Genomic DNA, 55285 nt, shown 5'->3' with positions numbered 1-55285 from the left:
CGTCTCCCCGGGCGCGGACTTCTTCGGGCGCTTCCTCGCCGCCTACGCGTTCGCGGCCGTCGCCGTCGGCGTGGTGCTCGGCGTCGGCGTCGCCACGGGCGCGACGTTCGAACTTCGCTCGCTCCTCTCGATCCCCGTCGTCCTCCTCGGCCTGCTCGCGATGGGCCTGTTCGCGGCGAGCATCGCGGTCGTACTCGTCGCCGCGGTCCCCGAGCCGAAGTTCGCGAGCATCATCACCATCACGCTGGTGCTGCTCGCCTTTTTCCTCACGGGCTACAACGGCGTCCAGCCCGGGCTCGTGGCGTCGTCCGCGGAGTTCGTGAACTACGTCCCCAACGGGCTGGCGACCCGGCTCGCGGTGTCCCACCTCGTCCCCGTCGGCGACTGGGCGGCCGCGGGGCTGGCCGAGCCGGCCGCGCCGACGGCGCCGCGGTATCTGGCGCTGCTCGGCGCCTACGCCGCCGCCGGCATCGGGGTCGCCGTCCTCGTGACGCGCCGCTCGCTCTATCGGGGTGAGATCCAATGAGCGCCGACGCCGCCACCCCGGCGGTCCGGGCCCGCAACGTCCGCAAAGAATTCGGCGACGACGGGATCTTAGACGGCGTCGACCTCACGGTCCGGGAGAACGAGGCGCTGCTCCTGATGGGGCCCAACGGCACCGGGAAGACCGTCCTCCTGTCGTGTCTCGCGGGCAGCGTCGAGCCGACGGCCGGCGAGATCGAGCTGTTCGGCGAGCCGGTCGCCGACGGCGCCGGGCGGAACCTCTCGCTGCTACTGCAGGGCGGCGCGAGCGTCGACGGCCTCTCCGGTCGGGAGACCGCCGAGTTCTACGCGGGGCTCCACCCCGAGTTCACGGACCGCTGGCGCGAGCTCGTCGCCGAGTTCGGCCTCGTCGACGAGCTCGACAAGCGAACGGAACACTACTCCGAGGGGATGAAGCGGAAGCTCGAGCTCGCGCTGGCGCTCGCCGTCGACGCGCCGCTGTACTTCCTCGACGAGCCCACCGCCGGCGTGGACCTCTCGATGGTGCAGACGTTCCACCGCGCGATCCGCGACCGCGTCGCGACCGGCGGCACCGTCGTCGCCACCAGCCACCGCCCGGTCGACGCGGCGTTCGCCGACCGGATCGCGTTCGTGACCGGCGACGGCGTCAGCGCCGTCGGCGCACCGGACGCGCTGCTCGATGCGGTGCCCGAGACGATCCGGATCGTCGGCGGCGGCCCGGAGACCGCTCCGTTCGAGCCCCACGTCGTCGACGCTCGGCTGTTCCACCACGGCGACGAGCGCCGTGGATTCCTCGCCCCGGGGGTGACGGTCGCGGCGCTGTCGGCGGCCGCGCCCGACGGTGTGACCGTCGAGCGCGTCGAGCCCAGCTACACCGACGCGTTCAACTACTACGTCCACACGGAGGGGAACGATGAGTGAGGACGTCGACCCGACGGAGCTGCAGCGCGACCTCGATCGGATCAAGGACGCGATGGGGATCGCCGACCGCTACGAGAGTGCGCCCGAGCAGTGGCTCGGCTTCGGCGCCGTCGTCGCGCTGGGCTGTGCCCTCTCTCAGTACGTCGTGCTCGAACGGCTTCCCGGGATCTGGTTTTTGCTCGTCTGGTTCGGCCTGTTCGGCGGGTTCGGCGCGCTGCTGTACTGGCGTTTCGGCGGCTACTCGTGGGCGCCGGGCGAGGGAACGCCGAGCGTCGGCTTCCTGATACTGGTCGTCTACGCGGGGACGTTCGCGGTCCAGTTCGTCGCCGCCCCGTTCCTCCCGGAGCTGCGCTACCTCGCGGATACGGCGTTCGTCCTCGCGCTGGTGTTGGTGATGCTCGGGCTGGGCTACCTCGTCGCCGGTGAGACGCTGAAGGCCCACCGCATCCGCACCCGTGACCGGCGGGCGTTCCAGGTCGGGGGCGTCCTGATGATCGCGCTTGGGATCGCGATCGCGAACGTCGAACTGCTCCACGAGTGGGGGTTCGCGGCGTACGGCGGAACGTATCTGGTTTACGCCGTCGCCTCCTACTGGGTGTTGACCGGATCGTAGATGGATCTCGACAAACTCGTTCACCAGCCGACGCGGCTCGAGATATTCGCCTACCTCTACCGGCACGGCGAGTCCACGTTCACCGAGCTCACCGACGAGCTCGATCTGACCGAGGGGAACCTCTCCAGCCACCTCGGGCGGATGGAGGACGAAGACGCCGTCGAGATCCGCAAGGAGTTCGTCGACAAGCGCCCCCGGACCACCGCGGTCCTCACCGAGACGGGTGAGACGCTGTTCGAGGACCACGTCCGGCAGCTTCAGGGGCTCATCGACGACCTCGACTCCTAGGCCCCGCCCCACCGCAGCAGCACCATCACCCCGATCAGTACCAACTGCAGCAGCCCCTGTACCCCGCCGAGTTTCGCGTTCCGGGCGCCGATCCGGGAGATGAGGCCGGCGTCCGGCTCCGCTGAGGTGATCTGGGCGTACATCCGGATCTCGCCGGGCAGCAGGAACCCAAAGCCCTGCACCGACAGCAGCGTCACGATCCCCAGCGAGAGCGCGACGAGCAGCGGGATCTCCCCCAGTCCGCCGATCGTCGTCGCCACCCACGACAGCGAGCCGACCGCCGAGAGCGCGAACAGCGCCTGCCAGCGCCGATCGTCGAAGACGTCCAGCCGCCAGCCCGCAAGCAGCAGCGCCGGCAGCAGGTTCGCGGCGGTGAACAGTGCGAGCCACGGCTCGCTGTTGGGGAAGTAGCCGAGCCGCTGGGCCAGCGTGATCCCGCCGGCGATCGTCACGAGCGCCATCGCGGGCAGGAAAAACGTCGTCTTCGGCGTCAGCCGCGTGAACACCGCGGCGCTCTCCTCCTCGTCCAGCCCGCCGATCGCGGGGCCGAGCACCGCGCCCATGAACAGGTCCGTCCCGGTCCAGAGCAGCCCCGCCATCACGTGGACGTACGTGTGCATCTCGATCGACGCCATCCCCGAGGTCACGTACGCCGTCGCCAACACCGAGACGGCGACGACCCCGCCCGCGAACGCGGGGTTCGCCCGGCTCCCCAGTCCACTGATCGTACCACGAACCGAACGTGTCGACATACGGGGACGTTCTGACGGTTGGTAATAAGCCTATCTCCTGCGGAACCGCCGCGGCGCCTCCCCTCGCTCGCTTTCCCCAAACGCTTTGCCCGTCGCCGCAGGCGTCGGGGGTATGCTGGACTCGCTGGGGACCCTCGCTTCGCCGGGCGACCTCGTGCGCCTGCTCGCGGTGCCGCTGCTGGGCTGGGCCGCGCTACGGGACATCCGCACCCGCCGGGTCCCCAACTGGGTCTGGTACGTCCTCGGCGGCCTCGGCGCGGTCCTGTTGGCTCTCGATCTGGTGCGAGCGGCGCCGTTTACCGGCCGCTACGCCCGCCTCGAACTGTTCCGCATCGCGGTGAGCGTCGGACTGGTCGTCCCGCTGTCGTACGTCTTCTGGCGGATCGGCGGCTTCGGCGGCGCCGACGCGAAGGCGTTGATGGCGCTGGCCGTCCTCTTCCCGACCTACCCCGCGTACTACCTGCCGGGGACGCTGTTCGGCGTCTCCCTCCCGCCAGTGCTCCCGGCCGAACCGACCCTCGTCGGCGTGTTCTCGCTGACGGTGCTGACCAACACCGTGCTCGTCGGCGTGCTGTTCCCGCTCGCGCTGGCGGCCCGGAACGCGCTCGCGGGCCGAATCGGGCCGGCGATGTTCCTCGCCCGGGTCGTGCGGGTCGATGATCTCCTGTCCCACCACGGCCGACTGTTCGAGAACCAGTCGGGATTCACTCGCTCGGGGGTGGACGTGGACGCACTCCGGATGTACCTGCGCTGGCGCGGGCTCGCGCTCGCGGAACTGCGCGCGGCGCCCGCCCGCTCCCGCGACCCCGAGAGCGTCGGCGAGACGTTCGATCCGACCGACGGCGCCGTCGACGAGAGCGCCGTCGAACACGGGGACGCGACGGGGAGCGACGAAGTCGATACCGACGCGGCGTACGACGACCCGTGGGCCGCCGAGCGCTTCCTCGACGAGCTCGACGGTTCGGCGTACGGTACCGACGCCGAGACGCTCCGTGGGGGGCTGGAGACCGTCACCCGGGAGGAGGAGGTGTGGCTCTCGCCGGGGCTGCCGTTCCTCGTTCCGATGTTCGTCGGCCTGCTGCTCGGGCTGACGTACGGCGACCTCCTGTACGGGCTGTTGACCGCGGTCGGGCTCGCCTGATCACCGGCGCCGCTCGACCACGAGCAGCGCGGCGAGCCCGAGAATGAGCAGCGTGTACGCCGACGCGGCCAGCAGTGCGCCCATCTCGGTGGCGTACTCGCCGGTCCGGAAGATGATCGCCTTCCGAACCATCGCGATCACGCCGGTGTAGAGCACGAGCCGGACGATCCGGCGGGTATCGGACTCCTGCGTGTAGGCGACGACGGTGTGGTACACCTCGACGATGATCAACAGCAACAGCGCCGTGTCGATGAAGCCGACGACCACCAGCGGATCGGTGATCGAGCCCGAGGCGGCGCTCTGGACGATCTGGAGCGCGAGATCGAACACGCCGATCGCGAACAGTATCCCCAGCACAACGGCGGCGACGACCTCGGTGTAGCGGATGAGCTGCTGGCTGAACGCGAGGATCCGGTCGTCGAGGCTGTTGCCGAGCTCCGGTCGGGTCCGCACGGGGTCCGATCGATCGTCCGTCACACTCCAGGGTTCGGGGCCATCGTCAAGACTCTGTGGGCGTCGGCCGCGCACTCTTTACCTCCGAGGGCCAACCGTGGCGTATGGCCGACCTCTCGGCGGTCGATATCGACTTCGGCGACGACGGGCTGGTCCCCGCGGTGGCACAGGACGCCGACTCCGGCGAGGTGTTGATGCTCGCGTACGTCTCCCCCGAGGCGCTCAGACGCACCGTCGACACCGGCCGCGCCCACTACTACTCCCGCTCCCGGGACGAGCTCTGGGAGAAAGGCGCGACCAGCGGCAACACCCAGTCAGTGGTGGACGTCCGGATCGACTGCGACGCCGACACCCTGCTGTACGAGGTCGAACAGGACGGCGGCGCCTGCCACACCGGCCACCGCTCCTGCTTCCACCGCTCGGTCGCGGAGGCCGACGACGAGGCTGAGACCGTGCAGGTCGAGACGACCGGCGAACGGGTGTTCGACCCGGACGACGCCTACGAATGAGCGTCGCAGACGAGCCGATCCCCGCGGAGCCGAGCGCCGACGACCTGCTCGACGAACTCCGCGAGGCCCGCGAGGAACGGCAGGAGATCGCCGCCGAGATCGAACGCTACGGCGAGCAGTCGGTCCAGTCCGTCGCCGATGCGGTGCGCGAGGCGACCCGGCTGTTCGACCGCTACGAGGACTCGGCGACCGGCACGGGCGACTTCGAGGCGTATCTGGAGTTCCAGAGCCAGTTCGCCGAACTGGTCGAGGGGCTCCCCGAGGAGCTCCCCGAACGTGAGGGGTTCGAGGAAGCCAACGAGGCGGTCGACCAGCGTACGATCTCCGAGAGCGACTTCCGGCGCGCCCGCGAGGCGATCAGCGAGGCCAGCGAGATCGCCGACCTGCTCGACCGCCGCGAGGCCGCCCAGCAGCGCGTCGACGACGCCGAGCGTGCCGTGACCGAGCGGCTGTCGGCGATCGAGCGCCGGCTGGACGAGCTCGCCGAGCTCCGGCCGCTGGGCGACGCGGACCTCTCGGCGCCGACCGAGGAGCTGACCGACCCGATCGAGCGCTACGACACGGCCGTCCGCGAGGCGTTCGAGGCGTACGTGCGGAAGGCGCCGGTCCGGGAGCTACTCGAACTGATCGAGACCACGAAACACTATCCGCTGATCGACTACCAGCGCCCCCCGGCCGACCTGCTCGACTACGTGCGAACCCACCCTGCGGGCGAGGAGCCGCTGTCGACGCTGCTCTCCTACGCGGAGTACTCGGGGTCGAAGCTCTCCCACTACGTCGAGGACCCGACGGCGTTCGAGACCACCGTCCCGGTCCATCGCACCTACCTCGACCGCATCGGCAGCGAGCCGCTGACGGTGGGCTCGCCGCCGGCGGCCGAGGAACTGCGCTACCTCGCGAGCGAACTGGTGTCGGTCGTCGGCCGCTTCGCCGACGAGGAGCCGGTCGCGCTGGCCCGCCAACTGCGGGATCTCGCCCGGCGGGACGACTACGACCGGCTGCGGAACGCAGTCGTCGCCGAGACAGAACTCACCGAGCAACAGCGTGAAGCGCTCCGGAACGGCGAGATCGAGTCCGAAGCCGAACGGCTCCGCGAGGAGCGCGAGCGGCTGGAGGATGCATTGGAGAACTGAGAACGGTCCGCGATCGACGGCTGCTCAGTCCGCGACCGCCGCCGCGAGTTCGTCCTCGACGGCGTCGACGAGTTCGATCGCGCGCTCGTGTTCGCGAGCTTCGGCGTAGATGCGGACCTTGGGCTCGGTGCCGGAGGGCCGGACCAGCACCCACGCGTCGCCGTAGTCGAGCCGGTAGCCGTCGACGGTGCTCGCTTCCACGTCGGCCGCTTCGGCGTAGCGCTCGGCGGCGTCGAGCATCGCGCTGAGTTCGGACTCCGTCTCGTAGGAGAGATTTCGGCGGACGTTCTCGTAGGCGGTGTAGGGTGCGACGACCTCGCTCGGGCTGTCGCCGCTGGTCGCGAGCAGTTCGAGGAACTTCGCGGCGATGAACGCGCCGTCCCGGACCAGCCGGAAGTCGGGGAAGAAGATCCCGCCGTTGCCCTCGCCCGAGATCGGGACCCGGCGCCCCTCGGCTTCGAGCTCCTGAATTCGTGTGATGATGTTCGTCGCGCCGATCGGTGTGAGTTCGAGGTCGGCGCCCACCTCGTCGCAGACGTCGACGAGCCGTTGGGAGACGTTCACCGCGGCGACGGTGGCGTCACCCGGCCCCAGGGCTTCGGCTGCCAGCGCCGCGAGGGAAGCGTCGCCCTCGATGTACTCGCCCGCCTCGTCGAAGAAGATCGCGCGGTCGGCGTCGCCGTCGTGGGCGATCCCCACGTCGGCGTCGCTCGCCCGGACGAGCCGGCCGAGGTCGTCGAGGTTCTCCGGGACGGGCTCGGGGTCGCGACCGGGGAAGTGGCCGTCGGGCTGGCCGTTGACGGTCACCACGTCACAGCCCAGCCGGCGGAAGAACTCGGGGCTGGTGAGCGCGCCCGCGCCGTGGCCGGGGTCGAGCGCCACGGTGAGCTCGCCGTCGGCGATCGCTTCGCGGTCCACGTTCGCGAGCAGGTCGTCGACGTAGTCGTCGGCGACCCCGTCGATGGGTCGGGAGGTTCCGGTGCCGTCCCAGCCGGCCTCCTCGAACGTCTCGCCGAGCAGGCAGTCCTCGACGCGTTCGAGCTCGGCGACGGGGAGCTCGACGCCGTCGGCGCCGACGAGCTTGATCCCGTTGTACTCCGGGGGGTTGTGCGAGGCGGTGACGACGACGGCCGGGACCTCCTCTACTTCGGCGTAGCGGACGGCCGCGGGCGTGGGGAGCACGCCGAGGCGGTCGGCGTCGACGCCCACGGCGGTGAGGCCGGCGTCGGCGGCGTTGGCGAACAGTTCGCCGGTGGTTCGCGTGTCGTGGGCGATCGCTGCGCGGTCGGCGTCCCAGACGGTGCCGGCAGCCTTGGCGACCCGGAGAACGAACTCGGCGGTGAGCTGTTCGCCGGCGACCCCCCGGGTGCCGCTGGAGCCGAAGACCTTCATTCGGGTGGTGGTTGTGTGCTGGGGGTCAAAGCGGTTCCGAACGGGGAAGGCCGGTACTGGGTGGTTCCTGCTGTATGTGGGCTGTGTGATGTTTTTGGTAGGGTATTTCGTGCCGGTGGCTTTGGGGGTGGATTCGGTGACTTCCGTGACTGCGACTTCCGCGACTGCGACTTCCGCGACGGCAACAGCAGCTCGATCGTTGGCACCTTGTGACCGCACCGCCCCGCACAGCCCACAGACCTCCCCAGCCGACTCCCTCCCTCGCTGGCGCTCGGTCAGTCGTCCCTCGCGCGCTCGTTCGCGCATGGAGGCGTCGTGCGGGCGACCCACGCGTCGCCCGCACGGCCAGCGAGACCTTCGGTCTCGCCCTGCTCACGTCGCGCGCCACCGCCGGCAGCGGTGCGGAGGCGGTGGACGCCTCGCGAGCGCCACCTTGGCGCTCGCGGGGGGAGGGGTGGGGACACGGTGCTGCGCCGGGCTTCATGCCCGGCGCACAGCGGTCGCAAGGTGCCAAGCATCGAGATGCTGTTACGGTTGTCGTCGTTGTTCCAGTGTCCAACGATCAAGCTGCTGTTCGGTTCCTGTCGGATGTTCCGTTCCAGCACTTTCGGCGAAACGCCCCGCTGCTTCCAACCGCCCCCTGAAAAACGAAAGCTCGAAACCGGATTAATCGTCAGCGCTCGCCACGTTCGCCGAGCCGCCGGCCTGCATCGCCCAGAGGTTCGCGTAGTCGCCGTCCTCCCGCAGCAGCTCGTCGTGGCTTCCGCTCTCGGCGACCTGTCCGTGCTCCATCACCACGATCCGGTCGGCGTCCTTGATCGTCGACAGCCGGTGGGCGATCACGAACGCGGTCCGGTCCTCGGTCAGCCGGTCGAGGCTCTGCTGGATCTGCTCCTCGGTCTCGGTGTCCACGTCGGAGGTCGCCTCGTCCAGAATGACGATCTCCGGATCGTTCAGCAGCGCGCGGGCGATCGCCAGCCGCTGGCGCTGCCCGCCCGAGAGCTTCACGCCGCGCTCGCCGATCTCGGTGTCGTACCCCTCCGGGAGGTCGGTGATGAACTCGTGGGCCTCCGCGGCCTTGGCGGCCTCGACGACCGCCTCGCTCACCTCGCCGTCGTCGCCGGAGAGCACCGAGAGGTCGCCGTAGGCGATGTTCTCCTCGGCGGTCCCCGAGAACATGTAGGGGTTCTGTTCGACGATCCCCACGTGCTCGCGGAGGGCGGGCAGGTCCCACTCGCACACGTCGACGCCGTCGACGCGCACCGCGCCGTCGTCCACATCGTAGAACCGCGGCAGCAGCTTCAGCAGCGTCGACTTCCCTGCGCCCGTGGTGCCGGCGAGGCCGACGGTCTCTCCGGCCTCGACGTCGAGGTCGATCCCGTTCAGGATCGTCTCGTCCTCCTCGTAGCCGAACGTCACGTCGTCGAACTCGACGTGCCCCTCGACGTTTTCGGGCACGTAGGCGTCCTCGGGCGTCGTCACTTCGGGCTCGTGGCCGAGGATCCCGAACACGCGCTCGGAGGAGGATTTCGCGAGCTGGTACTTGTTCGCGGTCTTCCCGACGCGGCGCATCGGCGCGTACAGCCGGCGCAGCAGCATGAAAAAGGTCGCGACGACGCCCGCCTCCAGCGCGCTTGAGGAGCCGGTGATGATGTCGCTGCCGACGACCCACAGCATCGCGACGAACACCAACCCAGTGACGACCCGGAGCCCGGAGAAGAACGCTCGGCGGATCTTGATTGCGCCGACCTTCTCGTCGTGGTACACCTCGCTCTGGTCGGAGACGCGGTCGAGCTCGAAGTCGTAGCGGTTGAACGTCTTGATCACCCGCGCGCCGCCGAGGTTGTTCTCCAGCCGGGAGTTCAGCCGCGACACCGTCTCGCGGATCCCGCGGTACTTCGGCTCGATCCACGTCAGGAACTGCCCCGAGGCGAGGCCGATGATCGGCACCGGTGCTAGGGCGATCACCGCCACCTTCGGGGAGTACCAGAACATGATCGCCGCGATGCCGCCGACGGTCGCGACGACGCGGATCGCCTGCCGGATCTCGGTGTTGAGGAACTGCTCCAGCCGGTTCACGTCCTGGTTCAGTACGGACATCATCGCGCCGGTCTGATGTGAGGCGAAGAAACCCAGCGAGAGCCGCTGGATGTGGTCGTAGGTGTCGTTCCGCAGATCCCGCTGGACCTTCTGTGCGGTGGACATGAACAGGTACCGCGACGCGAACCGGGCCAGCGACCGGACGACGTACGCCGCGCCGGCGATAATCACCAGTTGTTCGAGGAACGCTAGCCGAGCGGCTTGCCCGCTGATCTGTCCCGAGGGGATCAGGCCGGCGGTGACCAGCAGGCCTCCCTCGCCTGTCCCGTTCCGGATCACGCGATCGATCGCGACCCCGACCAGCAGCGGCGGGATCAGCCGTGACAACCGTACCACGAACGCGGCGACGGTGCCCACGGTCAGGCGCCGCCAGTAGGGGATGCAGTAGCGCAGGAGCCCCTTCATCGAGTGGCCGTCGACCGACTGACGGATCTCGGAGAAGCTCCCGTGTTCGTCGCTCATTACGGTTCGAAACATGCTCCAGCCGGAAAGACCTGCGGCTGGCGGCCCCATGGGCCGGTTCGATTCTCCCCGCGAACGTCGGAAACTGGTCGAAGAACGCCGGCAGCGAGTCGCTACCGGTTCAGCGTGTGGATCGCCTGATCGTCGGCGTTCTCGGCGGCCTCCATCACGGCCTCCGCGAGCGTCGGGTGGGTGTGGACCGTCGACGCCACGTCTTCGAGGGTCGCGCCCATCTCGATCGCGAGCGCGCACTCGGCGATCAGTTCACTGGCTTCGGGGCCGACGATCTGGGCGCCGAGGACGAAGCCGGCCTCCGCCTCGGCGACGATGCGGACGAACCCCTCGCTCTCGCCGGTCGAGAGCGCGCGGCCGGAGGCGCGGAACGGGAACTCCCCGACTTTGGGCTCGAAGCCGGCCTCCTCGGCCTCCTCCTCGGTCATCCCCACGGTCGCGATCTCGGGGTCCGTGAACACGGCCGCCGGGATCGCCTGCTGGTCGAGCGCGGCGGGCTCGCCGGCGATCACCTCGGCCGCGACGATGCCCTCCTTGCTCGCCTTGTGCGCCAGCATCGGCTCGCCGGCCACGTCGCCGACCGCGAAGATGTTGTCGACGTTGGTGCGGGCCTGATTGTCGGTGTGGATGAACCCGTTGTCCCCCACCTCGATGCCCGCAGCTTCGGGATCGAGGCTGTCGGAGACGGGCTGGCGGCCGACCGCGACGAGCACCTTCTCGGCGTCGTAGGTGGACTCCTCGCCGTCCTCGTTCTCGGTGGTGACGACGACACCTTCGCCGGTCTCCTCCCACTCGCTCGCGGCCTCGCCGAAGTTGAACTCGATGCCGAGCTCGTCGGCACGTTTCTTGACCGCCCGGCTCACGTCGTCCTCGTAGCCGGGGAGGATCCCGTCGAGCATCTCCACGACGGTCACGTCGACGCCCATCTTCGCGAACACCGTCGAGAGCTCCATCCCGATGTAGCCTGCGCCGACGACGAGCAGCTCCTCCGGGGGCTCCTCCACGTCGAGTGCGTCCCGCGAGGACCAGACCGGCTCGTGTTCGAACTCGAAGCCGGGCACCTGGATCGGCCGCGAACCGGTCGCGACGATCGCGTGCTCGAACTCGATCGACTCCGAGCCCTGCCCGTCGCCGCCGTGGGCGATCCGGGCGGTGGAGTCGTCGACGAACGTCGCTTCGCCCTCGATCAGGTTGACGCCGTTGGCCTTACAGAGCTTCTCGACGCCGCCGGTGAGCTGGTCGACGACACCCTCCTTCCACTCCTGCATCTCGTCGGTGTGGATGACGGGATCGGCGTGGACGCCCATCTCCGTCGCGTTACCGGCGTCGTGGGCCACGTCCGTCGCGCTGATCAGCGCCTTCGAGGGGATGCAGCCGTAGTTGAGGCAGGTCCCCCCGTAGGCGTCCCGATCGACCAGCGTCGTGTCCAGTCCGTTCTGTGCGGCGCGGATGGCGGCGACGTAGCCGCCCGGCCCCGCGCCGATCACCAGTACCTCCGTTCCCGTCGTAACGTCTCCGACAACCATTGTTAGAGTAGTAGTTTCGTCGGCTCGGCCAAGTATTCCTTCACGGTGTTCGTGAACTTCGCGGCTTCGGCGCCGTCGATGACCCGGTGGTCGATAGCCAGCGAGAGCGGCAGCGTGTGCGCCGCCACGACCTCGCCGTCCTCGACGACCGGGCGCTGCTCGATGGCGCCGAGGCCGAGGATCGCGGTCTCGGGGTAGTTGATGATCGGCGTGGCGTACTCGCCGCCGAAGGCGCCGAAGTTCGTGATCGAGAACGTCCCGCCCTGCATCTCCTGGGGCGAGATCGTGCGCTCGCGGGCCTTCGTCGCCAACTCCTGTACCTCGTCGGCGATCTCCAGCAGCCCCTTCTCGTCGACGTTCTTCACGACCGGCACCATCAGCCCGGCGTCGGTCGCGACGGCGATGCCGATGTTGTAGTAGTTCTTCAGGCGGATGACCCCCTCCTCCTCGTCGAGTTCGGAGTTGAGGATCGGGTACTCCTTCAGCCCGGCCACGACCGCCTTGAGGACGAACGCCATGTACGTCAGGCGGACGCCCTTCTCCTCGGCGGTCTGCTTCAGCTCCTCGCGGGTCTCGACGAGCTCGTCGATCTCCGCGGTGTCGTGGTGGCTGACGTGGGGCGCGGTGTACTTCGAGGTCGCCATCTGCTCGCCGATCGTCCGACGAACGCCGCGGTAGGGGACCGTCTCCTCGCGGGCGGGCTCGGCGGTGGCGGACTCGCCCGCCTCGGTGCCGGCTTCTTCCTCCTCCCGTTCAGCGAACGCGCGCACGTCTTCCTTCTCGACGTACGCCTCGCCGTCGCGGGTCTTCTCGGTCGGCACGGTGTCGAGGTCGACGCCGAGCTCCTTCGCGAGCGCGCGGGTCGCGGGCGTCGCGAGCGTCGTCTCCCGCATCGCTTCGGGGCTGTCGCTCGCGCTCACGGTTCCGCTCGCGCCGGCGCCGCTCGACGGCGTCGGTGCTTCCTCCTCGCCGGGCGTGACGGGCGTCTCGTCGGCGGTTTCGTCGTGTGTCTCGGCGGCCTCGTGGTAGGACCGGACGTCCTCCTCGCTGATGCGGCCGCCGGGGCCGCTGCCCTCGACGTCGGTGATTTCGACGCCGAGTTCGCGGGCCAGCTTCCGGGCCGACGGCGGCGCGAACACGCGACCGTCGGGCGTCTCCGCCGTCGCGGCCTCCTCGGTGTCGGTCTTCGCCTCGTCGGTCGACTCGCCGGGCTCACCCTCGGTATCGGGCGCCTCGGCCTCGGCGTCGCCCGATTCGACGCCGTCGTCGACGTCGAAGGAGATGATCACGTCGCCGACGGGCACCATCTCGCCCTCCTCGGCGAACAGCTCCTGCACGGTGCCGTCGTATCGGGAGGGCACCTCGACCAGCGCCTTGTCCGTCTCGACCTCGGCGACGATGTCGCCCTCGCTGACGGTGTCGCCCGGCGACACCTGCCAGGAGACCAACTCCCCCTCGGCGACGCCTTCGCCGACGTCGGGTAGCTTGAACTCTTTGACAGTCATCGGTTAGAACTCCACCGCCTCACGGATACCGTCTTCCACTCTCGCGGCGTTGGGCAGGTAGTAGTCCTCCATCGCGTACAGCGGGACGGGGACGTCGAACCCGGTGACGCGCTTGATCGGTGCCTCCTGATAGACGAGTGCCTCCTCCTGTAGGAGCGCGGTGATCTCGCCGGCGAGGCCGCCCGACTTGGGCGCCTCGTGGACGACGACCCCGCGGCCGGTCTTCTTGAACGACTCGACGATGGATTCGCGGTCCATCGGCGACACCGTCCGCAGGTCGACGACCTCGGCATCGATCCCTTCGTCGGCGAGGTTCTCCGCGGCCTCCAACGTCGGCCGGGTCATCGCGCCGTAGGTGAACACCGACACGTCCGAGCCCTCGCGGCGGACGGCGGCCTCGCCGATCGGCACCTCGTAGTCCTCCTCGGGCACCTCCTCGCGGAACGCGCGGTAGATGAGCTTGGGTTCGAGGAAGACGACGGGGTCGGGGTCGCGGATCGCCGAGATCAGCAGCCCCTTCGTGTCGTACGGCGTCGAGGGCATCACCACTTTCAGCCCCGCCTCGTGGGCGTAGAACGTCTCCTTCGAGTCCGAGTGGCTCTCGGGCGCACGGATGCCGCCGCCGTAGGGGGCTCGCAGCACCATCGGCAGCGAGAACCGGCTCCGTGTCCGGGTCCGGTAGCGCGCCATGTGAGAGACGATCTGGTCGAACCCGGGGTACATGAACCCGGAGAACTGGATCTCCGGCACCGGCTTCATCCCGCCGGTCGCGAGGCCGAGAGCGCTGCCGATGATCCCCGACTCCGCCAGCGGCGTGTCGACGACGCGTTGCTCGCCGAACTCCTCCTGCAGGCCCTGCGTGGCCCGGAACACGCCACCGTTCTTCCCGATGTCCTGCCCGAGCGCGACCACGTCGTCGTCGAGTTCCATCTCGGTCGCGAGACCGTCCCGTACCGCCTGCACCAGCGTGAGGTTCTGTGTCTCGCTCATTCTTCCTCCAGGAACGCGTCCTTGCCGTGTCGATCGACTGCCGCGACGAACTCCTCGCGCTGTTCCTGCAGCGCCGGCGGGAGGTCAGCGTAGGCGTGTTCGAACATCTCCTCCGGCTCGGGCCGGGGCTCGGACTCCGCCTCGTCGATCGCGTCGGAGACCCGCTGCTCGACGGTCTCCTCGACCTCGGCGACTTTCTCGTCGTCGAGGACGTCCTCGCTCCGGAGGTACGCCTCCAGCCGCGGGATCGGGTCCTTGGCTTTCCAGCGTTCGACCTCCTCGTCGTCGCGGTACACCGTCGGGTCGTCCGCGGTGGTGTGGGCGCCGAAGCGGTACTGCACCGCCTCGATCATCGTCGGCCGGAGCTGGTCCTCGTCGGGGTCCCGGGCCTTCTCGAGGGCGTCCTGCGTGACCTTGTAGACGGCCAGCGGGTCCATCCCGTCGACCTGCACGCCCTCGAAGCCGTAGGCGTCAGCCTTCTGGGCGAGCGTCTCGGAGGCGGTCTGCTTCTCGCGGGGCACCGAGATCGCCCACTGGTTGTTGTTACAGAAGAACACCATCGGCACGTCGTAGACGCCGGCGAAGTTCAGCCCCTCGTGGAAGTCACCCTCGCTAGTGGCGCCGTCGCCGAAGTAGCAGATACCCGCAGTGTCGTCGTGGCCCTGCAGCTTCCAAGACCACGCCAGCCCCGCCGCGTGGGGGATCTGGCTCGCGATGGGGACCGCGACGGGGAGGATGTTCGTGTCCTCGGGCACGTCGTTGCCCGCCTCGTACCCCATCCAGTACAGTAGCGTCTGCTTCAGCGGCAGGCCCCGCACGACTGCGGCCCCGTGTTCGCGGTAGGACGGCACCATCCAGTCGTCCTCGGCCAGCGCGTACGCCGAGCCGATCTGGGCGCCCTCCTGTCCCGACAGCGGCGGATACGTCCCCATCCGCCCCTGTCGCTGGAGGCTGACCGCCCGCTCGTCGAAGTGCCGGGCGAGCTTCATGTCCCGGTAGATGTCCAGCATCGTCTCCTCGTCGATCTCCGGGGGCTCGCCCACGAGGTTGCCGTCCTCGTCGAGCACCTGTACCCGGTTCTCGGGATCGCGCTGTATCGTACTCACGGCTTGACCCTCCTCTCCATAGGGCGGATTTTCCCTCGCCGGGGGTATAGTGCTTTCGTAAAAGGTTTATTATGGGCAGAAATCCCCCGCCCGTAGTTGTGTTCTTCCGAGAAGGACTGGCATATTCTCACGTTTTCCCATTTCGACCCCCGAATACCGCGGTTCCCGTCGACCGATGGCCGGTGTCACGCGAGAAACTGGACGAACGTTTGGGAAGGACTGAGGCGGGGTCGTCGACGACTGGTCACAAGCCGCGACTGGGGTATCCAAACAGTCCCGACAGCAAGCTCCGCGGTCGCACGAGGGAACGCGCGACAGGTCGCGAGCCGTGATTGGCTAGTCGCCCGCCGCTGCTCGTGCCTCCTCCCGCGCCTGCTCGGGGCTTTTCCCGTCGCGAACGAGCGCGTCCACGAACAGCTCCCCCGCCTTGTAGGAGGAGCGCACCATCGGGCCCGAGGCACAGTAGAGGAAGCCGAGTTCCTCCTCGGCGACCTGCCGCCACGTCTCGAACGCGTCGGGGTGGACGTACTCGAACACGTCAAGGTGGGAACGGGAGGGCTGGAGGTACTGCCCGAACGTCACCACGTCGACGCCGACCTGCCGCAGATCCGAGAGCGTCCGGTAGATCTCGTGGTCGTACTCCCCGAGCCCGAGCATCAGGCTGGTCTTCGTGTAGATGTCGGACTCGCAGTCGACCTGTTCGAGCACGTCGAGGGTCTGCTCGTAGTTCGCGCGGCGGTCCCGGACCGGCCACTGGAGGCGTTCGACGGTCTCGACGTTGTGGGCGATCACGTCCGGTTCGGCGTCGATGATCTGCCGGACCGCGTCCTCGTCGCCGCCGAAGTCCGGGATGAGGACTTCGACGAGCGTGCCGGGGTTGCGCTGCTTGCACTCCCGGATCGTCTCCGCGAAGTGGGCGGCGCCGCCGTCGTCGAGGTCGTCGCGGTCGACGGAGGTGAGGACGACGTAGTCCAGCCCGATCTCGCCGACGGCCTCGGCGACGTTTTCGGGCTCGTCGGGGTCCAGCGGCTCCATCCCGCCGGTGGCCACGTCACAGAAGTTACAGCCCCGCGAACAGCGCTCGCCCATCAGCATGAACGTCGCGGTGCCGGGGCCCGTGCCCGGGCCGTCCCGGCCGGACCAGCACTCGCCCATGTTGGGGCAGTTCGCTTCCTCGCAGACGGTGTGGAGGTCCCGGTCCCGGAGCGTCTGCTTGATGTCGGTGAACCGTTGCCCGGTCGGCGGCTGGCTCTTGAGCCAGTCGGGCTTCCGCCTGCGGCTGCTCATAGCCGGTACTGGGGTCGCACTCGTGAAAAGCGTGCGGTTCGTTCGACCGCCCTGCCACTTTGTTTCCGCTCCGATGGGTATTTGTTCCCCCTGCTTAATGTGGGTACGATACTGGATGTTCGATCTCGACCCCGGCGACATCACCGAGGGCCGACTCTCTCGTGCACTGCTCGTCCTCGCGGCGCCGCTGGTGGCTCAGAACCTCGTGCAGGTGGCCAACTCCGCGGCCGACGTGTTCTGGCTCGGCCGCCTCGGCGACGGTGCGGTCGGTGCTGTCGGGCTGAACCAGCCGATCATGGCGCTGGTGATGGTGCCGCTGATGGCGGCGATGGTCGGGACACAGGTGCTCGTCTCCCAGCGGATCGGCGGCGAGAACCGATCGGACGCGCGGAAGGCGGTGTTCCACGGGATCGCGCTGGCGCTGGTCTCCGGCGCGGTCATCACGCTGCTGGTCGCGCCCAACGCGGGGCCGCTGGTCCGCCTGCTCGGCGCCGGGCCCGACGTGGCGCCACAGGCCGCGGCGTACCTCTCGGCGTACATGCTCCTCTTTCCGTTCACTTCCGTCAGCGATACCGTGGAGATGGGCTTCGTCGGTGCGGGGGACTCCAAGACGGCGATGTACCTCAACTTCCTCGCGATCGGCGGCAACCTCGTGCTCGACCCGCTGCTGATCTTCGGGGTCTGGGTGTTCCCCGAACTCGGCGTCGCGGGCGCGGCCCTCGCGACCGTGCTCGGCTACACGATGTCGATGGTGCTGGGGCTCTACTGGCTCGCCGGCGACCACGGCTCGATCTCGCTGTCGCTCGCGGACGTGGGGTTCGATCTCGACGAGTTCCGGGAGATGGTCGACATCGGCCTCCCCTCGGCGGGCCAGCGGCTGGCTTCCCAGTCGGTCCGGCTGGTCGTCGTCGCGATCGTCACGGTCGTCGGCGGCGCCGCGGGGCTGGCGGCGTACACCGTCGGCGCCCGGATCGCGACCATCGCGTTCGTCCCCGCACAGGGGCTCCAGCAGGCCGGCCAGAGCGTCGTCGGGCAGAACCTCGGCGCTGACCGCCCCGACCGCGCCCGGCGGGCGACGTGGATCGGCGTCGGGATCGCCGCCGTCGCGCTCGCGGTGATTGGCGTCGTCCAACTGTTGGTCCCCGAGCTGCTCACGCAGGTGTTCGTCCCCGACATCTCCGAACAGGGACAGGCGTACGCGGTCCGCTACCTCGAGATCCTCGCGTACGGCTACTGGGCCATCGGCGCCACGTACATGCTGCTCGCGGGGCTCAACGGCGCCCGCCGGACCAAGACCAGCCTGATCGTCGACCTCGTGAAGTACTGGGGGATCCGGCTCCCGATCGCGGTGCTCGCCCTGCCCGTCGGGCTGGGCGTCGGCGCGTTCGGTCTCTCGATCGCCCCGGGCCTCGGCTGGGGGATGGACGCCATCTTCTGGGCGGTGACGGGGTCGAACGTCGCCGCCGCGCTGGGGCTGGCGGTCTACTTCAAGTACGCGACGAGCGAGGGGATGATGCGCCGTGCAGCGGACGTGGCGACGGCGGATTAGCGCTGTAGTCGGCATACCGCGGGTGCGGGCTCACGACCTCGCCCCCCGCGCGAAGGAAACCTCTTTCTCCGTGGCCGTCCCGACTCCGAGTAGTGTCTCAGCGCTCCGACGCCACGGCCCGCGTCGCCGACGTCGTCCCCGAGTTCGCCGAGGCGTTCGCGTTCGAGGAGTTCAACGCGATGCAGCGGGAGGCGCTGCCCGCCCTGCTCGACACCGACGAGAACGTCGTCGCGAGCGCGCCGACCGCCTCCGGGAAGACGGCGCTCGCGGAGCTGGCGATCTGTAAGACCCTGAAGGAGGGCGGCACCGCCCTGTTCATCGCGCCGATGCGGGCGCTGACCAACGAGAAGGAGGCCGAGTGGGACCGCTTCGAGGAGCTTGGCTACTCGGTGTACGTCGTCACTGGCGAGCGTGACCTCGACCCGCGCCGCGCGGAACGCGCGGACATCCTCGTGATGACGCCGGAGAAGACCGACTCCGCGACGCGGAAACACGACTCCGCCCGCTACGGGTTTATCACCGACGTGGACTGCTGTGTGATCGACGAGGTCCACCTGCTCGACTCCGAGAAGCGCGGCTCCGTGCTCGAAGTCACCGTCTCGCGGCTCCGTCGGCTCTGTGAACCCCGAATTATCGCGCTCTCGGCGACGATGCCCAACGTCGAGGACGTGGCGGAGTGGCTCGACGCGCCGCCGGCGAACACGTTCGCGTTCGGCGACGAGTACCGCCCGGTCGACCTCGAGACCGGCGTGAAGACGTACAGCCACGGCGAGAACTCCTTCGCGGACAAGTACCGCCGGCTCTACCGCGCGCTCGACCTCGCGAAGCCACACATCCGCGAGGCGGGCCAGTCGCTCGTGTTCGTCTCCTCCCGGCAGGACACCGTCCGCGCCGCTGAGAAGGCCCGCGACGAGGTCACCGACTGGGATATCGAGATGGGCTCCCGCGGCGACTACGACTTCCACACCGCCGCCAAGGAGGTCGAGAACGAGACGCTGCGCCACTCCGTCGTCGACGGCGTCGCGTTCCACCACGCCGGCCTCTCCCGGAACGACAAGAACCTCGTCGAGCAGTGGTTCAAGGAGGGGAAGATCCAACTGCTGTTCTCCACCTCCACGCTCGCGTGGGGCGTGAACCTCCCCGCCCGCTGTGTCGTCATCCGCGACACGAAGTACCACGACCCGCTGGAGGGCGAGGTCGACATCTCGCCGCTGGACGTGCTCCAGATGCTCGGCCGCGCCGGCCGGCCGGGCTACGACGACGTTGGCTACGGCTGGGTGATCTGCGACGCCGACGACGCCGACAAGTACCGCACCCTGCTGCGGGAGGGGAAAGAGATCGAGTCGATGCTCGCGGGCGACATCGAGACCCACCTCAACGCCGAGGTCGCGATGGGGACGATACAGGGGCTCGACGACGTGATGTCGTGGGTCGAGACGACGTTCTACTACGTCCGGGCGAAGTCAGAGCCCGAGGAGTACGACTTCGAGAACCTCCGCGAGCGCGTGCGCGAGACCGTCGAGAGCCTCGTGGACTCGGGGTTCGTCGAGACCGACGACGAGCTCGGCGTCGAGGCGACGACGCTCGGCCGGCTGGCCTCGAACTACTACCTCCGCCTCGACACGGCCGAACGCTTCCGCGAGGCCTGCGAGCGCGAGCGCCTGACCGGCGACGACGTGCTGGAGGCCGTCGCCGCCGCGGGGGAGTTCGACTCCGTCTCGGCCCGCCAGTCCGAGACCGAGGCGATCGACCGCGCGCTCGACGGCGCGGGTGTCGAGACCGACCTCGAGAACGGCAACCGCAAGGTGCTCGCGATCCTCCACGCCGCGACCGACGGCCGCACGCCGAGTGACCTCCGCTCGGACGCGTGGATCATCCGGCAGAACGCGCTCCGCCTGATCGCCGCGCTGCGGGAGTTCGCCGCGGCCTTTGCGGGCCCGCGGGCTGCGAACCTCGTGCGCCGGATGGAGGCCCGCGTCGAACACGGCGTGCCGCGCGAGGCAGTGGGGCTCACCGCGATCGAGGGCGTCGGCGCCGGGCGCGCGGAGTCGCTGGCCGACGCGGGCTACGCCGCGCCCGCGGAGCTGGTCGACGCCGGCGCCGCGAAACTCACGAACGCGGGGCTCTCCGACAGTGTCGCCGAGCGCGTCGCCGACGCGGCCCGTGACCTGCCCCGGATCTCGGTCGATTGGGGGGCGTTCCCCGAGACGATCGCGACTGGCGAGAACGAGATGTGTGAGCTGACGGTCCGGAACCTCGGCGGCGGCGCCCGCGTCGGCATCCGGGTGACGGTCAACGGGACCGAGATGACCGGCACCGAGACGTATCTCGGCGACTCGGAGACGGTGCCGGCGCCCGTCTTCGGCGCCGACGAGGACGAACTCCGATTCGTCGTCGAGGTGACGTTCCCGGAACTGCCGCTGTCGCCCGTTCGCGAGGACCGGACGGTGCGGGTGGAGTAGGCCGTAACTCAGCCCCCGTCACTCGGTCGGTCGTCGGTCCACACCCCCTCCGCGTGGTCCATCAACGTCACGACCACGACGTGGGGCAGCGTCACGACCGCGACGAACACCAGGTACAGCGCCGCGTACTCCGGGAGGTTCTCGACCGTCGCGGGAACGACCGTGCCGAACCCCCCGAGGAGGACGAGCGACAGCGCCGTCAGCGGCGCAGCCTCGCGAGCGAAGCGCCGGACCGCCCCCCAGAGCCACACCGCGAACGCGACCGACTCCCTCGGCGGCTCCCGATCGGGCGCCAGCAGCACCAGTCGGGCCACGTGCCGGAGCGCGTGCCAGCAGGCGAAGTACAGCCCCACCGCCACCAGCGGCGGGACGAGCAGGAAGAACGCCCAGAGCAGGCCGACCTCGGCGGCGTCGACGCGCCACCCCTGCCGACCGCCCGGCCCGTCGACGGCCAGTCGCCCCGCCCCAAGCGTGCCGACACAGTAGATCGCGAACCCGGCGCCGAGCGCGAGACGCGTCCGCGGTGCGAACAGCCACGGGAGGTCCAGCGGCGCCGCGAACAGCGCGACCCACGCCGACAGCACCGCCCGGTAGCGCTCCGGGAACGCCAGCAGCGGCACCAGCATCGGTAGCCCGCCACGGACGGCGAGCGTCGCCGCCCGGAGCCAGCGAGCGCGGAGGTGATCGGCGCCGAACACCCGGCGTAGCGTCCAGACGTCGCCCTGTCCCCAGTGGAACCACGTCAGCCCCACGAAGGACAGCGCCGCCAGTCGCGGCGCCGCCAGCCACACGAGCGCGTAGCCACCCCCGAGCAGGAGGTAGAGCAGCCCCACCGCCACAGCACTCCGCCGGGCGGAGTCGATCGGCACCGCGGCCCCGAGCCGTGCGGGGACGAAATGGTCGATCGCCCCGTGTGGGAGGCCGAACAGCACGACCGTCAGCGCTAGCGGGAGGTACCGCGCCCACGTCGGCAGCGAGAGCCCGGTCGCGGCGACCAGCGCGCCGACGCCAGTCAGCGCGAGAAACAGCAGCCTGACCGGGCGGCCGACGACGGTCTCGAACTGTTGGGCCCGCTCCGTCGCCGACGCGTCACTCCCCGACCACGTGGCGTCCTCGCGGCTGTTCACGCCCATTCGTCACGCACCCAGCGGGCCAGCACCAACCCTTGGACAACGAACACGTTCGTCACGACGAAGAACAGCGCCTCCTCGACCGGAAGGCCGGCGGGGGTCACGCCGGTCGTGTACGTCGCGGAGAGCTCCCAGACGCCCTGCCCGATTGCGATCCGGTCGGCGATCGAGAGGTACAGTGACGGCACTCCGACCCCCAGCAGAACGGTCCGCCGGCGGTCGAGCAGCGCCGGGGCGCCGACGGCCCACTGGAGCGCGAGCACCGGCGCCGCCCACGCGACGATCGCGCCGAGATAGAACGTCGAGTCGCTCCCGAGCCACCACAGCCCCAGCGCGCCCAGTGCGCCCGCGAGGACGACCCCGAACACGCGTTCGCCGTGGCGGCGTCGCTGAGTTCGCTCCCCGACGCCGTCGGGAGGGTCCATCCGCAGATGCGAAAGCCACAGCGCGGTCAGGACCGTCTGGGCGCCGAAGAAGGCGTACTCCGAGACCGGCGCGTAGCCGATCCGGGCGAGGATCCGCCCGGGCCCGTACCCCCAGACTCCCTGTGCGATGAGGAAGTTGTCCCACGGCGTCGTGTAGACGACCGCCAGCACCACCAGCAGCGCCACGTCGAGCCAGTACGTCCGGCTCGCGCCGCTGACCCAGACGGTCCGTCCGGGGGCGTGACGGCGCGATACCGTCGTCGCCGCGAGGAGTGTGAGCACTGCCGGGAGCACGAACGCCGCGTGGAACTGAGGATAGGTGAGGCCGGTCATTGGATGGGGGAGTGGCCGCGGATCGGGGGCCGTTGGACCCCCGTCGAGTTCGACTGGTGCCGCAGGCGCCGACCGGTCAGTCGGCCGGTTCGGCGCTCGCTTCGCTGCTCGAACTCACGGCGTCGAGGGCTTTCCGACTGGACAGCAGGATGTAGCCGAAGCCGACCTTCGCGGTCAGGTCGAGCACCATGAACCCCGCCGTCTCGATGTTGATGCCGACGATGTCCAGCCCCTCCGTGCCCACCAGCCACCAGACCGGGTAGACCAGCCAGATGACCACGATGAGCGTCCGGAGCGTCTCGAACGTCGAGCGTACGTCGCCGCCGAGTTCGTCGACGCGGTCGTCCAGCGTGCCGTACAGCATGTACAGCAGAACGAGCAGGAAGCCCGTGCTCACGCCCCACCAGATCAGTCGGCGCGCGCCGACGCTGAACGCGCCCGCCCCCGCCGAGAGGGTGGCGACGGCGCCGGTGCCGATCATCAGCATGTCGAGGCCGACGAGGCTGGACAGTTCGTTCCGGGTCGCCCCGGCGAGCAGGCCGAGGTCGAGCAGCAACAGCGGCGTCGTGAAGAACCAGTCAGTGTACCGTGCCCAGTAGATGGGGAGTTCCTCGCCCGCGATGGTCACCGTGGTCAAGCCGAACCCCAACGCCATCGCGAGATAGTTCACGAACGCGATCGCCGTGATGAATATGGTCACGATGTAGAACTCCTGTCTGCGCTCGTCGGTCTCGCCCCAGCCGCGGGCGATGAAGTAGAGCATCCCGACGAACATTCCGACTGTGCCGAGCCACAACCATATCTGCTCCGTGCCTGGGTTTGGCATGATACACCCTAACGTTCCGCGGTGTATCTTAGTAAACCTCGTACACAACCAGTTAGGGTCGTCCCGTTACGGCGTCGTCGAACGCCGTCAGGAGCTTTCGGAGCGCGGCCCGAAGGTGCTGGTGGAACGTCGAGCGGGCAACGCCGAAACTCTCGGCGAGCTCGTTGCCGTCGGTCTCGCGGGGCCACTCGAAGTAGCCGGCGGCGATCGCGGTTGTGAGCGCCCGCTGCTGGCGGTCGGTGAGCCGGTCCTCCACGTCGCCGACGAACTCCGTCAGCGTCGTCTCCCGGGCCGGCCGCCTCGTGAACCCACGCACGTCGACGGAGCCGTACTCCGCCTCGATCTCCTCGACGAGGGAGCGAGCCGTGGCCTCCTGTGTGCCGCGGGCGACGATCGTCACCCCGGCGGCATCGATCTGCAGGTCCGCGAGTCGGAGGCCGTGTGTCTCGACGGCGTCGAGCAACGGCAGGTCACGCAACACGAACGCGAACAGGGGGTTCTCGGCGCGTTCGGTGATACACGTCCACGAGCGGACGCCCGACACGGCGTCGGCGGCGTCGCGGAGTTCGTCGGCCGTCGCGTCCGCTGCCGTACAGAGAACCGTCCGGCCGTCGTCCGCCGGAACGACCCCCGCCTGCCGGAGCGAGCAGTCAGCCCGTCCGGCCAACCGCGCGAGCGGGAGCGTCGACGCGTCGACCGTGAACGCTACCTCGAAACCGCTGTCGGTCGTGAGCGAACTCTGGCTGTCGAGGGCGTTCAGCCCGATACCGATAGTCCGGCCGATAGCCGACAGGACCGCCCGTTCCTCCCGCCCGAGCGACGTCTTGGCGTCGGTGTACACACAGAACAGGCCGAACACCGTCCCGCGGTACGTGACGGGGACCGCCGCTACGTCACTCACGCCCGAGTGCCAGCACCCGTCCTCGGCGATCGCGACGGTACGGTTCTCCACTGCCTCCGCGAGGAGGGCCGGTTCGGGCCGCTGACCGTCGTCGACGCCATCTGCGACCGCCGTTCCGCCGTCCGCGGAGACGTGCGCGTCGCGGTCCACCGACACCGAGCCGAGGCTCTCGGCAGGATCCGTCCCGAGCGTCGAGACGCTGCTCCACTCGGGGTCGGCCTGCTCGGCGGCCGGATCGTACGGTGCCAGCCACGCGGCCGCGTAGGTCGACCCCAGCTGCGAACAGACCGCCTCGCCGAGCCCCGGCCTGTTTTCAGCCTCGACTACGGCGCCCGTGACCCGTTCGACGAGGCCGTCGAGGCGGTCCAGCAGGTTCCGGAGCGTCTCGCGCTCCTCGGCCAACGCAGCGCGATGTCGCTCGGCGGCCTGTTCGGCGCGCTTCCGTTGGGTGATGTCGTTCTGGAACCCGGCGTAGTGGCTCACCGTCCCGCTATCGTCCCGAATTGGCGCCAGCGACACCTCCTGCCAGAACATGTCGCCCTCGCGGTCGTAGTTCCGGAGTTCGACGCGGACCGACTCCCCGGCGTCGATGGCCTCGCGCATCCGCGCCACGGGCTCGGCCTCGGTCGCCGGCCCCTGCAGGAACCGACAGTTCCGGCCGAGCGCGATATCGCGGCCGTAGCCGGTCTGCTCGACAAACTGGTCGTTGACGTAGACGAGCGGCTGATCGGGGTGTGTCACGTCGGCCACGGTGATCCCCACCGGTGCCTCGTCGAGCACTCGTGCGGTCGACGGCGGGGTCCCCTCGGCCCCCCGATCGAGTGCCGACATTTCCGGCTCGCCGAGTTCGTGCCCGTCACTGGTCTGCGTTCCCAGTTCGTGAACGACGCCGATGAGCCTCGTGACCGGGCTGGGTCCCGACGGGGAGACGACGGTATCGGCCCCCGGTACGACGTCGTCGCCGACGACACAACAGTGCACGTCGTTGTCGTCGGCGACTGTGACGAGCTCGGCCGCCCCGTCCGTTTCGGCAGCGACGACGAGTACGTCGACCGGTTCGTTCGCCACGCGTGTGCCCGCGTCGCCGGGCGAGTCGGCATGACTGACCACGAGGCCGGCATCGCGGAGGCGCTCGCGGAGCGATTCGACCGCGGGAAACGCCGACGGCAGCGAGCCAACCACGAAAACGTGGTGCATGCGCACGACCACCATGGGAATTGTGTACATATATACACGACGATGCAAAGGTGTTGTCCCGTTCTGAGTGAATTTCGGCCCAGTTTCGACCCACCGACAAATCCAATCGGCCAGGCACCGATACGGTCCCCGAGACGTACGGCCGAAGCGCCCCGAAAAAGAGACGTCTCTGTCGAGGAAAGTAGGAACGAAGTTAGGTGGCTGGGGAGGAATCAGCCCCTAACACGCCACGGCCAAAGACCGTGGACGTTGTAGGTGGGCCAACGCGGATTTGAACCGCGGACCTCCCGGTTATCAGCCGAGCGCTCAACCTAACTGAGCTATTGGCCCAGGTGAGCGCATTTCTCCGTTGGCCGGCGTATCTGTTAAGGCTTTCTCTTCGCCGACCGCGGCGCCCGCGGCCGATTCCGCCGGCTCACTCGTCGTCTTTCGTCCGGTAGGAGTCCGGGTCCACGTCGTACACGTCGTCGTCCGACTGCTCGGTTGCCGTCTCGTCGAACGGGCCGGCGTTCCCGCCGTCGAACGGGTCGTTCCCGCCATCGCCGCCGAACGAGCCGCCGCCGAACTGCCCGCCGTCGCCGCCGTTCGGGAAGCCGCTCGTCCAGACGCCACCGGTGACGAACCCGCCCGTGCGTTCGTCGAGCTTCGGCACGACCACGTACTTTTTGAGCAGGGTTCGGATCGGGTAGCGCGTCGGGGGGATCGTGAGCAGGAACCCCAGCGCGTCGGTGACGACGCCGGGCGTGAGCAGGAACGCGCCGGCGGCGATCAGCAGCGCGCCGTCGAGCAGTTCGTCCGTCGGCGGCTCCCCGCGGGCGGCCTTCTGTTGGATCCGGGCGAGCGTGTGGCGGCCCTCCGCGCGGACCAGCAGCATGCCGATCAGCCCCGTCAGCACTACGAGCAGTACGGTCGGGACCGCCCCGATCTCGCCGGCGACGAACACCAGCATGATCGCGTCCGCGAGCGGGATCAGCAGCAGCGCCGCGATGGCGTACCGGGTTCGCATCACCCACAGTTCCGGCGGCGGCGGCATAGCCCTTTCGCGTAGTTCCGGCCGGCAACTGCGGGAAACCGCCACCGGTAAACCCCCGCCGAACCGAGTGCGAGCATGGCCGACGCCGTCGACGACGACCTCTACCAGCGGGCCAGACGACTCCTCGAACCCGGCGAGATCGAACTGGTCGGCTGTATCGTCCACACGAGCCTCGCGGGCGAGGAGGACCTGGAGATGCACGAGCTCACCGTCGCGATCAACGACGTGATCGCCGACCACGCCGGGAAGGGCGAGAGCTACATCTACGCCGGTAACGACACCGAGGAGTTCGCCTCGAACCAGTTCCAGGGGAAGACCCTCGCCGACGACGCGTTCGTCTGGGAGTGCCAGCAGCTCCTCCGCGAGGGGACGTTCGACCTCGTGTTCTACTACGAGGCCGGCGTCGAGCAGGAGGCGCTGGCCGGCGACCTCGACGCGTTGGATCACGTCGAGGGAGTCACCCTCGTCCCCTGAACCGAACTCGTTCGGCCGACCCCCACGCCGTATCCGGAACCTTTTACCGAGTACCGGGGTTAGTCCCGTCGAGAGACCCGTGACCGGAGTGATCACTGGCGTGAGCGTCTCCCACGCGCTCGCCACCGTCGAGGAGGTGGAGTCGGCGGCGCCCGACGACGAGAGCGCCGCGGCCCAGCGACTCGCCGCCCGGCCGGGCGTTTCCGAGAGCGTCGTGCTCGCCACGTGCAACCGTGCGGAGGCGTACGTCGTCACCAACAGCGCCGCTGACGGCAAGGAGGCGCTGTCGGCGTTCGCGCCCGAGGTCCGTGAGGGGGCGGTCACCCGCCTCGAACACGAGGACGCGATCCGCCACCTGATGCGGGTCGCCAGCGGGCTGGAGTCGCTCGTGCTGGGCGAGGACCAGATCATCGGGCAGGTGAAGGACGCCATCGAACGCGCCCGCGAGGACGGCACGCTCGGCCCCGTGCTGGAGGAGGCGCTGCTGAAGGCGGTCCACGTCGGCGAGCGCGCCCGGACCGAGACCGCGATCAACGAGGGCACCGTCTCGATGGGCTCGGCCGCGGTCGAGCTCGCCGGCCGCGAGGCCGACCTCGACGACGCGACCGCACTGGTGCTCGGCGCCGGCGAGATGGGGACGCTCGCGGCGCGGGCGTTCGACGGCGCCGGCGTCGACGAACTCCTCGTCGCGAACCGCACGCTCCCCAATGCCGAACACGTCGCCGAGGACGTGAGCGTCGGCACCGAGGCGGTCCCGCTCCACGACGCCGCCGCCGCGGTCCGTGAAGCGTCGGTCGTCGTCGCCGCCACCGGTGCCGACGAGCCGGTACTGACCGCCGAGGAGCTCGACGGCGCGGACGCGGTCTGTGTCGACATCGCCCGCCCGCGGGACATCGACCCCGCGGCCGACAAGCTCGAGAGCGTCGTCGTCCACGACATCGACGATCTGGAGCGAGTGACCGAGGCAGCTCACGAGAATCGCCGCGCCGCCGCCCGGGAGGTCGAGGCGATGATCGACCGGGAGCACGACCGCCTGCTCTCCTCGTTCAAGCGTGCCCGCGCCGACGAGGCGATCCGCGGCATGTACGAGGGCGCCGAACGGATGAAGGCCCGCGAGCTCGACCGCGCGATCACCAAGCTCGAGGCCCAAGGCGACCTGAACGACGACCAGCGCGAGACCGTCGAGGCGCTCGCGGACTCGCTGGTCTCCCAGCTGCTCGCGCCGCCGACCGAGAGCCTGCGCGAGGCCGCCGGCGAGGACGACTGGACCACCATCCAGACGGCGATGGAGCTGTTCGACCCGCGCTCGGACGCCGCCGACGTCGACGCCCCCGCCGATGCGGCCGACGAGCGCGCGGGCGAGTAGCCGGCCGAAGCTTTTCCCCCGCAGAACCCCACTCTCCGGTCATGTCCGAGACACTCGACCACGAGGACGTAGAGCGACGACTGCCCGCGGACTGGGAGCGCGACGGCGACGAGATCGTCCGGACCTACGAGTTCGACGACTATCCGAGCTCCGTCACGTTCGTGAACGACGTGGCCGACATCGCCGAGGAGGAGTTCCACCACCCGGAGATCGTTCTGCGCTACGACGAGGTGGAGGTGCGCTTTACCACCCACGACGCCGGCGGGATCACCGAGAAGGACCTCCGGCTCGCGGACCACTGCGACGGCGAGTACTGATGCTGCCGGCCGGGCGACGCTCGACGGGACGATGAAGGCGGCATACACCTTCGACGCGGCGTTCCGCCTCCCGACGGAGGGCGTCGCGGTCGACCCGACCCGCTTCGAGACGACGCTGCGCCTGTTCGCGCCCGCGCCAGGCGTCGAACCCGGCCCGGAGCGGATCGACTGGCTGTTCTTCCGCGACCGGCTCTGGCACGGCGAGATCGGCGACGAAGCGCCGCTGCGCGAGAGCGTGAGCGACTGGCTCGACGTGGAGGTGGTGTCGCTGTCGTTCGCGGAGCTCCGGGCCGACGAGGCGTACCTCGACGCGCTGCGGGCGGAGATCGAACGCGATCTCTCGCGGTTCAACGCCGAGAGCGTCGACGAAGTGTTGCATCAGTATCTCGGCTCGTCGGTACACGTCGTCGACGCCGAGGCGGTTTGAGCAGGGAGAAAAGCACTTACCCCCGTACCCGCTAGCTCTCTCCCCATGGCGTACGACTTCTGGCTCCTCGACCTCGACGGGACGATCGTCGACGTGGAGCCCGACTACCGCCACGAAGTGTTCGAGGCGGTCGGCGACCGGCTGGGCCGGGCGTTCACCGACAGCGAGATCGAGACGCTCTGGCACGGCCTCGGCGGCCCCCGAAGCGAGAAGCTCCAGTCGCTGGGGCTCGATCCGGGGACGTTCTGGCCCGCGCTACACGAGGCCGAGGATCCCGGCGCCCGCGCCGAGGCGACGTACGTCCACGACGACGCCGCGGCGCTGCTCGACGAGCTCGACGCCGCCGGCGTCCCGGTCGGCGTCGTCACCCACTGCGCGCCGTTCCTCGCGAACGAGGTCGTCGACCAGCTCGACCTGCGCTCGCGGTTCGATGCGTTCGTCACCTGCTCGGACGATCTGGGCTGGAAGCCCGACCCCGAACCGGTCCACCACACGATGACCCGTCTCGGCGTGGACCACGCCGACGGCGCGGGCGTACTGGCCGGCGACGGCCCGAGCGACGTCGGCGCCGCGTGGAACGCCGGCCTCGACGCGGTCCACGTCGAACGCCACGGCCCCGAGCGCCGCGGCCAGTGCGTGCTCGCGGACCACCGCGTCGAGCGGTTCACCGAACTCGACGAACGCGTCCTCGGCAACTAATCGAGCGCCGCCCCGACGGTCGGATAGATTCGCTCCAGCCACAGGTCGTGCTGTGCGGGCGCGGGGTGGAGATCGTCGCCGGCAACGAGCGACCCGTCGTCGGCCACGCGCTTCGACGGTGGCACCACGTCGACCAGCCGCGTCCCCGCCGCACGCGCCGCCTCGCGGACGATCTCGTTGTACCGAACCAGTCGCTCGGCGTGCTCGGCAGGGTCGTTTTCTTGCCCGACCGGGGTGAGCGTGTAGTCCGGCACCGTGAGCACGACGACCGACTCCGCATCCGGCGCGAACCCCAGTGCCCGGTCGAGCATCGCCCGGAACTTCGGCTCGAACGTCGCCGGCGGCTCCGCCTGGAAGCAGTTGTTGGCGCCGATCAGGAGCGTCACGAGGTCGAACGGGCCGTCAGGATCGTGCTCACTGATCGCGCCGTCCAGATCGTCGGTGGTCCAGCCGTTCTCGGCGATCACGACGGGGTCGGCGACTGACTCGCCGTCCTCCCGGAGCCGGTCCGCGAGCTTCGACACCCAGCGTTCGTCCGGATCGACGCCGGTCCCGATCGTGTAGGAGTCACCGAGCGCGAGAACGTGTGCCGGCGTAGTTTCGGTCATACCCGAGCCAGCGTCGGCGCCGTCGAAGCTCTTTCCCTCACGGCTCGCTGTCCGGCTCTCGCCCGGACCACTGGAGCACGAAGCCGACCAGCAGCGCGCCCGCGAAGACGAACTCGCTCCACGCCGGCAGCGGCTCGGCCAGCAGATCGTCGAGGAAGAACGTCCCCGCGAGCCCGGCGAGCACCAGCATAGAGCCGAGCACGTACCGTGGACTCCACCCCAACCGCGACGCCTCCCGACCGACCGCCGCGGCGATGACGACGAACAGGCCGACGAGCAGCAGGTCGAGCAACGTCACGGCGTTACTCCGCGGGTTCGAACCCCGGCAGCGCCGCGAGCACCCCGTCGACCCCCGACAGCACCGCCTCGAGGTCCTGTACGCCCTGCTTTTCGACGCGCTCGGGGTTGGCCCGGACCCGGACTGTCTGGCTATCGACCGGGACGAACCCCAGCCCCAGCTTCTCGGCGGTCGCACGCAGCCCCAACCCGGCGTCGGCTTTCCCTGCGAGCACGCGCCGTGCGGGACTCTCGTGGGCCTTGAGCGTGAACCCGTAGCCGTCGATGGCCGACTGGAGATCCGCGGCGTCGGCGTCCCGCGCGGCCGCGAGTCGCTCCAGTTCGGCGTCGGCGCTCGCTCTGAGTCCCGTCGCCGTGTCGAGGTTGACGAGCCGCAGGTCGCCGTCGACTAGCGTTCCGAACCCCTCGACGCCGTCGGGGTTGCCCTCGGGCACGATCAGCCCCCACTCACGCTCCCACGCGCCGAGTTCGACCGACTCCACCTCCCGGCGGATCGGCCCGGCGACGACGGCGGCGTCGGGCAGCCCGTCACGCAGGCGGCGCAGCCCCTCACGAGAGCCGACGGGGAGGAACCGGCTCGACCCCAGCCGGTCGAGCAGCCGGGAGAACGCGGGGTCGTCCTCGCCGAACGCGAGCACCGACGGGGTGCGCACGTTCGGGGAGAACAGCGTCACCGTCACGTCCTCGCCCGCGGCGAGGTACTCGGTGTCGGCGTCGACCTCGACCACCCCGTCGGCCTCGACGAGGCTGGTGGTCGCGCCCGACCCCTTGTCGACGGGGTAGACCAGCGTCTCGCCGGCCTCGTTTTCGACGAGGCCCACGGGCATCAGCCGTGTGCGGCCCTCGCTGTAGCGTTCCTCCGCGGCGAGGGTCCCGTCGACGGTCGCCGTTCTGGGCTCGGGGACGCCGGCTGCCCGCCGGATCGCGGGCGCCACGAACGTCCGGAAGATGGTGAGCGCCGAGACGGGGTAGCCCGGCAGCCCGACGTAGGCGCTGTCCGCGAGCCGGCCGACGAGCATCGGCTTCCCGGGCTTGACCGAGACGCCGTGGAGCAGGAGATCGCCGCGTTCCTCGATCACACGGTAGATCACGTCGACCGCGGAGGCGGAGGTCGAGCCCGAGGAGAGCACCAGATCGCACTCTTCGGCGGCGGTCGTCAGCGCGTCCTCCATCGCGTTCATGTCGTCGCCGGCGTGGGGGTAGAGCGCCGCCTCGCCGCCGGCCTCCTCGACGCCGGCGGCGATCGTGTAGCTGTTCACGTCGTAGATCTGGCCGGCGTCGCTGTTCAGCGACTCGCCGGGCCGGACCAACTCGTCGCCGGTCGAGACGATGCCGACGGTCGGCTTTCCGCGGACCTCGATCTCGTCCCGGCCGAGCGCCGAGAGCAGGCCGATCTCGCGGGGCGTGAGTTCGGTGCCGGGGCCGAGCGCGCGCTGGCCGGCGGCGATGTCGGCGCCGGCGGGCATCACGTTGTCCCCGGGCGCGACCGAGGTGCGGATCTCGACGGTCTCAGTCCCGATCTCGTCGGTTCGCTCGACCATCACCACCGCGTCGGCGCCGTCGGGCAGCACCGCCCCGGTCGAGATCTCGACGGCCTCGCCGGCGTCGACGGCGACGTCCGGCTCGCTGCCGGCGTGGACTGTCCCCGTCAGATCGAGCGTCGCGGGATCGGCCTCGTCGGCGCCGAACGTATCGCTCGCCCGGACCGCGTAGCCGTCCATCGACGCCCGGTCGAACCCCGGCACGTCGAGGTCGGCGTCGACGCGTTCGGCGAGGGTTCGTCCCCTGGCTTCCGCGAGCGGGACGGTCTCTGTCTCGGGCTCGATATCCAGCGACGCGATGGCCTCGTGGGCCTTCGCCGGCTCGGTGAGGTCGCGGAACTGCTTGCGGTCGCTCATTGGCGGGCCTCCCAGTTCTGGACGGCGACGGTCTCGCCGGCGTCGATCCCCTCCGCGGCCTCGTCGACGACGACCCAGCCGTCGGCGAGCGCGACGCTCGACAGCACGCCCGAGCCCGACACCCGAGTCGGGACGGCGGCCGGCAGGGGTTCGTCCGGGCGCTCCTCCAGTCGAACGCGCGCGAACGTTCGCACGCCGGGCTCGCTCGCGATCTTCCGCTCCAGGCGCGCCTCGGTCGTCGGATGGGGCGACAGCGGGGCGTCCATCGCGCGCTTGATCGCGGGGTGCAGGAACTGCACGGCGTTGACGATCGTCGCGACGGGGTAGCCCGGCAGCATCAGCACGGGCGTTCCCTCACAGACCGCGAAACCGAACGGGTGGCCGGGCTTGAGCGCGACGCCGTGGACGACGATCTCGCCGAGCTCCTCCAGCACCTCGGGCAGCAGGTCGCGTTCACCCACGGAGGAGCCCCCGGAGGTGACGACGAGCTCGCCGTCGAGTCCCGAGCGGATCGCCGCCTTCAGCGCCTCCTCGTCGTCTTCGACGACGTCGAGTTCGGTGGCGTTGCCCCCCCAGCGCTCGACGAACCGCGCGACAGTGAGCCCGTTCGTCTCGATCGTCTCGCCCGGGCCCGGGTCGGCTTGGACGAGCTCGTCGCCGGTCGGGATCACCGTCACTTCGGGCTTCTCGAACACCGGGACCTCGGTGACGCCGACGGACTTCAGCAACCCCAGATCCGAGGGCCGCAGGACGTGACCGGGGTCGTAGAGGTGCTGGCCTTCCTCGACGTCCTCGCCGGCGGCGGCGACGTTCTCCCCCTCGGCGACGGCGTCGAACATTTCGACCTCGTCGGCGATCGGTTCGACCTGCTCGATCATCACCACGGCGTCGGCGCCCGCCGGGAGCGCGCTTCCGGTGTGGACCCGGATGGCTTCGCCGGGTCCCACGGTGCCTTCTGTCGGTTCCTCGTCGACTTCGCGCAGGACCTCGGGCGAGCGGTCCGAGGCGCCGAACGTGTCGCCGGCCCGGACCGCGTAGCCGTCCATCGCCGCCTCCGGCGCCGAGGGGACGCTCGCGGGCGCGGCCATCGTCGCCGCGAGCGTGCGTCCGTCGGCCTCGGCGAGCGGGACCTCCTCCGCACGGCCGTGGGGGTCGAGGGCGTCTCTGAGCGCGGCGAGCGCGTCGTCGACCCGGGTTCGCTGCTTGAAGCCGGACTGCTTCCGGTCGGTACTCATTGGCGGGGATTACGCGCCCGTGGTGAAAAAGGGGCCCACACGCGTCACGAGTCGAGTGTGAGGAGCGCGACACCGCCGACTGCGGCGAGCAGGGCCGCGCCCCGAACCACGCCCGGAACGAGACAGTCCGAAACCGCGCTTGCTGGGCCTCTCCCGCAGACGATCCGCCACAGGATCGACCGGCCCAGAAGCATCGTCGCCGCCTCGGCGACGCCGAACAGCACGGGTGCGGTACCGAGTGCCCGTCGGGTGGCGGGAGTCACACGCGAAATCCTTCCCGGAGCGATGTCGGCGTTTCGCCGGCGAGCGACTCGGGCAGCGCCATCGCGACGCTGTACATCCGTCCCTCGTCGCTGCTACCCGTGGTCTTCGCCAACCGTTCGGCCTCGGTGATCAACTGCTGGCCGAGCGACTCGGGCAGCGACTCGGCGTGTCCGCGGACCTCCGCGGTGTGCGCCGTGAGGTGGCCCTCGGTCCACGGCACCGGTTCGAGGATCGCCCGCGTGCGGTCGTGCGTCCAGCCGTGCCCGCCGAACAGCCGACGCAAGCCGTCCGCGGGGTAGAACGTCAGCGCCGCGCGGGCGTTCGCCAGCTCGGCCGCGGCGTTCTCGACGGCGAACAGCTGTCGGACCGGGGATTCGGGCGGCATCGGGTCGTAGTCGTCGACGACCAGCGTCGCGCCCGGCGCGGCGACGCGAGTGAGTTCGGCGGCGATCGGCGCCGCGGCGTCGTTCGCGAGGACGTTGAACAGCGCGTGGCAGGTGATCACGTCGACGGCATCGTCCGGAAGCGGGATCTCCCGCAGGTCAGCCTCGATCAGTTCCACGCAGTCGTCGCCCGCGAACCGCTCGCGGACGCCGTCGGCGTGGTCCGCGCGGTCCGTGATCGCGGAGACGTGCGCGGCGCCGGCGTCGAGCAGCCCGGCGGTCGCGTTGCCGACGCCCGCACCGGCTTCGAGGCAGCGCTTCCCGGCGATATCGCGGTCGGCGAGGGCGGTCGAGACGGAGTCGGGAACCTCCATACTCGCCGGTCGGCGGCGCGGCGGAAAGCGCTGACGGCGCGTGACTGCCTCCCACGACGACGAGCGCGAACGGCAACGATTTTGCCCCTCTACGCGCGAGTAGCGCTATGTTACTCACCGTCTCCGGCCCGCCGGGCAGCGGGAAGAGCACGAACGCCGAACTCCTCGCCGAGCGCTTCGACCTCGAACACATCTCCGGCGGCGACATCTTCCGCCAGCTCGCCGACGAGCGGGGCCACACCACCGTCGAGTTCAACGAGCTCGCTGAGGAGGAGGAGCAGATCGACAAGGATCTCGACCGGCGGCTGCGCACCATCGCCGCCTCCCGGGACGACGTGCTGCTCGAGTCTCGGCTCGCGGGCTGGCTCGCGGCCGAACACGCGGATCTGCGGTTCTGGCTCGACGCCCCGCTTTCCGTCCGCGCCGAGCGCATCGCCGACCGCGAGGACAAGACCGTCGCCGAGGCCCGCGCGACGACCGAGCGCCGCGAGCGGAGTGAGGCCAAGCGCTACGCCGACCTCTACGACATCGACATCCACGACCTCTCGATCTACGACGCCGCGATCAACACCGCGCGCTGGGGGGAGGCGGTCGTCCCCGACATGCTCACCGCCGCGATCGAGCGCTACGACCCCGAACAGGACGAGGGGAAAGAGCCCGTCGAGGGCGTCCGCTACGAGTTCTGACTGTGACCGACCCGCTCCGCGATCCGCCGGGCGAGCGCGCCGTCGAGGACCTGCTCTCCTTCGGCGTCGTCAACCTCGACAAGCCCGCCGGCCCCTCGGCCCACCAGGTGGCGGCGTGGGTCCGGGACCTCGCGGGCGTCGACCGGGCGGCCCACGCGGGCACGCTCGACCCGAAAGTGACGGGCTGTCTGCCGACGATGCTCGGCGACGCGACCCGGCTCGCACCCGTGTTCCTCGAAGGCGGGAAGGAGTACATCGCGGTCCTCGAACTCCACGGGCTCCCGCCGACGGACATCGAGGCTACCCTCGCGGAGTTCGAGACCGAGATCTACCAGAAGCCGCCCCGAAAGAGTGCGGTCGCTCGCCGGCTGCGATCCCGAGAGATCTACGAGCTCGACCTGCTGGAGCTGGACGACCGACAGGCGCTCCTCCGGGTTCGCTGTGAGAGCGGCACGTACATCCGGAAGCTCTGTCACGACCTCGGACTGGCACTGGGCACCGGCGGACACATGGGCGACCTCCGCCGCACCGCGACCGGCCCGTTCGACGACACCGACCTCCGGACGCTCCACGACCTCGCGGACGGGCTCGCGTGGGCGCGCGAAGACGATCACGAAGCGTTCCTCCGTGAGGTTGTCTCTCCCGCCGAGCGCGCGATGGAACACCTGCCCGCGATCACGATCGCCCGCAGCGCGGCCACCTCGGTCGCCGACGGCGCGCCCGTCTACGCGCCGGGCGTCGTCGGGACCGACGACGCCGCGGCCGCCCTCGACCCCGGCGACGACGACCTGCTCGCGTGCTACACGCCCGACGGCAGCGCGGTCTGTCTCGGAAAGCTGGTCGGCGACCCCGCGGCCGAGTCGGGGGAAGTGGTGTCGCTCGAACGCGTGCTGGTCTGAGAGTCCCGGCAAGCTCCCGGCCCGGACCGTAGCTTCTTGCTCGCGCGCGCCGGACGCCGGGCATGGACATCGGCACCGCGAGCGCGGCGCCCGGCGAACTGGCACGCGGCCACCTCGAACTCACCGACCTCCCGACCGGAGTCCCCGAGCGACTGCCCGTGATCGTCGCGAACGGAGCAGAAGAGGGGCCGACGCTGTGGATCACCGGCGGCGTCCACGGCGACGAGGCCACCGGCGTCGCGGTCACGCAGGACACCATGCGCGAGGACCTGCCCCAGCGCATCTCGGGCGCGGTCGTCGCCGTCCCGGTGATCAACCCCGCGGGGCTGCGCCGGAACGCACGGACCTCCTACTACGGCGACGACGACCCGAACCGGAAGTTCCCCGACCCCGAGAGCGAGTCCTCGACGCCACCGGAGGTGCAGGAACGGATCGACGAGCGCCTCTACGACACGATCGTCGGCTCCGCGGACGCGCTGATCGACAACCACACTGCGAGCGTGAACTCCCAGCCGTTCGTGATCCGGGACCGCGTGCTGTTCGGTGAGCGCCGGACTGAGGCCGAAGCCGAGGCGCTGGCGGACGAGCTCGAAGCGCTCGTTGAGGCGACGGGGCTGCCGGTGGTGACGGAGTACCCCGCCGAAGAGTACGTCGACAAGGGGCTCCAGCGCTCGACAGCCGGCGCGGTCTGTAACGGCGCCGGCATCCCGGCGTTCACGACCGAGCTCGGCGGGCACAGCGTCGTCACCGAGTCGGCCCGGGCGGCGGGCGTCGCCGCCGCCTACGGCGTGATGGACGAACTCGGGATGCTCGAGGCGTGGCCGGAGGCGGTCGGGGAGCCCGGGGTGTACGAGGCGCCCGTCGACTTCCCGGTGCGGCGGTTCCGCGGCCCCCGGATGGAGACGGCCGGGCTCCTGCGCCACCGTGTCGAGGCCGGCGACGCCGTCGAGGCGGGCGAGGTCGTCGCGGACGTGGTGAGCGCGGCCGGCGAACAACTGGACACGGTCGAGGCCGAGCACGACGGCTACGTGCTCGGTCGCAAAGAGGGGCTGGCGGCCTACGAGGGCGACGCGGTGCTCAGTATGGCGGTTCGGGACGACGGCGCGCTGGTGGCGCCGCGGGACGCGGAGTAGGGTTCCCGCGGCGGAGGGAACGAAGCGAAGTGCTTAACTGCCGGACGGCGCTGTCTCTACGTGCGGGACCGTAGGGTAGTGGTATCCTCTGCCGATGGGGTCGGTAGGACCTGAGTTCGAATCTCGGCGGTCCCATCACTTTTCCGAGACGTTCCATGGGGCACAGCGGAAGTGCCGCCCGACGGCGGCCGAACGGGGGTCGCTATGACGCCTCTCGAATACGAGGCGTCCCATTCGGACTGCCGATTCTGCGGCGCTCACGTCAGTACCGACTTCCGGCGCACCTTCGGCGACGAGCAGAACGTCGCCCACCGCTGCCTCTCCTGCGACAGCCGCCCGCGGGTCCAAGCGGGCAGCGCCGCGGGCGTCAGCGTCGACTACCCGGACCCGGCCGAGCAGGAGTTTCGGAACCGCGGGCCGCGGGTCGCGGCTACTGACGGCGGTGTTTCGGGAGGTGGCGGCCGGTGAGCCTCGAAAGCGAGCAGCCGGCTCTCGCCCGCGCCCGCAGCTTCTTCCGCGGCGCGCTGCCGATCGACCCGGACGGCTACTCGAAGGTTCGTGTTCCCGTCGACGCCGTATGCTGTGGGTGCGGTGAGGTTCACGTCAAGAACGAGCCCGTCCACGACCCGCGAAACATCGGATCGTTCCAGCAGGCGTGCAAGGTCTGCGGGACCGTCGAGTGGCACAACACCGTGAGCCGGCTCGACGGGATCGCCGACTCCGTGGTGTTCGTCCGCGCCGCTCGGCTCGAGCTCCACGACGCCGCCAACGGCGAAGAGCCGGACGCCGAGGTGCTCGAGGCAGGGATCCGCGAAGCGAAGAACGCCGAGGAGGTGATCTAGATGTCCACCGACTCGCCGCCACTCGCCGCGGCGAAAGCGATCGGGACCGACGTGGAGCGGTTGATCTGCGACGCGCTCCCGCTCGAGGCGGTCACTCACGGCGACGCCCACCACGACGCCGAGGTGTCCGGGCTGCTCGCCCCCGCGACCGTCGACGCGCCGTTTTCGGTCGTCTTCGCCGGGGTGCCTCTGGTGGAGCACGGCAGCCACCTCGAGATCAAGGCGTGCAAGCGGCGCACCTCCGACGGGTCGCGGAGTCGGTCCGGACGGTGGAACTTCAAGGGTCGCGACGACGGCCAGCACAGCGTTCTACTGGATCGCGGGGGCTACTACGCGCTCGCGGTCTACGACGACGACGGGACCGCGGCAGCTCGCCGCGTGCTCGCCGTCGCGATCGCGCCGGCGACGGTCGTGGACTCGCTGCTCGCCGATCGCTGGCTGAGTGTCGACCGGACCGAGGGCACCATGTCGCGGCTCCCGTGGTCGCTTACGTCGCTGGCTCCCGCCGTCGAAGAAGCCGGAGGTGGTCCTCGTGCCGAGTGATCGAGACACCGCCGGACTACACCGATCCCTCGGCGTCGACCGTCGCGATCGGTGGGCGTGGCTGGCCGCGGTCGCTCTGTTCGTGCTCGGCGACGTAGCGACCACCGCGGTCGGTCTCAATATCGGCGCCGTCGAGTCGAACCCGGTAGCGCTGGCGGCGATCGGCGCGCTTGGGCTGTGGCCGGCGATGCTGCTGCTGAAAGCGACCGTACTCGGCTTGGTCGGCCTCCTGTGGGCGTGCTCGCCGGAGCAGTTCCGCGCTGTCGTCCCCGCGACGCTCGCGGTTTGGGGTGCGGCCGTCGTCTCGATCAACAGCTACGTGGTCGGGGTGGTGCTCGCGTGAAGTCGACCGAACCCGCGTGGCACGAGTTCGCTCTACAGCTCAACTACGCCGGCTCGCTCGAGGCACACTTCGGCGCTGCCCGGATCGTCGATCAGTCCGGCGGGTCACGGGTCACGGAGTTCACCGCCAGCGGCGAGCGGTGGACGGCGAAACTCTACTACCAAGAGTCCGGAATCTGCGACCCCGGCGACGTACTGCCGACCGGGACCGCGTGGGAGTTCGACGGCGTTCGTGAGCACCGGATCGCGATCCAGCGCCACGGCGAGGAGGATCCGGTGGGCGAGCAGAAGCTGAATGCCCACATCCGCCCGCGCTGGGACGGTATGCGCGTCGAGCAGTCCGACGGCAGCCGCCGGAAGCTGGACGTGCCGTTTCGCGAGGGCGTGAACGTCGTGCTCTCCGGGTCGAACGTCGACGCACAGCGGTATCAGCCGCTCCTCCGCGGCGCGGCCACCGCGCTGGGGCTGAATCCCGGCCACTTCCGCGACCCCCACGACTCGAGTACGGTCCGCGACGGCGAGCGGTACGTTCGAGTTCACTGCGACGCCAGCGGTCCGATCCACGCTCGGGACGGCCCGATCGCCCAGATGGGCCACCTCCTCGAGAACGACCGTTCCGGGTACCGGAAGGTCGTTCAGAACGACGATAACGACCACGGCGAGAACCTCCCCGGCTACTATCACACCGTCACGCTCGGCCCCTCGCGAGTTCGTGAGGCGTTTCCCGAGCACACCGTTCCCGTCGAGATCAAGCACTACTACGCCCGAGAGGCGCTGTCGCGGTCGAAAGACGACCCTCTCCGCCACCCGAAGCTCGGCGTGAGCTATCAGGTGAGCCGATGGGACGGGTCGGTCGGTGTCACCCCCGACGAACTCGCGGACCTTGAACGCGAGCTCGACCGGACGCTCCGCGCCGTGCTCGAGGATGCTGGCGTGACCATGACCCCGGGCGCTGGCGGTGGGCCGTTCGTCGAGGATGCGTACTTCGACGCCGACCTCACCGAGCTCGAGGAGAGCGAGCAGCCGCCGAAGCTGAACCTCACCCGGATTCGGAACGAGCAGGAGAGCATCGTGATCCGGCAGTTGATGGCCAACGGCGGGCTGTCCGAAGTCGAAGAAGAAGCCCTCGGGACGCTGGTGACGGACGGCGGGAAAGTGAGCCCGGCCGACATCGCCGAGGAGCACAGCCGCCACGTCGGATCGGTCCGGCGTGCGCTCCGGCGGATCGACGACATGGTTGAGCGCGAGTACGGCAGCGTTTCGCTCCGGTCTCCACACGTCGCGGAGATGGTTCACGACGCCGTTCAGCAGTTCCGGGAGGCAAGCCGCAGCGTTACCGAAGCCGCCGGGCAGGCGCTCCTCTCGGCCGAGCGTGGGCTGTCTGACGCCACCTCCGCGCTGATGACGTGGTGCGCGAAGCACGGCGTCGACGTGGACAACCGCGGCGAGGCGATCGAGGCGATCCGGCTGGGTGAGATCGACAGCGACCGCCGCCGCCCCGGTGATCCGCTCCGTGGTGTTCGCTGGGAGCTCCGTGAGGGTTTGAAGCGTTGGCTCGAGTCCGGTCGCGACCGTGAGGCGTTCGCGAACGCGACCGTTCGCTGGCGCGAGGAGGATCGCGGTCGCCGGAGCCTCCCCGCCTCCGCGATCCTCAGGTAGCGTAGTCCCCTCCGGACGGGCCGGTACGCGGTCCGTCCGGAGTAGTGGCAACTCTCTCAAACACCCCCTATATCGGCCGATATTCGGCCGTTTCCGCCCGGACCTTGTTTTCAGGTGGAGATTTGCGGCCCTTCCGAGCCGGCGCTGCGGCCGGCGGCCGCGGGTCGAACCAAACCCGGGGGGTTCGGTTCTCCCTTAGGCGTGTGGCTAAGGCCACCAATCCAAGGGACCACCGCCGTACAGCGCCGCGCCGCAGGCGAAGCCAAGGCGCGAAGCGCCGCCCGCCCCCTGTGGGCGCGCGAAAAATTTTGGACCCCTACGAGAAGATCCGCGCGGGAGGTATCTTCGCTTGATTCCCCTTCGGGTGATCGCCCGCGCCGCCGAACCGAACGCGAAGCGATCGCGCCGCTATCGTCCTCGAGCGGAGCACGTCGATCCCCCGACCGACCGGCCGATACAGCACGAACGCATAGAACCCGTCCTCCCGCCGAAGCTTCCGATGCTGCGCCTCCCACAGCCGGAACCGAGTTGCGTTTCTCGAGTCCATCGCCGCTTTCACGTCGCCCGGACGATCGCCCCGCCGGGCGTCGTGCCAGTCGTCGCGCTCGAGCTCCAAGCCGTAGCGATCCGCGGCCCACTTCTCCGCGAGCGACCCGTACCGAGCAGCGTTGCTCGAGCGATTCACCCCCGAACACCCCGGCTTTTGACCCATGACCACGGCCCTTCTCGCGCGATCGGCAGTTTTCGACCAAAACCGCGGGTCGGTCCCCCCGTATGTCCGGCGCACCCGCGCCCAGCGCACCCGTCAATAGATAGGTATGGGCGGTGGGGGGTGTGCCCGTGGACGGACACCGCGGACACCGACGCCCTCATGCAGAACCACCTTCCCCGCTGTCCACGGGTTCCGACACAAGCTCCCGGTGCTGTCCATCGCGCCACTCGCGCACTCTGTCGGCTACCCAGCCCTTCCCGTAGTCCACGAGTCCGCGCCCGTCCTTGCTGATTTCCCGATAGCTCATGCCGCCGTCGTCGTCCCACGGTTGGTAAGCGTTGATCGCCGTCCGAGCCTGTGCGTTCCAGTCCGCCGACTCCGCGGCTTCGTCCGGGTCCACGTCGTCGCCGTCGTCGCCGTCCTCGTGCAGCGTGATCCGGAACTCGCTCGCTTCGTGCTCGCTGTACCGCTCCCGAGTGTCGGTGACTCCCTGATAGGTTGTTTCCTCCGCGGTGTTGAGATCGTCCTGTCCGCCCTCGCTCTCGATGAACCGGACCGTGCTCGGATCGTCCCGGCTCGGCTTCTCGAGGCAGAACGTCGCCAGTCGCCGGAACGCCGCCGCCGTTCGCTTCCGCGTGTGGTTGACCATGAGCACCGAACCGCGCTTCGCGTGGGGGCCGTGGTCGCCCTCCTTCTTCCGGATGAACGTCAGCGCGTTGGCGAACGCTTCCGCCTTGTTCGATTCGGTGCCGTATCCCGAGAGTTCCTGCGCCGTCTCGTCGATCACGCAGAGAACCGGCCCCTCGTACTCCGCCATCGCCTCGAGCATCGCCATGTCGGAGTTTACCACCGCGTCGGCTCCCTCCCAGTCCGTGTTTGCGAGGATCAGCCCGCCGGTCCGCGCGCCCCACGCCCGCGCCACGTCCACCGTGAGCGCTGTCTTCCCCGCGCCCGGCGGCCCCAGAACCAGCCCGATCGCCCCCTCGTTGGTGAGGGACTGGGCGGCGCGACCGATCAAGTCCTGCCCGTCGCCCTGCTGGTTCGTCAGCCCGACCATGCCTTGCAGCTGTGAAACGTTCCCGTCGCGGAACGCCCGGTCCGTCGTCTTCGTCGCCGCGCTCGAGAGGATTTCACGCCCCAGCGCCGTCTCGAGGAACGATTCGTCTTCGGTCCGCCACAGCGAACAGTAGTAGTTCAGTAGATCGAGCGTTTCCGGGTCGTCTACCAGCCCGGCAAACTCCCGGATGTACTCGTTCTTCTTCCCCGCGAGTTCGTCCCGCAGGAACTCGCGCCCTTGGGCCGCCGCGTAGACCGACGAATCGCCGCGGCTACTCATCGTTCGGTCCCTCCGTCAGTCGCCGCGGCTTGATCGTACTCCGGGAGCGGGTCGAACTCCTCCCCATCCTCGAACACTTGGAAGTCCATCTCGGTGCCGTGATCCTCGAGCGGGTCCGACTCCTCCTCTCCGTCGTGAGTCAGGTGGTCCGGCTGCACCTCCTCCGGGAGGATCTTGTCGATTATCTGCTCGTAGCTGTCTCCGTCGTTCAGGGACGGCGCGACCACACCCTGCAGCGCCGCGTTGTAGTCCTTCGCCCGGCGCTTGTCCAGCTTCCGGAGCATCCCGCCGATGTTCCGTTTGATGTATTCTCCCTCTCGAGCGGCCCGCTCGTATTCATCCCTCAACTCGCGGATGTTCTTCATGGCCTTCTTCGGCGTCGGTTCGGCCAGCATCTCCGAAGCCGTCTTCGCCGCCGGAGTTCCGCGCCAGTTCGCTACGCTCGTGTTCGTGCTCGGGTTGTAGATCCGAACCTCGTGGGCGTCCTTGGCTGATTTCGTCCACGGGTAGAGCTCACCTTCGACTACGTTCATCTCCTCCCATGCCGGATCGTTCAGCTCCCAGATCTCTCCTCCCTGTTCGTCGCCGCCTTCCATAGCGACCACGTAATGCCCGTCCGGGTCCGGGATTAGCTTCGCTATCTTCCCGCCGACTACCCACGCGACCGCGCCGGCACCGCCCGCGACTACCACGGGGAACGGCCACCACGCCGGTATCTCCGGGATCGACAGCCCCGGCGCATATCCTTGGCTCGAGAGGACTACGTAGCCGACTCCTACGATTATCAGCGTTCGGAGGTTGTCGAACACTCCTTCCGTTATCGTTTCTCTGAGACTCATACGATTCTCTCCGATTTGGGTTCGTCCTCGTCCTCGAGCGCTTCCTTCCCTCGCTTGTAGCTCAGTCCCCCCGCGCCGACCGCCGCACCGAGCCCCCCGAGCATCGCTGTCTGTAGCTTGATCGACGTACCGCCGACGTCCACGCTATCGGTCCGGATTAGCGCCGCCGCTTCGCTCGAGGCCACGGCTATCGCATACGCACCGTCGAACTCCTCCGCCGCGTAGGTCATGGTCATGCCGTCCGTAACTGTCGCTCCGCGCGTCGGGATCTCGGTGATTCCCGCGCCGCTCCCGGTCGTCATCGCTCCCATCATCGCGCCCGTGTCGGTGATTTTGACGGCTGAGGGATAATCCGCGCCGAAGGTGATTCTGAACTCGTTGTTCTCAAACTCCCACGACTTGATCCGCACAGGCCCCAGTTCTACCGCTACGGTGTCCGATTCTGTCTCCGTGCTCGAGGTGCTCGGTGGCGTCGGTGATTCCTGCCCGGCTGCGGACCCCGCGCCCGCCAGCCCCGCGGCCCCTGCGAGCGTCGTTAGGATGGTTCTCCGCGCGATTCCTTCGCCGTTGGCTCCTGATTCTGTGTTCTCGGTCATGGTCAAGAAAAATTAGGGGTGGCGTTAGTACTCGGTGTAGATCTTCCCGATAATCAGTCCCGCCACAACGACGACCCCCACGGCCGCCCCGACTGAAACTCCGAGGAATTGAGCCAGCGCATTAAGCGCTCCCTCGCCGGACCCTGTGCCAACGGGTCCGCTTGTTGCCTGTGCCTTCCGCTCCTCTAACTCGAGCTGTAGTTGTCGGATCTGTTCCTGTCGTTCGGAGTAATTCTCCGCTGCGTTCGTCGTGTCGTAAGTTAGGCTAATTGTATCCGCTGTCTGGATCTCTCCCCCATCTTTGCCGGTGATTTTGCTTACCGTGAAGGGTTGATCCAGCTCCATCACCTCGCCGGTATCACCGGCGACGGCGAACAGTTGGAGCCCGTCCACCGTTGCCGGATCATACGTCGTGTTGGACTGCCAGCCATCGGCCGGCGCACTCTGGGAGAGCAACAGTCCGGTGTAACTCGTTCCGTTCATCTCCACCGTCATGCTCCCCACGTTCTCGAGCGATGGGGTTTCCATCCCGCTGTAAGCCGCGATCGCCAAGGCGCGGACATAGCTATCCGATCCGTTGTAGTCCTGCGCGTACTCCTGTGCGAGTGTCGCCGGGGAGATGTGGTCCGAGATGTTCCCATCCTCCGCGGCTGGCGCTAAGGACTGATTGATGTAGACCGCGGCTTCTGTCTTAGTCTGTTGGGATTTGTTTTCAATACTCTCCCATGTGTTAAGATAATCCGCTATAGGAATAGCTGTTGTAGATGTGAGATTTTCCGTGGTATCCACAACCACATACACCCCAGTAGTCGCGCCCCCCGCGTCGATATATGGATCGTTTGATGGGTTGTAAATTATATCGAGGAAAGAGGCGTCCCCCTCGGCAGCGCTATCTTTTATCGGTATTTGTTTCAGGGACACACCTGTCCCATTCAATACTGAGACATCCTCTGTCGGTGCATCAACAGCGCGGATTTTGTTATCATCTCGGGGGGAGACAGACCCGATAACTGATAGTTTAACAAAGTTATCAGATACCCCCGTTGTGTTAGCTGCTCTTTGATCGAGAGCTACGACCGTCTCAACACCGACATTCCATTCATCTACCAAGTTAAGTTGTTTAACTGCGTAAAAATTCTCAATACTCTCGTTAGCAGCTTGCTGAGCCTCTGAGACGGTCCCGCCGTTTGCGAGGGTCTCGACCGCGGCGGCCTCCGCTCGACTAAACGCGATCGTCTCGCTGTTTGTGAGACCGTTGTTGATCGCGTCGAGATAAGCTGTGTTGCTGGCGGAGAGTTGCCCCGCCCTCGCGTGGATTTCCGCTTTCGTCTCGGCCGCGTCGGTGGCGTTCCACTCCTCAGAGATTTCATCCTTCACATACTCCGCCGAACATGGGTTAGACTCCTTCTCACCGCCAAACAGGTTGAAATTCCCCACATTTGCGAAGTCGTACAGGATAGCATCCCACGCGGAACACTCCTCGGTATCGGCCGCCTGTGCGATGGCTGTCCCGGCCGGCGAGGGAGCGACCCCCACCCCGACCGCAGAACCAACCACCAGCAGAGTCAGCAGCAGGGAAAACGCCCGCTCGCCGGCCGAGGCCATCAGGACGACCTCCCGACGAGCAAGAGCGCGCCCGCCGCCACGACGATCACGCCGATCCCCATGCCTCCCTCGAACAGATCGCCGCCGAGATCGCCGCCGATCAGTCCGCCGCCGGCAACCTTAGCGACCTTCCCGACCTCCGCGGTCGCGTTCGTGCTCTCGAGGTTCGGAGCTGTGACCTTGACCCGGAAAGAGTTGTACGTCGAAACGTCCACGTTCGACCGTTCGACCAGTCGCTCCTCTCCGGCAGTCAGGCTGATGTTTCTCGTTTCTAACTCCGTTTCTGTCCCGTCCGAGATCCCGACGAACGTTACCTCGAGATCCACGCTTGAGCTCGAGCCCGCCGTGAGATCCGCGTAAACGCTCCGGGTATCGTTCCCCACCGACACCGTGGAGTTCGCTACCACAGCATCCCCCCCGGATGCGGTGGGGGTTGCTGTCGGTGTTTCTGTGCTCGTTTGTGCTACCGCTCCGCCAGTCGCTCCGGCGATCATCCCGACGACGACCGCCACCAGAAGCGCCGCCGACCCGATCTTCCGCAGTTTGCTCATCATCCACCACCTCAGTAGAGCCACCCGAGGGTAATCTGGCTCGAGGCCACCAGCCCGATGTAGGCCACGCCCCAGAGATCCGACCCGGTAACGAAGTCGGCCACCTGCGGGACGAACACCCACGCCACCAACAGCCCGCCGGCAGCGAGAACTGTGTACCCGTACATATCGTCTAGCGAACTATCCAGCAGTTTCCGCGGTCCGCCCGCGGTCAGGAGATCGGTGTGATCGTTCGTCACGATCGTCCCCACGAACGTCCCGACCGCCACGACCCACGCGAGAGTCGTGGTGTTGCCAAGGAATGTGAAACTGTCCGACAGGGAGAAGCCGAAAGCCGAAATTTCGGCAATCCCAACCATCACGGCCGCCGAAAACATACCGAGAACCAGCATCCCGATGTCTTCGGGGTCGTAGCTTTTGGTACTCATGCTACAACCGCCCCCCGACGACGGGGTTCCGTAATACCTCGGCTCAGCGAGGGGGAAGCCAGCCCAAGGCTGGCTCGGGCGTAGTTTTATCACGGGTGATGGTCAGCGGCCGACCATGCAGAAGCTCAGAACCGACGGTAGTTCCGGACTGGTCACCATCCCGCGCGCGTTCCTCGAGAAGGACGGCGTGCTCGACGACGGCGAGGTTCCCGACGAGCAGCAGGTCGACGTGGAGCGGCTCGGCGAGCGCGCGTACCTGGTCCGCGTCGCCGAGGACGGCAGCCTTCCGGACCCGCAGGAGTGTGAGGTGGTCGAACGGCTGGCGGCTCAGCGGATTCTGAACGAGGATGCGTTCGGTCGGCAGCAGCGGGCGGACTAGACATAGAGTTATCAGGAAGTAGCCAATACTGACGGTAGGATGCTTCAGACTCTTAGTGCGGTTGGTACCGTTCTAATCCTCATTTTCACTGGGCTCACCTTCTGGTATCAGGTCTGTCGGACGCCCCGTTCAGATGTTGAGATGAACCTAATCGAAAGAGAAGAATATTCGACAGAACACGGCAGAGTTGCTTTTCACCCTCTCCATGTCCAGTTCTCTAACCGTGGTGAGATGGATGCGATTGTAGATTCTGTTGGTGTCTCGCTCGAGTTGATCGACTTATCGACCGGAGAAACGTTTGAACTCCCGGAAGAAGCAGAATTCAGTGCCGGAATAAGTAGGAAGCATATCGGCGAGAGTGGTACTCTGACCGCCGGATCTACTGATAAGGTTGGCACCAAATTCAACGTGAGGGAGGTGGATAAACTCCCGCAAGAAATTGAGGTTAACGCATCCTACGATGCTGAAATTCGTGATAACCAGAGAGTCTACAACCGATCTTCCTCTGGATCGTTCCGGTTCATCATCGAGAGAGACGAGTGACTACTTCTCCCCGACTCCCCATTCCGTTTCGTACTCGAGCGGCAGTTCCTCGGTGCTCAGAATCTCCGCGATCTCCTCGCCGGTGAGGCTCCCGCGGTTCTCGGCGGCGCGGAGCAGCTCCTCGAGCGCGCCGGTCGGCATCGCCGTAGTCCCGCCGGCCATGCGGAGGTAGTGCTTCGCGGCTACGTCGAGCGCGCCCGACGTAGTGCTCTCGCCGGTCGCTTCCTGCAGGTGCTCCCACCGTCGCTTCCGTTCGTCGGTGCTCTGGATTCGCATTCGGTTTTGCACATCCGACCGGCTGACGTAGTTCTATCGGGTAGCTGAATCGGGTCATGGTCATAAACGGGGGTCGTCGACGGCCGCGATCGCCCGGATCGGCGGCGTGATCGAGCCGGCGCGACGGTCGGTTTTGCACATGGGCCGTGCGAGACGGTGTGCAAAATCGGGGAGGGTCGGTTTCTCGAGCCGCGACCCCACGCGGTCGCAATAGAACCGTATTTCTCGGGGGGATCTCAGTTGCTCGGACTGCGGTAGTCGGAAGTGTGCATATCGTGGGTCGATCCATCGAGGAGCACGCCGACCCGCGCCCGGAGTGGGCGATCATCCGGAGGCATGAGACTCATGTTCAGCGTCGTCGACCTCTCGGGATCCAGGTTCGGGAGGGTCTGTCGATCCGAGGCGACGACGTTTCCGCTCTTGTCGTGGAACTCCATCTGAATGGCACCGTTGGTGGCTGTCGACGTGCCAACGTTCCCGACCTCTATCTCGCTGTTCACGCCGCCCTCGCTGTCAACCGTAACGGCGTAGCTGAATACGAGAACGGGGTAGTCCTGGACCTGCACAAGTTCCGCAGGAACGTCTTTGACACTCTCTGGTGCCTCACCGACGTTCCACCCCTCCCCGGTCGTTTCGAGGTAGTAGTACCGGGTTTCGTCCTTCTCGTAGTACGTGCCCTCGATCGATTCTTCACCGGCGACGCCGACGGCCATATGGTTGGCTTCCGGCATGAGTAACAACACGACCCCATACCCGAGTTGCCTCAGCATCGCGGCCATCAAGATACACGTATCCTCGCAGTCGCCGCCACGATCGACCAGCGTCTCGACTGGGTACTTCGGGTACTCGTTGTATCCCGTCGCAGGCTTATCCTGCGTATACTTCATTCCCTGAACGATCGCGACGGCGTGGTCAACGATCTGCCGTGCGCTGAGGTCGTTTCTCTCGCCGTAGTCCTCGAGAGCGTCCGTTATCGATTGGATATACGCCCGATCATACCTGTCTGCGACGTAGGCACCGTACTCGGGTGTCCTGAGCCTCTCTTTGTAGTACTTGTAGAGGTTCGACGGAACGTCCAGAGTAAAGGTAGTCTGCGTCCCATGAGCGGACTGTTTGAACTCTCGGGAGTACGTCTTCTCACTCTGCTCATTCGGGAACGTCTTCCCGGAGAGTCCTGTGAGGAATGCGGGGAGTGAAGGCTGTTCTTTGCTCCCGACTGTGTGGGAGCCGAGCAGCTGGGAGCCAGCACTTGCGCTTAGAGATGTACCGAGCTTCGCAGTTCCATAGTTGGTACCCTCACCTGCGATCTTGTGGGTGCCGCTGCTGGTTATCTTGGTCACTTGGTCACCGCTCAGGGTCGTGATCGAGACGCTATCCGACCCGCGCATTTCGATGGTGACCGTTACCGCGTACTGTTCTCCGGTGAGCCATGCTTCCTCCCAGGAGACCTTCGCCGGAACAGGGGTCTGTGTCGACTCGTTCTGAGCAGGCCTTTCTGTAGTACGCTGGGAGTCATTATTCGGATCAACTTGGTCCAAGCAGCCAGCGAGGGTGGAGGTAGCCGCAGCGGCGACAACGAAGTTCCGTCGTTTCATCTCTCGACCTATTGGATAAACAGGCCAAATGTAAATCCACCGACCAGATTTTCAGGAAACTCAATCTTCCAATTCTTTGAGGCTCAGGTTTCCGTCGAGAAACGCTTGTCCCCTGTCGGTGATCGAGTAATAAGGGTGTCCTCCCTCCCGATCGGCCTCTACGAGCCCGTGTTCTTCGAGAGTACTCAGCCTCTCACTCGTGTACCCGCGACTTAGCCCGACGTTTCGAGCGACGTTGCTGGGCGTCAACTCGAGCATCTTCGGCGGAGCCAGAAGCTGAAGGATGGACTGGTCAGCAGCCTTCATCCAGTCCACTCTCCTGTACATTCGCGTATTATGGGGTCCATACAGCGTAAAGCAGGTTCGGAGGGACTTCAATACTGACGAATACGTAATCCATAGATTACGAACTCGTGGGGTAGATTTATCTTCTCCCCGTTCCTGGCGCTGAGGTAACGGAAGCTCGTCGCGGACCCGTCGCTCGCCGATGGGTCCCTGTCAGAACGATGCGGACCCCGCTGTTGGAGCCAGCGGGTCCGCGTGGGCTTCCGTGAGAGAGCACGGAAACCATGCTGAAGGAACGAACGCGGGGGCTTGAATCTCCCGCACGACAGGAGGCATCGAATCCATCCGGAACACCGATCGGAACATCCGAAATCGACTGTAGTCTGGCGGTTTCCCCACTTCCGGAACCATTCGGAACACCCCGGCCGACCGTTATGGGTCGGACGTTCGCAGGGACGGATATGGCGTCGAAAGGCAAGACGGCTGAAGGAATCGTTGTCTACCGAACCGTCCAGAAGTCGCCGGGGATGCTGGGTCGAACGGTCGGCCCGCTGTTCTCGACGAAGGAGGAAGCGATGGCGGTCGCGGAGGAGTTCGCGGAGCACGGACTGAACGCGGCGCCGACGGAGTGGGAGATCGTCGACGACGCCCGCGGGACGGTGGAGATGGTGCCGGCGTCGACGCGGCACACGCTGGCGGTCGAGCCGGTGACGGTCCACGAGTCGGCTGGGGAAGTGACGCCGACGCAGGGAGGGGGTGAGTGAGCATGTCGGAGGCGGTCATCGGCGCGCGACATCCCGACACCTGCGAGATGCCGGATTGCTCGAGCCGAGAGGAGCTGGTGGCGTGCCGTGACCCGCAGGGGAACGAGATTCTGGCCTGTCCGGGCTGCCGATCGGACTGGCCGAATCAGCTTCGCGTCGTGGGGTCAGATGGATAGTCAGGAGCTGCGGCGCGATCCCCGGGACGACCTTCGCCCGATCACTCCCCGGAAGGCGTTCGAGGAGTGGCTCGGCTACGTTCGGTCGAACACCTCCGGAGACACGGCGAACTCGTACGAGCGACGGGTCGAGCTGTTCGTTTCGTGGTGCGAGTCGGAGGGGATGCTGAACCTGAACAACGTCGACGGCCGCGACATCAAGGAGTACCGCGACTACCGCGACCCGGCGGTGAACCGGACCACGATGAAGAACGAACTCCGGACGGTCCGGCAGTTCTTGGAGTACGGGGTCGCGCTCGAGGCGGTGGAACCGGCGTTGGTGGAGAAGATCGGCCACCACATCCCGTCGCTGACGAAGGGCGAGGAGTCGAGTGACTTGACCATCAGCCGGGAGCGGGTGATGGCGATTCTGGCTCACCTCGACAAGTATCGCTACGCGACGCGTGACCACGCGTTGTTTCTGACGTTGTGGGACACGGGAGCCCGGATTTCTGGCGTTCAGGCGCTCGATGTTGACGACTTCGACGCGGAGGACGGGACGGTGACGTTCGTTAGTCGGCCGGAGTCGGAGACGCGGCTGAAGAACGGCCAGAACGGGGAGCGGATGAACGTGCTCGACGAGAAGACCGTCGACGTTCTCCGCGACTACATTCGGGAGCACCGGAAGAAGCGGACTGACGAGTTCGGTCGGGAACCGCTGTTTACGACGAAGTTCGGTCGGCCCACGTCGTCGACGATCCGCCGGACCACGTATACTCTCACGCAGCCCTGTTCGCGGGGTGGCTGTCCGCACGGCGAGGAGCCGGAGGCCTGCCTGTACCGCGAGCACGGCCACGAGAGCAAGTGTCCTTCGAGCTTGAGTCCGCACCCGATCCGGACGGGCCGGATCACGGACTTGCGGAACCGGGGTGTTCGGATTGCGCACGTCGCGGGGCGCGTCGACGCGATGCCGGACACGATTCGAGCGTACTACGATAAGCCCGACCTTGGCGAGGATCTCGCTCGGCGTCGGGGCCCAATAGCGAACACAGGACTATGACTCAGACGGCAGTTTCAACAGTCAACGGTTGGTGTATTGTACGAGAAGGCGTGGGTTAGCCCCTCGGCGGTCCCACTTCTTCGAGTCGATCAATAGGGCACAGCGGTAGTGCTGGCTGCCGAGCGTCGACACCCGGCGTAGCACCTCACCGCCTACCCCGCTTCCGGGAGCGTTATCCGCACGGTCGTCCCCTGCGGACTGCCCGCCACCAGGTCGAGCGTCCCGTCCGACACCTTGACCGTCCAGTAGATGATCCACAGCCCTAGCCCCTGGGTGTGGTTGAGCGGCGTCTCCTTCTGGCCCTCGATCGCTTCGACGTCGAACTTGGGGATCCCCTTTCCCGTATCGCAGATCTCCACCACCGCCTTCCCGTCCCGACCCCGGCGGACGCGGGCAGTGATCGAGGTACCCTCGGGGGTGTGCTCGATCGCGTTCTCGAGCGCTTCTCTGATCGCTCTCGGGAGGGCAGAGTGGCAGTTCACGCGGCAGTCTGCCTCGAACTCCGTCGCGATCTCGACGCCCGGGTACTCTTCCCGGATCCGCGCGATCTGCCCTTCGAGCACTGTCGCGAGGTCGAACTCTACCGTCCGATCGTTCTCCCAGATCGAGACGATCTCCCGCGTCCGGTCGGTGGTCGTGAGCAGCCGCTGGAGATGCTTCTCGATCATCCGGACGTCCCGTTCGGTCTCCGCGGACCGATCAGCCGCCTCGATGTTCCTGAGATACCCCAACGAAACCGAGAGCTCGTTCCGGAGGTTGTGCCGGAGCACGCGCTGATTGATCGTGAGGAGATTCGCGAGGTCCCGGGCCTCGTCGAGCCGTTCCTCGGACTCGATCGCGTACAGCCCGCCGCGGACGCCGACCGCCGCTCCGAGGCTGCTCGCAAACGAGACGAGAAAGGACAGCTCCGTCTGATCGCCTTCGAGTGACCAGATCAGCCAGATCGAGAGCGCCAACAGCGCGAACGACACCATCACCCCCACTCCCACCCAGACCGTTTGCCACTGTCCCCGCTTCGAGATCGGCCGGTCCGCCAGCTGATAGCCGGTCACGAGAACGAGCCCCGACATGCTGCAGATGATGAACGATTCGAGCGCCGTCCCCAGCCCCTCCCCCTCCGTGAGGAGGTGAACGACCCCCAGCCCGAAACAGAGGATCCCCAGCGAGTAGACGCCGTGTTTCGGCTGGATCCCGAGGAATGAGAACGCCACGGCTCCTATATGAGAACTGTACGCATAGTACTTGGCTTATTTCTGTTTTCCAACAAATGTATAAATCCCTGAGTAGACGATCGCTACCGCCATTTCGACGTTCCGTGCTCGTGACCTCAGCCGGAGCGCGGTCCCCCGCTCCCGGGAGCCGACGCCCGTCGAACGCCCTCCCGTTCGACTACTCCGAACGGTAGAACCCCGAATCGGTCACTCTCTCCGGCGACGCCTCCCGCACTCGCTCCACCTTCGACGGGCTCCGGTTCCGAACCACCAGCACGTCGTACGCGTTGTCGGCTGCGATCCCGCCGCCGACGCTGCTGACCGACACCGTGAGGTGGCCGGCGTTCTCGCTGCCGATCACCACCATCGACGCGTCCTCCTCGCGGGCGACCTCCCGGACACGCTTGGAGATGGTGCCCGCGGAGGCGTACTGCCCCACGATGTCGTATCGGTACCGGGCGTCGGGCGCGAGTGCGGCCACCTGCTTTTCGAGCCGCTCGGTGATCGCGTCGAGCTCGAACTCGCCGTCGTCGATCCCAGCCCGCCTCCCGGGCGTACTCGCGGTTCCCGTTCGGCACGATGGTCACGGCGACGACGCCCTCCTCGAACACGGCGTCGAGCGCTGTCGCCCGGACGAGTGCAGCCTCCGCGAGCTCCGAACCGTCGAACGGCACGACGAGGGTCATACTGTCACCTTGGGCTGGACAGTTGAAGAAACTGTTCGATCGTCGTGCTGGCGGTTCATACGCCGAAATTATCGAAGGTGAGTGCCACAGGCAGACGACGATTTATCGGTCGGCGTAGGCGTTCTCACCCTCGACGGTCGAGCGCCCGCCGAGCTGTTTCGATCGTAGTCGGTCGCCGTCTCTCGACCTGTCACGCTAACGACCTCGACCGTGTCGCCGGGTTCGACGCCGTCGGCGGCGCCGGCCGGGAGTTCGACGACCGTGTCGGCGAGCCCGCGGCGAGCCCGCGGAACGGTCGCAGGCGTTCGACTTTCACCACCTCGTCGTCGATCAGCCAGAGCACGTCGAGCGGTTTCGAACACGAAGAAGGTGTGAATCGTCCGGCTCGCCGGCTCGTCGAACGGGAACGCCAGCGCGTACCCCTCGGGGATCGAGCGACGGAACATCAGCCCCAGTGACTGGGCCAGCGGCCCCTCCGCCAACTCCACGTCGTCGGCGAGCAGCCGCGTCTCGACGCCGTCGACTTCCGCTTCGTCGGCCGTCGGTGGGTCCCTCCCGCCGTCGCGGGTGGTGGACGAGTCGCACGCCACCCGCTCCCGCCGCCGCCCTACTAAGCGTTCCGTCGTCCGGGACCGAGCGTTCAAGGCCGAGCGTGCCCCATCGCGGCTATGGAGGAGACGCCCGAGGGACGCCGGTCCGGCCGTCGACGACCCCTACGCGGTCGCCGGGCGCTGTGACCACCTCACGAGCGACGGTCGCTGTCGGTACGCGCTGGATCACGCCGAGGCCGACCCCGAGTTCGCGACTGAGCGCCGGGGCGAGGGTACGCCTGCGTCGTCGCCGACACCGAGGCGGCGGCGACCGACGGCGAGTCCCCGGACTGGTCGCGCTGCCCGCACTATCGCTCGACGACGGACGCTAAGCAGTGCGCGCGCTGCGGGCTCGAAGAGGTCCGGCTGGCTCACGACGAGAGCGCGCGGCCGCTGATCGAGGAGCACCACCTCTCCTACGGAACCGCGGCAAGGACGCCGCCGACACCGTCCACGAGATCACGGTCGGCCCTCTGTCGCTGGTGTCACACCAAGGTCCACCGCTCGTTCGCTCGGATCGACGACGACGCCAACCCGGACCCGGAGGCGATCGCCGAACGCGAACGCCGCCGCGGCGAGGAACTCTCCGAGATGGGGTTCCAGTCGGCCAGCGAGCGCCGCGAAGAGTGACCGCCGCCGGCGTAAATCACGCCGTGCTCGGGCCCGTCGGTCCGGCTA

General features: G+C 68.0%; 59 protein-coding genes, 2 tRNA genes and 1 pseudogene (1 of these 62 cut by a window edge). 28 read left to right on the top strand and 34 right to left on the bottom strand.

Annotation, left to right across the window (positions count from 1 at the left end; translation table 11 throughout):
- The 4 genes in view from BN1959_RS00305 to BN1959_RS00290 are tightly spaced (each overlapping or abutting the next) and all read left to right on the top strand, a layout consistent with a single transcriptional unit that may run on beyond the window.
- Positions 1–526, top strand: partial view of an ABC transporter permease gene (locus BN1959_RS00305; protein ID WP_053946742.1) — the 3' portion only. Its footprint begins 326 nt before the window's first position; the window shows 526 of its 852 coding nt (coding positions 327–852); its start codon lies off the left edge, out of view; its stop codon occupies positions 524–526.
- Entirely contained in the window at positions 523–1425 is a 903-nt protein-coding gene (locus tag BN1959_RS00300; RefSeq protein ID WP_053946741.1) for an ABC transporter ATP-binding protein, read from the top strand. The genes BN1959_RS00305 and BN1959_RS00300 overlap by 4 nt, the downstream gene beginning before the upstream one ends.
- Complete coding sequence (locus BN1959_RS00295; RefSeq protein WP_053946740.1) at positions 1418–2038, top strand: hypothetical protein; 621 nt, start codon at positions 1418–1420, stop codon at positions 2036–2038. Before BN1959_RS00300 ends, BN1959_RS00295 begins: the two co-directional genes overlap by 8 nt.
- Positions 2039–2326, top strand: a complete 288-nt coding sequence (locus tag BN1959_RS00290; RefSeq protein WP_053946739.1) for a transcriptional regulator — start codon at positions 2039–2041, stop codon at positions 2324–2326.
- On the opposite strand, the gene BN1959_RS00285 is transcribed toward BN1959_RS00290, so the two are convergent.
- Entirely contained in the window at positions 2323–3042 is a 720-nt protein-coding gene (locus BN1959_RS00285) for a hypothetical protein (protein ID WP_202594699.1), read from the bottom strand. The genes BN1959_RS00290 and BN1959_RS00285 overlap by 4 nt on opposite strands.
- A 151-nt stretch (positions 3043–3193) precedes the next feature.
- On the opposite strand from BN1959_RS00285, the gene BN1959_RS00280 reads away from it, so the two are divergent.
- Positions 3194–4219 carry an A24 family peptidase gene (locus BN1959_RS00280; RefSeq protein WP_154018297.1) on the top strand — a complete coding sequence of 342 codons (1026 nt, stop codon included), beginning with the start codon at positions 3194–3196 and terminating at the stop codon, positions 4217–4219.
- Here BN1959_RS00280 and BN1959_RS00275 read toward each other — a convergent pair whose 3' ends face one another.
- On the bottom strand, positions 4220–4696 hold the full coding sequence (locus tag BN1959_RS00275) for a phosphate-starvation-inducible PsiE family protein (protein WP_053946736.1): 477 nt from the start codon (positions 4694–4696) through the stop codon (positions 4220–4222).
- 80 nt (positions 4697–4776) lie between these two features.
- On the opposite strand from BN1959_RS00275, the gene hisI reads away from it, so the two are divergent.
- Both hisI and BN1959_RS00265 read left to right on the top strand, forming a co-directional pair.
- On the top strand, positions 4777–5181 hold the full coding sequence (gene hisI / locus BN1959_RS00270) for a phosphoribosyl-AMP cyclohydrolase (RefSeq protein WP_053946735.1): 405 nt from the start codon (positions 4777–4779) through the stop codon (positions 5179–5181).
- A complete protein-coding gene (locus BN1959_RS00265; RefSeq protein WP_053946734.1) occupies positions 5178–6314 on the top strand; it encodes a DUF7118 family protein in 1137 nt (378 codons plus the stop codon). Before hisI ends, BN1959_RS00265 begins: the two co-directional genes overlap by 4 nt.
- 24 nt (positions 6315–6338) lie before the next feature.
- Here BN1959_RS00265 and glmM read toward each other — a convergent pair whose 3' ends face one another.
- The 7 genes from glmM to lipA all read right to left on the bottom strand — a co-directional run bounded on the left by glmM (position 6339) and on the right by lipA (position 16694).
- Entirely contained in the window at positions 6339–7706 is a 1368-nt protein-coding gene (gene glmM, locus BN1959_RS00260; RefSeq protein ID WP_053946733.1) for a phosphoglucosamine mutase, read from the bottom strand.
- A 666-nt stretch (positions 7707–8372) separates the two neighbouring features.
- Positions 8373–10268: an ABC transporter ATP-binding protein gene (locus BN1959_RS00255; protein WP_053946732.1), complete on the bottom strand. Its 1896-nt coding sequence runs from the start codon at positions 10266–10268 to the stop codon at positions 8373–8375.
- 113 nt (positions 10269–10381) lie between these two features.
- The gene (lpdA, locus tag BN1959_RS00250; RefSeq protein ID WP_053946731.1) at positions 10382–11806 is read right to left on the bottom strand and encodes a dihydrolipoyl dehydrogenase; all 1425 of its coding nucleotides are present in this window, start codon (positions 11804–11806) and stop codon (positions 10382–10384) included.
- 2 nt (positions 11807–11808) lie between these two features.
- Complete coding sequence (locus BN1959_RS00245; protein WP_053946730.1) at positions 11809–13311, bottom strand: 2-oxo acid dehydrogenase subunit E2; 1503 nt, start codon at positions 13309–13311, stop codon at positions 11809–11811.
- Positions 13312–13314: 3 nt separating this feature from the next.
- Complete coding sequence (locus BN1959_RS00240) at positions 13315–14301, bottom strand: alpha-ketoacid dehydrogenase subunit beta (RefSeq protein WP_053946729.1); 987 nt, start codon at positions 14299–14301, stop codon at positions 13315–13317.
- Positions 14298–15407 (bottom strand): pyruvate dehydrogenase (acetyl-transferring) E1 component subunit alpha, encoded by a 1110-nt coding sequence (gene pdhA, locus BN1959_RS00235; protein ID WP_053946728.1) that lies wholly within the window; start codon positions 15405–15407, stop codon positions 14298–14300. Before pdhA ends, BN1959_RS00240 begins: the two co-directional genes overlap by 4 nt.
- A 336-nt stretch (positions 15408–15743) precedes the next feature.
- Positions 15744–16694, bottom strand: coding sequence for a lipoyl synthase (gene lipA, locus BN1959_RS00230; protein ID WP_053946727.1), 951 nt, complete (start codon positions 16692–16694; stop codon positions 15744–15746).
- A gap of 115 nt (positions 16695–16809) precedes the next feature.
- Between lipA and BN1959_RS00225 the strand changes: the two genes are divergently transcribed.
- Together BN1959_RS00225 and BN1959_RS00220 are read left to right on the top strand one after the other, a co-directional pair.
- Complete coding sequence (locus tag BN1959_RS00225; protein WP_053946726.1) at positions 16810–18243, top strand: MATE family efflux transporter; 1434 nt, start codon at positions 16810–16812, stop codon at positions 18241–18243.
- A gap of 92 nt (positions 18244–18335) precedes the next feature.
- A complete protein-coding gene (locus tag BN1959_RS00220) occupies positions 18336–20705 on the top strand; it encodes a DEAD/DEAH box helicase (protein WP_053946725.1) in 2370 nt (789 codons plus the stop codon).
- An 8-nt stretch (positions 20706–20713) separates the two neighbouring features.
- On the opposite strand, the gene BN1959_RS00215 is transcribed toward BN1959_RS00220, so the two are convergent.
- From BN1959_RS00215 to BN1959_RS00190, 6 genes are all read right to left on the bottom strand, one after another.
- Positions 20714–21838, bottom strand: coding sequence for a Brp/Blh family beta-carotene 15,15'-dioxygenase (locus BN1959_RS00215; protein ID WP_053946724.1), 1125 nt, complete (start codon positions 21836–21838; stop codon positions 20714–20716).
- Positions 21829–22593 (bottom strand): lycopene cyclase domain-containing protein, encoded by a 765-nt coding sequence (locus BN1959_RS00210; RefSeq protein ID WP_053946723.1) that lies wholly within the window; start codon positions 22591–22593, stop codon positions 21829–21831. The genes BN1959_RS00215 and BN1959_RS00210 overlap by 10 nt, the downstream gene beginning before the upstream one ends.
- 76 nt (positions 22594–22669) lie before the next feature.
- Positions 22670–23419, bottom strand: a complete 750-nt coding sequence (locus BN1959_RS00205; RefSeq protein WP_079978568.1) for a bacteriorhodopsin — start codon at positions 23417–23419, stop codon at positions 22670–22672.
- Positions 23420–23471: 52 nt separating this feature from the next.
- Positions 23472–25517 carry a bacterio-opsin activator domain-containing protein gene (locus tag BN1959_RS00200; RefSeq protein WP_161803736.1) on the bottom strand — a complete coding sequence of 682 codons (2046 nt, stop codon included), beginning with the start codon at positions 25515–25517 and terminating at the stop codon, positions 23472–23474.
- 256 nt (positions 25518–25773) lie between these two features.
- A tRNA-Ile gene (locus BN1959_RS00195) sits at positions 25774–25847 on the bottom strand.
- Between the two features lie 85 nt (positions 25848–25932).
- Positions 25933–26523, bottom strand: coding sequence for an FxsA family protein (locus BN1959_RS00190; RefSeq protein ID WP_053946720.1), 591 nt, complete (start codon positions 26521–26523; stop codon positions 25933–25935).
- A gap of 102 nt (positions 26524–26625) precedes the next feature.
- On the opposite strand from BN1959_RS00190, the gene BN1959_RS00185 reads away from it, so the two are divergent.
- From BN1959_RS00185 to BN1959_RS00165, 5 genes are all read left to right on the top strand, one after another.
- The gene (locus BN1959_RS00185; protein ID WP_053946719.1) at positions 26626–27024 is read left to right on the top strand and encodes a DUF5778 family protein; all 399 of its coding nucleotides are present in this window, start codon (positions 26626–26628) and stop codon (positions 27022–27024) included.
- Positions 27025–27103: 79 nt separating this feature from the next.
- Positions 27104–28390 (top strand): glutamyl-tRNA reductase, encoded by a 1287-nt coding sequence (gene hemA / locus BN1959_RS00180; protein WP_053946718.1) that lies wholly within the window; start codon positions 27104–27106, stop codon positions 28388–28390.
- A 41-nt stretch (positions 28391–28431) separates the two neighbouring features.
- Positions 28432–28707: a 4a-hydroxytetrahydrobiopterin dehydratase gene (locus BN1959_RS00175; protein WP_053946717.1), complete on the top strand. Its 276-nt coding sequence runs from the start codon at positions 28432–28434 to the stop codon at positions 28705–28707.
- Positions 28708–28738: 31 nt separating this feature from the next.
- A complete protein-coding gene (gene lwrS / locus BN1959_RS00170; protein WP_053946716.1) occupies positions 28739–29134 on the top strand; it encodes an LWR-salt protein in 396 nt (131 codons plus the stop codon).
- A gap of 45 nt (positions 29135–29179) precedes the next feature.
- Entirely contained in the window at positions 29180–29833 is a 654-nt protein-coding gene (locus BN1959_RS00165) for an HAD family hydrolase (protein ID WP_053946715.1), read from the top strand.
- Here BN1959_RS00165 and BN1959_RS00160 read toward each other — a convergent pair.
- Genes BN1959_RS00160 through BN1959_RS00135 form a run of 6 tightly spaced genes read right to left on the bottom strand, consistent with a single transcriptional unit; the run spans position 29830 to position 34892 of the window.
- Positions 29830–30441 carry an SGNH/GDSL hydrolase family protein gene (locus tag BN1959_RS00160; protein WP_053946714.1) on the bottom strand — a complete coding sequence of 204 codons (612 nt, stop codon included), beginning with the start codon at positions 30439–30441 and terminating at the stop codon, positions 29830–29832. The genes BN1959_RS00165 and BN1959_RS00160 overlap by 4 nt on opposite strands.
- A 37-nt stretch (positions 30442–30478) precedes the next feature.
- Positions 30479–30739, bottom strand: coding sequence for a hypothetical protein (locus BN1959_RS00155; protein WP_053946713.1), 261 nt, complete (start codon positions 30737–30739; stop codon positions 30479–30481).
- Between the two features lie 4 nt (positions 30740–30743).
- A complete protein-coding gene (locus tag BN1959_RS00150) occupies positions 30744–32636 on the bottom strand; it encodes a molybdopterin biosynthesis protein (RefSeq protein WP_053946712.1) in 1893 nt (630 codons plus the stop codon).
- Positions 32633–33871, bottom strand: coding sequence for a molybdopterin molybdotransferase MoeA (locus BN1959_RS00145; RefSeq protein ID WP_053946711.1), 1239 nt, complete (start codon positions 33869–33871; stop codon positions 32633–32635). Before BN1959_RS00145 ends, BN1959_RS00150 begins: the two co-directional genes overlap by 4 nt.
- Positions 33872–33915: 44 nt before the next feature.
- Positions 33916–34134: a hypothetical protein gene (locus BN1959_RS00140; RefSeq protein ID WP_053946710.1), complete on the bottom strand. Its 219-nt coding sequence runs from the start codon at positions 34132–34134 to the stop codon at positions 33916–33918.
- Complete coding sequence (locus BN1959_RS00135; protein WP_053946709.1) at positions 34131–34892, bottom strand: class I SAM-dependent methyltransferase; 762 nt, start codon at positions 34890–34892, stop codon at positions 34131–34133. The genes BN1959_RS00140 and BN1959_RS00135 overlap by 4 nt, the downstream gene beginning before the upstream one ends.
- Positions 34893–34999: 107 nt before the next feature.
- Between BN1959_RS00135 and cmk the strand changes: the two genes are divergently transcribed.
- The 9 genes from cmk to BN1959_RS00090 all read left to right on the top strand — a co-directional run bounded on the left by cmk (position 35000) and on the right by BN1959_RS00090 (position 40996).
- Complete coding sequence (gene cmk, locus BN1959_RS00130; RefSeq protein ID WP_053946708.1) at positions 35000–35578, top strand: (d)CMP kinase; 579 nt, start codon at positions 35000–35002, stop codon at positions 35576–35578.
- Positions 35579–35580: 2 nt separating this feature from the next.
- Entirely contained in the window at positions 35581–36477 is an 897-nt protein-coding gene (locus tag BN1959_RS00125; protein WP_053946707.1) for an RNA-guided pseudouridylation complex pseudouridine synthase subunit Cbf5, read from the top strand.
- A gap of 62 nt (positions 36478–36539) precedes the next feature.
- The gene (locus tag BN1959_RS00120; protein ID WP_053946706.1) at positions 36540–37610 is read left to right on the top strand and encodes a succinylglutamate desuccinylase/aspartoacylase family protein; all 1071 of its coding nucleotides are present in this window, start codon (positions 36540–36542) and stop codon (positions 37608–37610) included.
- A 64-nt stretch (positions 37611–37674) separates the two neighbouring features.
- A tRNA-Pro gene (locus BN1959_RS00115) sits at positions 37675–37745 on the top strand.
- 69 nt (positions 37746–37814) lie between these two features.
- A complete protein-coding gene (locus tag BN1959_RS00110) occupies positions 37815–38078 on the top strand; it encodes a DUF7563 family protein (protein WP_053949283.1) in 264 nt (87 codons plus the stop codon).
- The gene (locus BN1959_RS00105) at positions 38075–38452 is read left to right on the top strand and encodes a hypothetical protein (protein ID WP_053946705.1); all 378 of its coding nucleotides are present in this window, start codon (positions 38075–38077) and stop codon (positions 38450–38452) included. Before BN1959_RS00110 ends, BN1959_RS00105 begins: the two co-directional genes overlap by 4 nt.
- Positions 38453–38995 (top strand): hypothetical protein, encoded by a 543-nt coding sequence (locus BN1959_RS00100; protein ID WP_053946704.1) that lies wholly within the window; start codon positions 38453–38455, stop codon positions 38993–38995. It abuts the gene before it with no gap.
- The gene (locus BN1959_RS00095) at positions 38985–39338 is read left to right on the top strand and encodes a hypothetical protein (RefSeq protein ID WP_079978715.1); all 354 of its coding nucleotides are present in this window, start codon (positions 38985–38987) and stop codon (positions 39336–39338) included. The genes BN1959_RS00100 and BN1959_RS00095 overlap by 11 nt, the downstream gene beginning before the upstream one ends.
- Positions 39335–40996 (top strand): DUF7845 domain-containing protein, encoded by a 1662-nt coding sequence (locus BN1959_RS00090; RefSeq protein WP_053946702.1) that lies wholly within the window; start codon positions 39335–39337, stop codon positions 40994–40996. The genes BN1959_RS00095 and BN1959_RS00090 overlap by 4 nt, the downstream gene beginning before the upstream one ends.
- A gap of 316 nt (positions 40997–41312) precedes the next feature.
- Here the strand turns inward: BN1959_RS00090 and BN1959_RS00085 are convergent, their stop codons facing one another.
- From BN1959_RS00085 to BN1959_RS00055, 7 genes are all read right to left on the bottom strand, one after another.
- A complete protein-coding gene (locus BN1959_RS00085; protein WP_237560351.1) occupies positions 41313–41708 on the bottom strand; it encodes a hypothetical protein in 396 nt (131 codons plus the stop codon).
- A 157-nt stretch (positions 41709–41865) separates the two neighbouring features.
- A complete protein-coding gene (locus tag BN1959_RS00080; protein WP_053946700.1) occupies positions 41866–43044 on the bottom strand; it encodes an ATP-binding protein in 1179 nt (392 codons plus the stop codon).
- Positions 43041–43883: a hypothetical protein gene (locus BN1959_RS00075; RefSeq protein WP_154018197.1), complete on the bottom strand. Its 843-nt coding sequence runs from the start codon at positions 43881–43883 to the stop codon at positions 43041–43043. Before BN1959_RS00075 ends, BN1959_RS00080 begins: the two co-directional genes overlap by 4 nt.
- A complete protein-coding gene (locus BN1959_RS00070) occupies positions 43880–44479 on the bottom strand; it encodes a hypothetical protein (RefSeq protein WP_154018196.1) in 600 nt (199 codons plus the stop codon). Before BN1959_RS00070 ends, BN1959_RS00075 begins: the two co-directional genes overlap by 4 nt.
- Positions 44480–44503: 24 nt before the next feature.
- Positions 44504–46084, bottom strand: a complete 1581-nt coding sequence (locus BN1959_RS00065) for a hypothetical protein (RefSeq protein ID WP_053946697.1) — start codon at positions 46082–46084, stop codon at positions 44504–44506.
- The gene (locus tag BN1959_RS14565) at positions 46084–46635 is read right to left on the bottom strand and encodes a hypothetical protein (RefSeq protein ID WP_154018195.1); all 552 of its coding nucleotides are present in this window, start codon (positions 46633–46635) and stop codon (positions 46084–46086) included. The genes BN1959_RS00065 and BN1959_RS14565 overlap by 1 nt, the downstream gene beginning before the upstream one ends.
- 11 nt (positions 46636–46646) lie before the next feature.
- Positions 46647–47063, bottom strand: coding sequence for a hypothetical protein (locus tag BN1959_RS00055; protein ID WP_053946695.1), 417 nt, complete (start codon positions 47061–47063; stop codon positions 46647–46649).
- Positions 47064–47178: 115 nt separating this feature from the next.
- On the opposite strand from BN1959_RS00055, the gene BN1959_RS00050 reads away from it, so the two are divergent.
- Positions 47179–47442, top strand: a complete 264-nt coding sequence (locus tag BN1959_RS00050) for a hypothetical protein (protein ID WP_053946694.1) — start codon at positions 47179–47181, stop codon at positions 47440–47442.
- Positions 47443–47583: 141 nt separating this feature from the next.
- On the top strand, positions 47584–47985 hold the full coding sequence (locus BN1959_RS14560; RefSeq protein WP_161803735.1) for a hypothetical protein: 402 nt from the start codon (positions 47584–47586) through the stop codon (positions 47983–47985).
- Here the strand turns inward: BN1959_RS14560 and BN1959_RS00045 are convergent, their stop codons facing one another.
- The 3 genes from BN1959_RS00045 to BN1959_RS00035 all read right to left on the bottom strand — a co-directional run bounded on the left by BN1959_RS00045 (position 47986) and on the right by BN1959_RS00035 (position 50183).
- Positions 47986–48261, bottom strand: a complete 276-nt coding sequence (locus tag BN1959_RS00045) for a hypothetical protein (RefSeq protein ID WP_053946693.1) — start codon at positions 48259–48261, stop codon at positions 47986–47988.
- Positions 48262–48497: 236 nt separating this feature from the next.
- The gene (locus BN1959_RS00040; protein WP_053946692.1) at positions 48498–49856 is read right to left on the bottom strand and encodes a transglutaminase-like domain-containing protein; all 1359 of its coding nucleotides are present in this window, start codon (positions 49854–49856) and stop codon (positions 48498–48500) included.
- A gap of 60 nt (positions 49857–49916) precedes the next feature.
- Positions 49917–50183, bottom strand: coding sequence for a winged helix-turn-helix domain-containing protein (locus BN1959_RS00035; RefSeq protein ID WP_053946691.1), 267 nt, complete (start codon positions 50181–50183; stop codon positions 49917–49919).
- Between the two features lie 419 nt (positions 50184–50602).
- On the opposite strand from BN1959_RS00035, the gene BN1959_RS00030 reads away from it, so the two are divergent.
- Together BN1959_RS00030 and BN1959_RS00025 are read left to right on the top strand one after the other, a co-directional pair.
- Positions 50603–50905: a hypothetical protein gene (locus BN1959_RS00030; protein ID WP_053946690.1), complete on the top strand. Its 303-nt coding sequence runs from the start codon at positions 50603–50605 to the stop codon at positions 50903–50905.
- A gap of 168 nt (positions 50906–51073) precedes the next feature.
- Positions 51074–52120, top strand: a complete 1047-nt coding sequence (locus tag BN1959_RS00025; RefSeq protein ID WP_053946689.1) for a tyrosine-type recombinase/integrase — start codon at positions 51074–51076, stop codon at positions 52118–52120.
- Positions 52121–52272: 152 nt separating this feature from the next.
- On the opposite strand, the gene BN1959_RS00020 is transcribed toward BN1959_RS00025, so the two are convergent.
- From BN1959_RS00020 to BN1959_RS14260, 3 genes are all read right to left on the bottom strand, one after another.
- The gene (locus BN1959_RS00020) at positions 52273–53331 is read right to left on the bottom strand and encodes a sensor histidine kinase (protein ID WP_053946688.1); all 1059 of its coding nucleotides are present in this window, start codon (positions 53329–53331) and stop codon (positions 52273–52275) included.
- 178 nt (positions 53332–53509) lie between these two features.
- A complete protein-coding gene (locus BN1959_RS14925) occupies positions 53510–53812 on the bottom strand; it encodes a hypothetical protein (RefSeq protein WP_202594624.1) in 303 nt (100 codons plus the stop codon).
- Positions 53813–54085: 273 nt separating this feature from the next.
- Positions 54086–54607, bottom strand: a complete 522-nt coding sequence (locus BN1959_RS14260) for a DUF192 domain-containing protein (RefSeq protein ID WP_079978566.1) — start codon at positions 54605–54607, stop codon at positions 54086–54088.
- Between the two features lie 78 nt (positions 54608–54685).
- On the opposite strand from BN1959_RS14260, the pseudogene BN1959_RS15175 reads away from it, so the two are divergent.
- A pseudogene (locus BN1959_RS15175) lies at positions 54686–55237 on the top strand (DUF7097 family protein).
- The last annotated feature ends 48 nt before the right edge of the window (positions 55238–55285 follow it).

This window comes from Halolamina sediminis (assembly GCF_001282785.1).
Lineage (GTDB): Archaea > Halobacteriota > Halobacteria > Halobacteriales > Haloferacaceae > Halolamina > Halolamina sediminis.
The sequence above is the reverse complement of the archived record's forward strand: the minus strand, read 5'-3'. Positions and strand labels throughout refer to the sequence as shown.

Coding starts and splice junctions, on each gene's coding strand:
- BN1959_RS00300 (WP_053946741.1), top strand. CDS start 523: ATGAGCGCCGACGCCGCCACCCCGGCGGTCCGGGCCCGCAACGTCCGC.
- BN1959_RS00295 (WP_053946740.1), top strand. CDS start 1,418: ATGAGTGAGGACGTCGACCCGACGGAGCTGCAGCGCGACCTCGATCGG.
- BN1959_RS00290 (WP_053946739.1), top strand. CDS start 2,039: ATGGATCTCGACAAACTCGTTCACCAGCCGACGCGGCTCGAGATATTC.
- hisI (WP_053946735.1), top strand. CDS start 4,777: ATGGCCGACCTCTCGGCGGTCGATATCGACTTCGGCGACGACGGGCTG.
- BN1959_RS00265 (WP_053946734.1), top strand. CDS start 5,178: ATGAGCGTCGCAGACGAGCCGATCCCCGCGGAGCCGAGCGCCGACGAC.
- glmM (WP_053946733.1), bottom strand. CDS start 7,706: ATGAAGGTCTTCGGCTCCAGCGGCACCCGGGGGGTCGCCGGCGAACAG.
- BN1959_RS00255 (WP_053946732.1), bottom strand. CDS start 10,268: ATGAGCGACGAACACGGGAGCTTCTCCGAGATCCGTCAGTCGGTCGAC.
- lpdA (WP_053946731.1), bottom strand. CDS start 11,806: ATGGTTGTCGGAGACGTTACGACGGGAACGGAGGTACTGGTGATCGGC.
- BN1959_RS00245 (WP_053946730.1), bottom strand. CDS start 13,311: ATGACTGTCAAAGAGTTCAAGCTACCCGACGTCGGCGAAGGCGTCGCC.
- BN1959_RS00240 (WP_053946729.1), bottom strand. CDS start 14,301: ATGAGCGAGACACAGAACCTCACGCTGGTGCAGGCGGTACGGGACGGT.
- lipA (WP_053946727.1), bottom strand. CDS start 16,694: ATGAGCAGCCGCAGGCGGAAGCCCGACTGGCTCAAGAGCCAGCCGCCG.
- BN1959_RS00225 (WP_053946726.1), top strand. CDS start 16,810: ATGTTCGATCTCGACCCCGGCGACATCACCGAGGGCCGACTCTCTCGT.
- BN1959_RS00215 (WP_053946724.1), bottom strand. CDS start 21,838: ATGGGCGTGAACAGCCGCGAGGACGCCACGTGGTCGGGGAGTGACGCG.
- BN1959_RS00210 (WP_053946723.1), bottom strand. CDS start 22,593: ATGACCGGCCTCACCTATCCTCAGTTCCACGCGGCGTTCGTGCTCCCG.
- BN1959_RS00205 (WP_079978568.1), bottom strand. CDS start 23,419: ATGCCAAACCCAGGCACGGAGCAGATATGGTTGTGGCTCGGCACAGTC.
- BN1959_RS00200 (WP_161803736.1), bottom strand. CDS start 25,517: ATGCACCACGTTTTCGTGGTTGGCTCGCTGCCGTCGGCGTTTCCCGCG.
- BN1959_RS00190 (WP_053946720.1), bottom strand. CDS start 26,523: ATGCGAACCCGGTACGCCATCGCGGCGCTGCTGCTGATCCCGCTCGCG.
- BN1959_RS00185 (WP_053946719.1), top strand. CDS start 26,626: ATGGCCGACGCCGTCGACGACGACCTCTACCAGCGGGCCAGACGACTC.
- BN1959_RS00175 (WP_053946717.1), top strand. CDS start 28,432: ATGTCCGAGACACTCGACCACGAGGACGTAGAGCGACGACTGCCCGCG.
- lwrS (WP_053946716.1), top strand. CDS start 28,739: ATGAAGGCGGCATACACCTTCGACGCGGCGTTCCGCCTCCCGACGGAG.
- BN1959_RS00165 (WP_053946715.1), top strand. CDS start 29,180: ATGGCGTACGACTTCTGGCTCCTCGACCTCGACGGGACGATCGTCGAC.
- BN1959_RS00160 (WP_053946714.1), bottom strand. CDS start 30,441: ATGACCGAAACTACGCCGGCACACGTTCTCGCGCTCGGTGACTCCTAC.
- BN1959_RS00150 (WP_053946712.1), bottom strand. CDS start 32,636: ATGAGCGACCGCAAGCAGTTCCGCGACCTCACCGAGCCGGCGAAGGCC.
- BN1959_RS00145 (WP_053946711.1), bottom strand. CDS start 33,871: ATGAGTACCGACCGGAAGCAGTCCGGCTTCAAGCAGCGAACCCGGGTC.
- BN1959_RS00135 (WP_053946709.1), bottom strand. CDS start 34,892: ATGGAGGTTCCCGACTCCGTCTCGACCGCCCTCGCCGACCGCGATATC.
- cmk (WP_053946708.1), top strand. CDS start 35,000: ATGTTACTCACCGTCTCCGGCCCGCCGGGCAGCGGGAAGAGCACGAAC.
- BN1959_RS00120 (WP_053946706.1), top strand. CDS start 36,540: ATGGACATCGGCACCGCGAGCGCGGCGCCCGGCGAACTGGCACGCGGC.
- BN1959_RS00110 (WP_053949283.1), top strand. CDS start 37,815: ATGACGCCTCTCGAATACGAGGCGTCCCATTCGGACTGCCGATTCTGC.
- BN1959_RS00100 (WP_053946704.1), top strand. CDS start 38,453: ATGTCCACCGACTCGCCGCCACTCGCCGCGGCGAAAGCGATCGGGACC.
- BN1959_RS00085 (WP_237560351.1), bottom strand. CDS start 41,708: ATGGGTCAAAAGCCGGGGTGTTCGGGGGTGAATCGCTCGAGCAACGCT.
- BN1959_RS00080 (WP_053946700.1), bottom strand. CDS start 43,044: ATGAGTAGCCGCGGCGATTCGTCGGTCTACGCGGCGGCCCAAGGGCGC.
- BN1959_RS00075 (WP_154018197.1), bottom strand. CDS start 43,883: ATGAGTCTCAGAGAAACGATAACGGAAGGAGTGTTCGACAACCTCCGA.
- BN1959_RS00070 (WP_154018196.1), bottom strand. CDS start 44,479: ATGACCGAGAACACAGAATCAGGAGCCAACGGCGAAGGAATCGCGCGG.
- BN1959_RS00065 (WP_053946697.1), bottom strand. CDS start 46,084: ATGGCCTCGGCCGGCGAGCGGGCGTTTTCCCTGCTGCTGACTCTGCTG.
- BN1959_RS14565 (WP_154018195.1), bottom strand. CDS start 46,635: ATGAGCAAACTGCGGAAGATCGGGTCGGCGGCGCTTCTGGTGGCGGTC.
- BN1959_RS00055 (WP_053946695.1), bottom strand. CDS start 47,063: ATGAGTACCAAAAGCTACGACCCCGAAGACATCGGGATGCTGGTTCTC.
- BN1959_RS00050 (WP_053946694.1), top strand. CDS start 47,179: ATGCAGAAGCTCAGAACCGACGGTAGTTCCGGACTGGTCACCATCCCG.
- BN1959_RS14560 (WP_161803735.1), top strand. CDS start 47,584: ATGAACCTAATCGAAAGAGAAGAATATTCGACAGAACACGGCAGAGTT.
- BN1959_RS00045 (WP_053946693.1), bottom strand. CDS start 48,261: ATGCGAATCCAGAGCACCGACGAACGGAAGCGACGGTGGGAGCACCTG.
- BN1959_RS00040 (WP_053946692.1), bottom strand. CDS start 49,856: ATGAAACGACGGAACTTCGTTGTCGCCGCTGCGGCTACCTCCACCCTC.
- BN1959_RS00035 (WP_053946691.1), bottom strand. CDS start 50,183: ATGTACAGGAGAGTGGACTGGATGAAGGCTGCTGACCAGTCCATCCTT.
- BN1959_RS00030 (WP_053946690.1), top strand. CDS start 50,603: ATGGCGTCGAAAGGCAAGACGGCTGAAGGAATCGTTGTCTACCGAACC.
- BN1959_RS00025 (WP_053946689.1), top strand. CDS start 51,074: ATGGATAGTCAGGAGCTGCGGCGCGATCCCCGGGACGACCTTCGCCCG.